Here is a 56950-nt window from a genome sequence, read left to right as displayed (position 1 = left end):
CGAACGGGTGTGTAGATGGAATCAACTGGAAGTACACCGATTGGCATATCTTCTTTTTTGTTTTCGTCTGCTTGAACATAGCCACGACCAGGTTTCACTGTTAAGCGAGCATGGAAAGTAGCTCCTTCAGCAACACTACAGATAACTAAATCTTTATTTAGGATCTCAACATCACTGTCCACGATAATATCGCCGGCAGTCACGGTAGCGGGTCCTGTAATATCGATCTCAAGGGTTTTCTCTTCTTCAGCATATAATTTCAATGCTAAGCCTTTAATATTCAAAATAATTTGTGTTACGTCTTCTCGTACACCTGGAATGGTTGAGAATTCGTGTAAAACACCATCGATTTGAATATTCGTAATTGCAGCTCCTGGTAAAGAAGACAATAAAATACGACGTAGAGAGTTACCTAAAGTAGTTCCGTAACCGCGTTCTAATGGTTCAACGACGAACTTACCATAATCTCTATTTTCATCAATTTTTTCGATTCTTGGTTTTTCAAATTCAATCATTCTTATCTATACCCCTTTCAAAACGAAAAGTGTCTTGTTCAATGACGTTCCTAATTCAAACTCAGAATGAGTGGCGCTCATTAAACACGACGGCGTTTTGGAGGGCGGCATCCATTATGAGGAACTGGAGTCACGTCACGAATTGCAGTCACTTCTAAACCTGTTGCTTGTAATGAACGAATTGCTGCTTCACGTCCAGAACCAGGTCCTTTAACTGTTACGTCTACAGTTTTAAGTCCATGTTCCATTGCCACTTTAGTTGCGGCTTCTGCAGCCATTTGAGCGGCAAAAGGAGTTGATTTTTTGCTTCCTTTAAAGCCTAATGATCCTGCTGATGACCATGCTAATGCATTACCATGTGTATCAGTAATCATTACGATTGTATTGTTGAATGTAGAATGGATATGTGCTACACCTGATTCTATATTCTTTTTGACACGGCGTTTACGACTAACTTTTTTTGCTGCCATGAAGTTCTAACCTCCTTCACTTAGGAATTATTTTTTCTTGCCTGCTACTGTTTTAGTAGGGCCTTTACGAGTACGTGCATTATTTTTCGTGTTTTGTCCACGAGTTGGTAATCCACGACGGTGACGGATTCCACGGTATGAACCGATTTCCATCAAGCGTTTGATGTTTAAGTTCACTTCACGACGAAGATCCCCTTCAACTTTTAACTTATCAATTTCCGCACGAATCGCATCTGTTTGTTCGTTTGTTAAATCACGTACACGAACATCTTCAGATACGCCAACGTTTGCTAAAACTTTTTTAGCTGTAGTGTTACCAATACCATAAATGTAAGTAAGAGAAACTACTACACGTTTGTCACGAGGGATGTCTACTCCTGCAATACGAGCCATTATTCGTTACACCTCCTAATTATCCTTGACGTTGTTTATGTTTTGGATTTGCTGGGCAAATAACCATAACACGTCCTTTACGGCGAATTACTTTACAATGTTCACACATTGGTTTTACTGATGGTCTTACTTTCATGATAATACCTCCTGTGGTTTTACGGAGTACAATTATTTAAAGCGATAAGTAATACGGCCACGCGTTAAATCATACGGTGATAATTCAACTGTTACTTTGTCACCAGGTAAGATACGGATGTAGTGCATACGGATTTTACCTGAAACAGTAGCAAGAACTTGGTGTCCATTTTCTAGTTCGACTTTAAACATTGCATTCGGCAAAGTTTCGACGACTGTACCTTCGACTTCAATCATATCTTCTTTTGCCACGCACAGTACCTCCTTGTACTTGTTTCGCGTTTTCACACGATAAAACGGCGGAAACTCCAGCTCCCACCTAGAAATTCTCAACTAACTTCGTTATTCATTTTGATGTCACAAAACTGTAGAAGTCGGACTGATATATTCTACCATATTTAGTTATGTTTTGGCAAGAGAAACTGAATACAACAACAGGGTTAAACTGCGGGCAATTGGAAATTAGTTTTCGTCAATGATTTTTTTCACATCAGAAAAAACAGTATCGATTTCGCGATTGCCATCGATTGTATGCATCAAGCCTTGTTCTTTATAGAAAGCTAAGATTGGTGCGCTACTTTCAATGTTGACTGCCAAACGATTTTTAACCGTTTCGGGCTTATCATCTTCTCTTTGGTAGAATTCATGTCCGCCACAGCGATCACAAGTGCCTTCAACTTTTGGCGGGTTGAATAATTTATGATACGTTGCGCCACATGTGCGACAGATGAATCGTCCAGCTAAACGCTCGATTAATACATCTTCTTCTACATGGATGTCAATGACAGCATCAATTTTTTTGTTTAATTCTTTAAGCATTGTATCTAATGCTTTTGCTTGATCCAGTGTACGTGGGAAACCATCTAATAGGAATCCTTTGTCTGTATCTGGTTCAGCAAGGCGTTCTTTAACAATTCCGTTTGTTACTTCGTCAGGAACCAGTTCACCTTTATCGATATAAGATTTCGCTTCTAGGCCCAAGGCAGTTTCATTTTTCATTGCTGCACGGAACATATCTCCAGTAGAAATATGTGGAATGCCATACGTATCAATGATTTTTTCTGCTTGGGTGCCTTTACCTGCTCCAGGTAATCCCATTAAAATGAGGTTCATATATTCTCCTCCTAATTTTAAAGACCGGCTTATGAAGCTAGCCATATGTGAGAATGGTGCTGAGGTAAAACCTCAACACTCGATTCTTACTTATTGATAAAGCCGACATATTGACGTTTCATCATTAATCCTTCTAATTGTTTCGTTGTTTCTAATGCAACCCCGATAACGATTAGTAAACTTGTTCCACCTAAACCGATTGATTGAGGTAAGTTCCAAACCATTTGCGCAATGATTGGAAGTAAAGCAACAAGTCCTAGGAAAATTGAGCCGACAACACTTAATCTCATTAACACGCCAGATACATATTCTTCTGTACCTTTACCTGGTCGCACGCTTGGAATGTAGCTTCCTTGTTTTTGTAAGTTTTCCGCTAATTTCTCAGGGTTTACTTGAACAAATGCATAGAAGAACGTAAACGCAACGATTAGGACAGTATAGATGATTGCCCCTGGAACTGTGTTATAACTAAAGATTTTTGTCATAATGTCATACCAATTTTCACCAGCGAATTTTGATGAGAAAGCTTGTAAAATGGCATTTGGTGTTGCAATTAACGAGCTGGCAAAGATAACTGGAATAACCCCAGCAGCATTTACTTTTAACGGTAAATAACTACTTGTTGGTGCACCAGAAACACGTTTTGTATATTGGATTGGAATCTTACGTTCTGCTTGTTGGAAGAACGTTACGACTGTAACAATCACCAAAATAGCAATAACTAAGATTGCAATGAAAATAACAGATTGCCAAATACGAGAAGACTCGATATTGACGAAGTAATCTTCATAGATTTCTTTGACTGCTCCTGGCAAACGAGAAATAATCCCGGCAAAGATAATCATTGAAACACCATTTCCGATTCCTTTTTCTGTAATTTGTTCACCCATCCAAGTCACAAACATCGTCCCAGCAGTTAAAATAACTGCAATCATCACAAAGGTACCTAAGGTTGGATTGTTGACAATCCCAGTTTGACTTAAGCTATTAAAACCAGCAGTGATCCCCATTGACTGAGCCACACCCAAGACAATCGTTAGATATCTTGTTGCTTGATTTAATTTCTTACGCCCAACTTCCCCTTGTTTTGACCATTCTACAAATCTAGGTACAATATCCATTTGCAATAGTTGAATAATAATAGAGGCTGTAATGTATGGCGAAACCCCCATCGAGAAGATAGAGAAGTTTTGCATGGCACTACCACTCACCATATTCAACATATTCAAAAAGGGTAAGCTACTTAAATCAGACAATCCCTTTGCATTCACCCCGGGCACAGTAATGTGCGCACCTAGGCGAAATACAAACAAGATTAAAACTGTAAATAAGATTTTTGATCTAATGTCTTTGACTTTAAAGGCGTTCTTTAATAGCTTGAACAATTAGATCACCTCGATTGAACCACCAGCAGCTTCGATAGCTTCTTGTGCTGATTTCGAGAATTTAGCTGCTTTCACAGTTAATTTTTTCGTTAACTCACCATCTGCAAGAACTTTGATTCCCGCTTTTTCGTTTTTAACGATTCCTGCTTCTTTTAGGACAACAGGAGTTACTTCTGTTCCATCTTCAAAACGGTTTAAAGTATCTAAGTTCACAACAGCGTAATCTTTACGATTAATGTTTGTAAACCCACGTTTTGGTAAACGACGGAATAATGGAGTTTGACCCCCTTCAAATCCTAAACGAACACCACCGCCTGAACGGGCTTTTTGCCCTTTTTGTCCACGGCCAGCTGTTTTACCATTACCAGATGAAGTACCACGTCCAACACGGTTACGTACTTGGCGTGAGCCCTCAGCAGGTTTTAATTCATGAAGTTTCATAGGTTTGGCACCTCCTTAAGCAATCTTCTATTACAAATCTATAAATCTTAAACTTCTTCTACGTCCACTAAATGTGAAATAGTGTTAACCATACCTTTGATTGCTTCATTGGCAGGTTTTGTAACAGTACTATTCACTTTACCTAAACCTAACGCTTTAACTGTAGCACGTTGGTTTTGAGGACGTCCGATAACACTGCGTTTTAAAGTAATTTTTAATTCAGCCATTATTTTTGTCCTCCTTAACCGATAATTTCTTCTACAGATTTACCGCGAAGTGCTGCCACTTCTTCGGCACGTTTTAATTGTTTTAGACCTTCAACAGTTGCGCGAACAACGTTAATAGGTGTGTTTGAACCTAGTGATTTAGATGTAATATCTGCTACACCAGCTAATTCCAATACGGCACGAACTGGTCCACCAGCAGCTACCCCAGAACCTTCTACTGCAGGTTTCATAAGGATACGGCCGCCACCGAATACGCCAATTACTTCGTGCGGGATAGTAGAACCAACCATAGGCACTTCAACTAAGTTTTTCTTCGCGTCTTCGATTGCTTTACGGATAGCTTCAGGTACTTCTTGTGCTTTACCAGTACCGAAACCAACGTGTCCGTTTTTGTCACCGACAACAACTAAAGCTGCGAAACGTAAACGACGTCCACCTTTAACAACTTTTGTTACACGGTTGATCGCTACAACGCGGTCTTCTAATTCCAAATGTTTTGGATCAATATAAACCATGAATGGTGTTCCTCCTTCTCCTAAAATTCTAGTCCATTTTCACGAGCAGCTTCAGCTAAAGCTTGCACGCGGCCATGGTAAAGGTATCCACCACGGTCGAAGACTACTTTTTTGATGCCTTTTTCAGCGGCACGTTCAGCAACTAGTTTACCAACAGCTGCAGCTGTTTCTGTTTTTGTTCCACCTGAAATTTCTTTATCCAAGGCAGAGGCACTTGCTAGCGTCACACCCGCTACGTCATCAATGACTTGCGCGTAGATGTTTTTGTTAGAACGGAAAATGTTCAAGCGTGGGCACTCAGCAGTACCAGAGATTTTGTTACGTACACGACGATGTCTCTTTTGACGTGTTTTGTTTTTATCTGGTTTTGTAATCACAATTTTCACCTCTTTGATTTAATGTTTACTACTAATATTTCAAGCAGTCAGCAGATTACGGAAAAGAGAAGCTGGCAGACAAGACAAAAGCATTTTATTGGAAAAATCCCATAAAATGACAGTTGCTTGTTGTTGACTTCTGTTTTCTACACAGCTGTTATTATTTACCAGTTTTACCTTCTTTACGGCGTACAAATTCACCAACATAGCGAATCCCTTTGCCTTTATAAGGTTCTGGAGGACGAACGCCACGGATGTTAGCAGCTAATTCACCAACAACTTCTTTGTTGATGCCTTTAACGATAACTTGTGTGTTCGCAGGTACTTCAAATGTTACGCCTTCTGGTGCTGTCATTTCGACAGGATGAGAATAACCAACGTTTAAAGTTAATTTGTTGCCTTGTACTTGGGCACGGTATCCGACCCCGATAAGTTCAAGTGCTTTTTGGAAACCTTCAGAAACACCAACAACCATGTTGTTGAAGTTTGCACGAGTTGTTCCGTGGATTGTTTTCATTTCTTTTGAATCGTTTGGACGAGTGAATGTCACTTCGTTTCCTTCGATGTTCATTTTGATATCAGAAGAAAATTCGCGTGTTAATTCACCTTTAGGTCCTTTAACTGTAATGTTGTTTCCGTCTTGCTTGATTTCAACACCAGCAGGAAGAACAACAACTTTATTACCAATACGGCTCACTTAGAGACACCTCCTTGTGTATTTTTTAGAATTACCATACGTAGGCGATTACTTCGCCGCCGATATTTTTCGCTCTAGCTTCTTTGTCAGTAATTACACCCTCTGATGTAGAGATGATTGCAATTCCTAGACCGTTTAATACTTTTGGTACTTCGTCAGCTTTTACGTATGCACGTAAACCTGGTTTAGAAATACGTTTTAAGTTTGTGATAACACGTTCTTCGTTTTTACCATATTTTAGGAAAACACGGATTACGCCTTGTTTGTCATCTTCGATGTATTCTACGTCGCGGATAAATCCTTCACGTTTCAGGATTTCTGCGATATCACGTTTGATTTTTGAAGCAGGTACTTCTAAAGTTTCATGTTTAACCATGTTCGCATTACGAATGCGAGTTAGAAAATCTGCAATTGGATCTGTCATGACCATTGAACTATTTACCTCCTTTATGCGAGTTTACTTGTTTACCAGCTAGCTTTCTTCACGCCGGGAATTTGACCTTTATAGGCAAGTTCGCGGAAGCAAATACGGCAAAGATGAAATTTACGATAAACTGAATGTGGACGTCCACAACGTTCACAACGAGTATAAGCTTGTGTTGAATGTTTAGCAGGACGTTTGTTTTTAGCAATCATTGATTTTTTAGCCACGTAGTTCGCCTCCTTATATTATTTTTGGAATGGCATACCTAATTGTGCCAACAATTCGCGAGACTCTTCGTCAGTGTTCGCTGTTGTAACAATTACGATGTCCATACCGCGTACTTTATCTACTAAATCATAATCAACTTCTGGGAAGATTAATTGTTCTTTAATACCTAAAGTATAGTTACCACGACCATCGAAAGCTTTTTTGCTGACACCGTGGAAGTCACGTACACGAGGTAAAGAAACTGTTACTAATTTATCTAAAAATTCGTACATTCTTTCGCCGCGTAGCGTTACTTTCGCACCGATTGGCATTCCTTCACGTAAACGGAATCCAGCGATAGATTTTTTAGCTTTTGTGATAAGTGGTTTTTGACCAGTGATTAATGCTAATTCTTCAACAGCTTTGTCTAAGTTTTTAGCATTTGATACTGCATCACCCACACCCATGTTGATAACGATTTTATCAACTTTAGGTGTTTGCATAACTGAGCTGTAATTAAATTTTTCCACCAATGATGGTGTTACTTCTTTAATATATTTTTCTTTCAGGCGGTTCATTCAGTAAGCCCTCCTTCCGCAATTTTTATTTATCTAAAACTTCACCTGTTTTTTTAGAAACGCGGACTTTTTTGCCGTCGACTTCTTTAAACGCAACTTTAGTAGCTTCTCCGTTTGAAGGATCAATCACCATTACATTAGAAACATGAATTGGCGCTTCCACTTCAAGGATTCCACCTTGTGGGGCTGCTTGGTTTGGTTTTTGGTGTTTTTTAACGACGTTGACACCTTCAACGATAACTTTATCTTGTTTAGGAAACGCTGCTAAGACAACGCCTTCTTTGTTTTTATCTTTACCAGTGATAACTTTTACTTTATCGCCTTTTTTAACAAACATTACTGTTTCGCACCTCCTTTAACGTGGGCTCGAGATTATAATACTTCTGGTGCTAGAGAAACGATCTTCATGAAGTTGTTTTCACGTAATTCACGTGCAACTGGTCCGAAGATACGTGTTCCGCGTGGGCTTTTATCGTCACGGATAATTACCGCAGCATTTTCATCAAATTTGATGTAAGAACCGTCAGCACGACGAGCGCCAGATTTTGTACGAACGATAACGGCTTTAACTACTTCACCTTTTTTAACAACCCCACCTGGCGTTGCTTGTTTGACAGTAGCAACAATAACGTCACCGATGTTAGCAGTTTTACGACCAGATCCGCCTAGGACTTTGATCGTTAAAATTTCACGTGCGCCAGAATTGTCAGCGACTCTTAAACGACTTTCTTGTTGGATCACGATGTGTATCCCCCTTTCAGATTTTGTGCTTCAATCTATTAGGAAATTCTCGTTTTATTAGATAATAACTGCTTCTTCGACTACCTCTAGTAAACGGAAACGTTTTGTAGCTGATAATGGACGAGTTTCCATGATTTTTACGATGTCTCCAACTTTCGCTGTGTTGTTTTCATCATGCGCTTTATATTTTTTAGAATATTTCATACGTTTGCCATAGATAGGGTGGTTTTTCTTTGTTTCAACGACAACTGTGATTGTTTTATCCATTTTGTCTGATACCACGCGACCTTGGTAAACTTTACGTTGATTTCTTTCTTCAGTCATACGCGTTTGGCCTCCTTCCACTATTAGTTAGCTTGTTCACGCAATACTGTTTTGATGCGTGCAATCGATTGACGTACTTCTTTAATACGTGCAGTGTTTTCTAATTGACCTGTTGCTAATTGGAATCTTAAGTTAAACAATTCTTCTTTTAATTGTTTTTCTTTATCTAGCATTTCGGCAGTGGTTAATTCTCTGATTTCTTTAACCTTCATTCGATTCACCACCCATTTCCTCACGTTTTACGATCTTAGTTTTTACCGGCAATTTGTGAGATGCAAGACGAAGAGCTTCACGAGCTACTTCTTCAGGAACGCCTGCGATTTCAAACATGATTTTACCACGTTTAACTGGTGATACCCAGCCTTCTGGTGCCCCTTTACCTTTACCCATACGTACGCCGATAGCTTTACTTGTGTAAGACTTGTGAGGGAAAATTTTAATCCATACTTTCCCGCCACGTTTCATGTAACGAGTCATTGCAATACGGGCTGCTTCGATTTGACGGTTAGTAATCCAGTGAGATTCAGTTGCTTGTAAACCCCATTCACCAAATGCTACTTCTTTTCCGCCTTTAGCTTCACCGCGCATTTTTCCGCGGAATTCACGACGGTGTTTTACACGTTTAGGTACTAACATGATTATTTCCCTCCTTTCTCAGTGTTTTTTTTCGTTGGAAGAATTTCTCCACGATAGATCCACACTTTAACTCCTAGTTTTCCGTAAGTAGTGTCCGCTTCTTCCCATGCGTAATCAATGTCCGCACGTAATGTATGAAGTGGTACAGTTCCTTCAGAGTATCCTTCTGAACGAGCGATATCCGCACCGTTTAGACGACCTGATACTTGAGTTTTGATTCCTTTAGCGCCAGCACGCATTGCGCGTTGGATGGCTTGTTTTTGAGCACGACGGAAAGCAACACGGTTTTCTAATTGACGTGCAATTCCTTCGCCTACTAATTTTGCATCTAAATCTGGTTTTTTGATTTCAACGATGTTGATGTGAACTCGTTTGCCAGTTAATTTGTTTAATTCTTTTCTTAGGTTTTCGACTTCAGATCCGCCTTTACCGATAACCATACCTGGTTTAGCTGTGTGAATTGAAATGTTAACACGGTTTGCAGCGCGTTCGATTTCAATTGTAGATACAGCAGCATCAGCAAGTTTTGTTGCGATAAATTTACGGATTCTTAAATCTTCGTGTAAGAATTCAGCATACTCTTTTTCAGCATACCATTTCGCATCCCAGTCGCGGATGATGCCTACACGCATTCCAATTGGATGTACTTTTTGACCCACTGATTGTCCCTCCTCTTAAATGTTTAAGCTCTGTTTTCATAAAGAAAACAGTCTATTTCATGAGACTTATTTCTCTGTTACAACTACTGTGATGTGACTAGTACGTTTGTTGATTGGTGAAGCTGAACCTTTTGCACGAGGACGGAAACGTTTCATTGTTGGTCCTTCGTTAACAAATGCTTCAGATACGACTAAGCTTTCAACGTCTAAGTCAAAGTTGTTTTCTGCGTTAGCAACTGCTGACATTAAAACTTTTTCAATGATTCCAGCAGACTTGTTCGGTGTGAATTTCAAGATTGAAATTGCATCCGCAACGCTTTTCCCTCTGATAAGATCGATTACTAAACGTGCTTTACGAGGTGAAGTGCGAACTGTTTTTGCAGTTGCTTTAGCTGATGTAATTTGTTCTGACATTTGCATATCCTCCCCTCAAAATTAGCGTTTAGTTTTTTTATCGTCAGCAACGTGGCCACGATAAGTTCTAGTTGGTGCAAATTCACCTAATTTATGTCCTACCATGTCTTCTTGAATGTAAACAGGGACATGTTTCCGTCCATCATATACAGCGATTGTGAAACCTACGAATGATGGAAAAATTGTAGAGCGGCGAGACCAAGTTTTAATTACTTTTTTCTTTTCGGCACCTTGTTGTGCTTCGACCTTTTTCATCAAATGATCATCGACGAAAGGTCCTTTTTTTAAACTACGACCCATGGTGAACCTCCTCTCAAAATGTACGACACATGGTCAAAAAAATTATTTAGTACGACGACGAACGATAAGTTTGTCTGATTTAGCTTTTTTATTACGTGTTTTGTATCCAATTGCTGGTTGACCCCATGGAGATACTGGCGCTTTACGTCCAATTGGTGTTTTACCTTCACCACCACCGTGTGGGTGATCGTTAGGGTTCATTACGCTACCACGAACAGTTGGGCGTTTACGCATCCAACGAGAGCGGCCAGCTTTACCAATGTTGATTAATTCGTGTTGTTCGTTACCAACTGAACCGATTGTTGCACGGCAAGTTGCTAAGATCATACGAACTTCGCCAGAGTTTAAGCGGATTAATACGTATTTGCCTTCTTTACCAAGTACTTGCGCGCTTGTTCCAGCTGAACGGATTAATTGTCCACCTTTACCAGGTTTCATTTCAATGTTGTGGATAACTGTACCAACTGGAATGTTTTCCAATGGTAATGCGTTACCTACTTTAATATCTGCTTCTGGACCAGATACTAGGCGCATGCCTACTTCTAATCCTTTTGGTGCTAAGATGTATGCCTTAACCCCGTCTTCGTAATGAACTAACGCGATGTTAGCAGAACGGTTTGGATCGTACTCGATCGTTTTAACAACCGCTGCGACGTTATCTTTATTACGTTTGAAGTCAATCACACGGTATTGACGTTTGTGACCGCCACCTTGGTGACGAACCGTAATGCGACCGTTGTTGTTACGACCGGCATTGTTTTTTAATGGCTGTAACAATGATTTTTCTGGTGTTGAAGTTGTGATTTCAGCGAAATCAGAACTTGTCATGTTACGACGGCCATTTGTGGTAGGTTTGTACTTTTTAATCGCCACGTCTTATTTCCCTCCTACGTTGATATTGTTCAGGACTGCTTATTCAGCAGCTTCGAATAATTGAATTTCTTTTGAATCTTCAGTTAATGTAACGATCGCTTTGCGACGTTTTTTTGTATAACCTGCATATTTACCCATGCGTTTGAATTTTGGACGCACGTTTAAGATGTTTACGTTTGCTACTTTAACATCGAATGCTGATTCAACAGCTTGTTTTACTAAAGTTTTGTTTGCGCGAGTGTCCACTTCGAAAGTATATTTCTTTTCGTCCATAGCTAACATGGATTTTTCAGTGATCACTGGGCGTTTGATTACGTCTAGTAATTCCATTATGCAAGCACCTCCTCAATTTGAGTAAGAGCTGTTTGTGTTGCCAAGACTTTGTTAGCTGACACAACATCTAACACACTAACGTTATCAGAAGTTACTACAGAAACGTTTGGTAAGTTACGAGCTGATAAAGCTGCAAAGTCGTTACCATTTTCTAAAACAACTAATACTTTAGTATCGATAGACAAGTTAGCAAGAACTTGTTTGAATTCTTTTGTTTTTGGTGCATCGAAGCTTAAACCTTCTACTGCTACCAAGTTATTTTCAGCAACTTTGTCTGATAATACAGATTTCATTGCTAAGCGACGAACTTTTTTAGGAAGTTTGTAGCTGTATGAACGCGGTGTTGGTCCAAAGACTACGCCACCTCCACGCCATTGTGGTGAACGGATTGAACCTTGACGAGCACGACCAGTTCCTTTTTGACGCCATGGTTTGCGGCCACCGCCACGAACAGCGCTACGGTTTTTAACTGCGTGTGTTCCTTGTCTTAATGAAGCACGTTGCATGATGATTGCATCATAGACAACACTTTCATTAGGTTCGATTCCGAAGATTTCTTCATTTAAAGTGATTTCACCGTTTTGAGTTCCATCTTGTTTGAATAATGCTACATTCGGCATTCCTTAGTTCCTCCTTTCCCTACACTTATTTAGCTTTCACAGCTGATTTGATTGTGATTAAAGATTTTTTCGCTCCAGGAATGTTTCCTTTGATTAAGATAACATTTCTTTCTACGTCCACTTTAACAACTTCAAGGTTTTGAATTGTTACGCGGTCGCCACCCATACGGCCGGCTAGTCGTTTATTTTTAAATACACGGTTAGGCGCTACTGGACCCATTGACCCAGGACGACGGTGATAACGAGAACCATGAGACATAGGTCCGCGGCTTTGGCCGTGACGTTTGATTGCCCCTTGGAATCCTTTACCTTTCGTAGTACCTGTAACATCAACAACGTCTCCTGCTTGGAAAACATCTACTTTGATTTCTTTACCTACTTCATATTCTCCTAGCTCAACATTCTTGAATTCTTTAATGAAGCGCTTAGGAGCCGTGTTTGCTTTTGCAACATGACCTTTCGCAGGTTTGTTTGATAAAACTTCACGTTTGTCTTGGTAACCAACTTGGATAGCTTCGTATCCGTCAGTTTCAACAGTTTTTACTTGTAAAACTACGTTTGGCGTAGCTTCAACTACTGTTACTGGAATTAATTCACCAGACTCAGTAAAGATTTGTGTCATTCCCACTTTTTTCCCTAAGATTCCTTTGGTCATGAGTACACCTCCATCTTAATTTTATAGTTTGATTTCAATATTAACACCAGACGGTAAGTCAAGCTTCATTAGAGCGTCAACTGTTTTTGGTGTTGGGTTCACAATGTCAATTAGACGTTTGTGAGTACGCATTTCGAATTGTTCGCGAGAATCTTTGTATTTATGAGTCGCACGAATAACTGTGTAAAGTGAGCGTTCTGTTGGTAATGGAATCGGACCTGATACGTCAGCTCCAGTTCTTTTTGCTGTTTCCACAATTTTATCCGCTGATTGATCTAAAATACGGTGTTCATACGCTTTTAAACGGATACGAATTTTTTGTTTTGCCATCTTGTTCCCTCCTTCGCCTATTTTAAAAGTAGACATAGCTCCACGAAAATTTATCCGGCATGCTCGTTCATGGCAAAGCGTCCGAGCGTGTCGCAACCTCTCGCTTCACAGCCGGCAAATCAAATCGTTGATCTACCAATGCTTTTTACACTCCTGTAAACAGCACCTTTTTGATTATACTATGAAAGGATAGTGTTAGCAAGGATTTTCTGCGTTTTTTCGAAAGAATTTTTTCTTGTTTTGAAAAGCATTTGTTTTGTTTTTCAATTCTTTTCATTCTATTTTTATAAAAAAAGAATTTGGGATTCCTTTTTTACCAGAATCTCAAATTCTTTCTTTTTTATTCTATTAACCAATCCGGCGCATTGGAATATCATTGTTATCTGGATGAACCAATAAATATTGAATAACATCAATATTGCTTGCTTGGAATGAGGCTGCACATGCTTGCAAATATAAGTCCCACATTCGATAGAAGCGCTCGCCTTTTTCGTCAACAATTTCTGTTTCTATATTATGGAAGTTTTTTGTCCAATGTTCCAACGTCAATTGATAATCTCTGCGCAAACTTTCCAAGTCAATCACTTGCAAGTCGTTTTCTGTCATATGGCCGACTAGCTCAGTGACACCAGGAATATAGCCACCTGGGAAAATATAACGATTAATCCAAGCATTTTTAGCCCCGCCTTGTTGGCGACTGATCCCATGAATCAACGCCGTACCTTTAGGCGCTAAATTTCGCTGAACGACATCAAAATATTCATGTAGATTTTCTGCACCGACATGTTCAAACATCCCGACACTCGTAATATGGTCAAAAGACTCTCCTTTTAAATCACGATAATCCATCAACTTGACAGTCATTCGATCTTGTAGGCCTTCTTTTTCTATAATATGGCGAATATGATGAAATTGCTCTTCACTTAATGTAATCCCAGTTGCTTTGGCTCCGTATTCTTTCACCGCAGTTAAAATTAACGTGCCCCAGCCGCAGCCAATATCCAGTAAAGTGTCGCCCTCTTTGATAAACAATTTATCTAAAATATGATGAACTTTATTCACTTGCGCTTGTTCTAATGTATCTTCAGGCGTTTTAAAATAAGCACATGAATACGTCATTGTTTGGTCAAGCCATTTTTTGTAAAAATCATTTCCTAGATCGTAATGGCTGTGAATATCCTCTTGCGAGCGTTTTTTTGAATGACTTTCTTTAGGAAGCCATTTAATAAATTTAGCATTGTGTAAAAAGCTATCCTTTTGGTTATACACATCATAAATCAGTGCTTGGATATCGCCTTTGATTTCAATTTTGCGATCCATGTAGGCTTCCCCTAAAGTTAACGAAGCGTTATTCAGTAAATCCTTCACAGGAATTTTTTCATTGAATACAATTTTAAAAACCGGATCCCCCGACCCTTGCCCATACTCTTTGACGGTACCATCCCAGTATGTGACTTGTGTCTTTTTTGAAAAAGACCATTTAAACAGTTGACTGTACGTTTCTTTTTCTAACATTGCATTCCCTCCATTAAATACCATTTGAAGCCAAAACAAAAAGAAGTCGCTTTCCGGTAGTTCGTCAAAAACAAACACCACAGTCCGTTCTAAACTGAAGCACAGAAAAGTTAACACCCCTTCTATGTTCCGCTTCTTTTTTTGCAATTACAGTTCTATTCTACTCCTCTTTTAAAAATTTGAACATTCTTTTAACGTAATACCTACTATTGTTATTCTTTATCACAAAAAAACTAGAGCCAGTCCTTGACAGACTCCTCTAGTTCTAAATATTATTCTTTCTTACGCATCCGTTGCTCCGCATGAGTGTATGCGCCATGCCACACGTGCCCCACATAAGGATTAACTTGAATACCGTGTTTAATCGCCGCCGCTACAAATTCTTTCGCTAAAGTTACTGCTTCTAACACCGAATAACCTTTCGCCAAGCCAGCTGTGATCGCCGCTGAAAAAGTACAACCTGCACCATGATTATAATCAGTAGGATATAATTCATTTTCCAAAAGATGCGCGGTGTGACCATCGTAAAATAAGTCCAGTGCTTTTTCCCCAGCTAAGCGATGTCCCCCTTTAACCACGACATGTTTGGCTCCCATTTGTACAATTCGTTTTGCCGCTTCTTCCATCTCCGCCACGGAAGAAATTTCGCCTAAACCAGATAAGATGCCCGCTTCAATTAAATTAGGCGTGGCAACTAATGCTAATGGCAGTAAATCGTTTTTTAGGCCTTCCACACTTTTGGGTTGCAGAATTTGTGCCGTTCCCTTACAAGCAATGACTGGGTCAATCACGACTTTTTGAATTTTCTCTTGTTTAATGTACTTGCTAGCCATTTTAATATTTTGTTCATTACCCATCATCCCTGTTTTCAAAGCCGCTACTGGACCGCCTGCAAAAACCGAAATCAATTGTTTTTCTAAGAGCGTTTCTGGCAATTCAGTTACTTCATGTGACCAACCTGTCGTAGGATCCATCGTCACAATCGAGGTTAAACTTGAAAACCCAAAAACTCCATACTCTTCAAATGTTTTTAAATCTGCTTGAATTCCTGCCCCTCCTGTTGAATCGGAGCCTGCAATCGTCAATACTTTTTCCATTAAATCACCTAACCTTTTTCTCCAAGTATACTGAAGAAACAAGTCTGCTAAAACAGCCAATTGGCTTATTTTTTAGCCAGCCAATTTTTAAACAAAAAAAGACCAGAGAATAAATTCTCTGGTCTTACGTCCGAATACCCCAGTTTTTCACGCTGGTTAAAACTATAGTTAAAAAGTTAATTATTTAACGATTTCAGTAACAACGCCTGAACCTACAGTACGTCCGCCTTCACGAATAGAGAAACGAGTTCCGTCTTCGATAGCGATTGGGTGAATTAATTCAACGTCCATAGCAACGTTATCACCAGGCATTACCATTTCAGTACCTTCTGGCAATTCTACAACACCAGTAACGTCTGTTGTACGGAAGTAGAATTGAGGACGGTAGTTAGTGAAGAATGGAGTGTGACGTCCGCCTTCTTCTTTTGATAATACGTATACTTCAGCTTTGAATTTTGTGTGTGGAGTGATTGTAGCTGGTTTAGCTAATACTTGTCCACGTTCGATATCTTCACGTGCTACACCACGTAATAAAGCACCGATGTTGTCGCCTGCTTCAGCGTAGTCTAATAATTTACGGAACATTTCAACACCTGTAACAGTTGTTTTAGATGTTTCGTCTTTAATACCAACGATTTCAACTTCGTCACCAACGCGAACTTCACCACGTTCAACACGGCCTGTAGCAACAGTACCACGTCCAGTGATTGAGAATACGTCTTCGACTGGCATCATGAATGGTTTGTCAGTATCACGTTCTGGAGTTGGGATATATTCGTCAACTGCAGCCATTAATTCTAAGATTTTTTCTTCATAAGACTCGTCGCCTTCTAAAGCTTTCAAAGCAGAACCTGCGATAACTGGAACATCATCGCCTGGGAAATCGTATTCTGATAATAAGTCACGAACTTCCATTTCTACTAATTCTAATAATTCTTCGTCATCAACCATATCCATTTTGTTTAAGAATACAACGATGTATGGTACACCAACGTTACGTGATAATAAGATATGTTCACGTGTTTGAGGCATAGGACCATCAGCAGCAGAAACTACTAAGATAGCTCCGTCCATTTGAGCAGCACCAGTGATCATGTTTTTAACGTAGTCCGCGTGTCCTGGGCAGTCAACGTGTGCATAGTGACGAGTTTCAGTTTCATATTCGATATGAGAAGTGTTGATTGTGATTCCACGTTCTTTTTCTTCTGGAGCGTTATCGATAGAATCGTAGCTTTGTGCTTCCCCGCCACCGTGTTTTGATAATACAGTAGCAATTGCAGCTGTTAATGTAGTTTTACCATGGTCAACGTGTCCGATAGTACCAATGTTAACATGGGATTTAGAACGGTCAAATTTTTCTTTTGCCATTTTGAATGTTCCTCCTAAAAATATAAATTTTATTGTTTGTTTTATATGTGATAGACGCTACTAAAAATCGTCTGATCATCATAAGCTATTTTACACGAAATCTTGAAAAAAGGATAGTTCTAAAAACAAACCTTTTATTCTCAAGGAAAATTATGCGTTGCCGCCGTTTTTCTTGATGATTTCTTCTTGAACAGACTTAGGTACGTCTTCATAGTGGTCAAATACCATCATAAATGTACCGCGTCCTTGTGTTGCTGAACGTAATGTTGTAGCATAACCAAACATTTCAGCTAAAGGTACCATCGCATTAACGATTTGAGAGTTACCGTGTGCTTCCATACCTTCAACACGTCCACGACGACTTGTTACGTGTCCCATGATATCACCTAAGTAATCTTCAGGAACAGTAATTGTAACTTTCATCATTGGTTCTAAAATAACTGGGTTTGCATTTTTAGCCGCAGCTTTCAATGCCATAGAAGCAGCTACACGGAAGGCCGTTTCATTTGAATCGACATCGTGGTATGAACCATCGTAAAGTTTTGCTTTGATATCAACTAATGGATAACCAGCAAGAACACCGTTGTTCATAGAGTCTTCTAACCCTTTTTCAACTGCTGGGATGTATTCACGAGGAACCACACCACCGACAATTGCGTTTTCAAACTCGAAGCCTTTACCTTCTTCATTTGGTGTAAATTCAACCCATACGTGACCGTATTGTCCTTTACCACCAGACTGACGAACGAATTTACCTTCTGCTTTAGTCGCAGCACGGAATGTTTCGCGGTAAGATACTTGAGGAGCACCTACGTTAGCTTCAACTTTGAATTCACGTTTCATACGGTCTACTAAAACGTCTAAGTGCAATTCACCCATACCAGAGATAACTGTTTCACCAGTTTCAACGTTTGTTTCAACGCGGAATGATGGATCTTCTTCAGCAAGTTTTTGTAGAGCCACGCCCATTTTATCTTGGTCAGCTTTTGATTTAGGTTCAACAGCGACTTGGATAACTGGGTCAGGGAATTCAATAGATTCAAGAATAACTGGTGCATCTAATGCACATAATGTATCACCAGTTGTTGTGTCTTTTAGACCAACAGCAGCAGCGATATCACCAGAGTACACTTTGTCAATTTCTTGACGAGTGTTGGCGTGCATTTGTAGGATACGACCGATACGTTCTTTTTTGCCTTTTGAAGCGTTCAATACGTATGAACCACTTTCAAGGACACCAGAATAAACACGGAAGAAAGTTAAACGACCTACGAATGGGTCAGTCATAACTTTAAATGCTAATGAAGCGAAAGGTGCTTCGTCATCAGCTGGACGAGTTGTTTCTTCGTCTGTTTTAGTATCGATCCCTTTGATAGCATCGATATCCAATGGAGATGGTAAGTAATCAAGAACAGCGTCCAACATTAATTGAACCCCTTTATTCTTGAATGCTGAACCAGCTAATACAGGGAAGAACTCAACGTTGATTGTTGCTTGACGGATACCAGCGACTAATTCTTCTTCAGTGATTTCTTCACCTTCAAGATATTTCATCATTAAGTCTTCGTCAGTTTCAGCAACAGCTTCAACTAATTTTTCGCGCCATTCTTGCGCTTTTTCTAAATAATCTTCAGGAATATCAGTTTCTTGAATATCTGTTCCCAAATCATTTGTGTAGATTTCAGCTTTCATTTTAATCAAGTCAATGATTCCAGTGAAGTCTTCTTCAGCTCCGATTGGAATTTGAATTGGATGAGCGTTTGCTTGTAAACGATCATGTAATGATTCTACTGAATAGAAGAAGTCCGCACCGATTTTATCCATTTTGTTACAGAATACAATACGAGGAACTTTATATTCAGTCGCTTGACGCCAAACAGTTTCTGTTTGAGGTTCTACACCTGATTGAGAGTCAAGAACTGTTACCGCACCATCTAATACGCGTAGAGAACGTTGTACTTCAATTGTGAAGTCCACGTGTCCTGGAGTATCGATGATATTTACACGGTAGCCTTTCCACTGTGCAGTTGTCGCAGCGGATGTAATCGTGATACCACGTTCTTGTTCTTGTTCCATCCAGTCCATTTGTGAAGCACCTTCATGGGTTTCACCGATTTTATGGATTTTACCAGTGTAGTACAAGATACGCTCAGTTGTTGTTGTTTTACCAGCATCAACGTGGGCCATGATACCAATGTTACGAGTTTTTTCAAGTGAAAATTCTCTTGCCATTTTGTATGTTTACTCCTCTCTTTATTTAAATCGATTGTAAATTGACTTTCTGCTGCCACTTTACGCGACAGACAGAGAGGATCTTACCAACGATAATGAGCAAATGCGCGGTTTGCGTCTGCCATTTTGTGTGTGTCTTCGCGTTTTTTAACAGAAGCGCCAGTGTTGTTAGCAGCATCCATGATTTCTTTCGCTAGACGTTCTTCCATTGTGTGTTCACCACGTAGACGTGCGTAGTTAACTACCCAACGTAAACCTAAAGTTGTACGACGTTCTGGACGAACTTCAACTGGTACTTGGTAGTTAGAACCCCCAACACGACGTGCTTTAACTTCAAGAACAGGCATAACGTTTTTCATTGCTTGTTCAAAAACTTCCAATGGATCGTTACCTGTAGATTCTTTGATGATATCAAATGAATTATAGATAATGTTAGCAGCAATCCCGCGTTTACCGTCAACCATTACACGGTTGATTAAGCGAGTTACTAATTTTGAGTTATAAATTGGATCTGGTAAAACATCACGTTTTGCAACAGGACCTTTACGAGGCATCCGTAACTCCTCCTTCCGAAATATGATTTTTCAAGTTGTTATTGTCTTATTATAATTAAGCTTTAGGACGTTTTGTACCGTATTTAGAGCGGCTTTGTTTACGGTCGTTAACACCGGCAGTATCAAGCGCACCACGAACGATATGGTAACGTACCCCTGGTAAGTCTTTTACACGTCCACCACGTAATAATACCACGCTGTGTTCTTGTAAGTTGTGACCGATACCTGGGATATAAGCTGTAACTTCGATTAAGTTTGACAAACGAACACGGGCATATTTACGTAAAGCTGAGTTCGGTTTTTTAGGTGTCATCGTACCCACACGTGTACAAACTCCACGTTTTTGCGGAGAGTTAACGTTTGTTTGAGTTTTCTTAAAACTGTTATATCCTTTGTTTAAGGCTGGTGAATCAGATTTTTCTACTTTAGATTTACGAGGTTTACGTACTAATTGGTTAATTGTAGGCATTCCTTGTTCTCCTCCTTCCTTACTTCGCTTCTAGTTCCACACATCCAGGTGGTTCTTTTTTCGCGATAAAAAATAATGCAATCTCTGCACTCTTTATCAAATATGCTTTGATAGACAGTCAGCACGTCCCTATAAGGAACCTGTAGATAAAGCACCTTTGTTAGGATACCACGATAAGTATCAGCTGTCAACCCTCTTCTTTCGCCTTTCGAAAAAAAGCTTTTCCTTCTATTTAAACGTACTTTTCCTTTAAAAATTTTTATGACTTTTTCAAAAACTTTCTATCTTTTTTAGTTAAATAACGGTACAATATCTTTGACTATTGAAGGGGGCGGAAAACAGCGATGAATCTGAAACAAATGGTAGGAATCGAAGCTGCAAAATATGTAGAAGACGGCATGATTGTCGGTTTGGGTACTGGCTCAACAGCAAAATTTATGGTAGACGAAATTGGTCGTCGCGTAAAAGAAGAAGGATTGTCAATCGTAGGGGTTACTACTTCAAAAGAAACAGAGAAACAAGCCTTGGCCTTGGGCATTCCTTTAAAAAGTATTGATGAGGTTCCGTATGTGGATCTTACGATTGATGGCGCCGATGAAATCAGCGCTGATTTTCAAGGAATCAAAGGCGGTGGCGCTGCCTTACTTTTTGAAAAAATTGTGGCCACTTATTCAAAGAAATGTATTTGGATTGTGGATAAATCAAAAATGGTGGACGATTTAGGGGCTTTCCCACTTCCTGTTGAGGTTGTCCCTTATGGCAGCTGCCAACTAGTGCATTTATTTAAAGAAAAAGGCTATCACCCAGCACTTCGTCTAAACGCTGCTGGCGAAACATTAATAACAGATGGAGGCCACCATATCATCGATTTGCATTTAGAAAAAATTACAGATCCAGAAGCTTTAGGTTCTTATTTAGACAACTTGGTTGGCGTCGTTGAACACGGCTTATTTTTAAATATGGTTTCTATGGTAATCGTCGGTTATGAAGATGGACCGAAAACCTTACATGTTCCCGCACGTTAAGAATGTGTGAAAAAAGATTATTTATATAGGAAGGATAATATATGAAACGAATTGGTTATGCACGCACAACTATTATTGAAGACGATTTAAAAAATCAACTAACCACTCTCCAATCGTTTGGTTGTGATGATATTTTCCAAGAGACATTTGATCCTCAAGCGGAGATCAGTGTCTTAGACGAAGTCGAAAAACTTCTTTCTGCTGGGGATACACTTATTGTTTGTAAATTGCACCATTTAGGTAAAACAACCCGCCAATTAACAGACTTTATGAAAATGTTAAAGGAAAAACAAGTTGATTTTGTCAGCATTTCAGAAGGAATTGATACTCACCTTCCAACAGGTGAAGCCTATTTCCAATTAATGGAGAGCTTATCTGCGATGGAATGTGCACTAATTAAAGAACGAACACTCGTTGGGCTCCACAAAGCTCGTGAAAACGGAAAAGTAGGTGGACGTCCAAAAATCGATGGACGCACCGTCCGCAAAATCCGTGCATTATATTACGAAAACAAAGAAACCATCCAGTTTATTTCTAATAAATGCGGCGTTTCGGTGGGCACTTGTTATAAGTACATCAATTTACCTGAAACAGATGTCGAACGGCTGTATTCCTAAGAATAAAAAAGAAGTCCTTCAGATGGGGCTTCTTTTTTGATTCGATTTCACTCTAATTTTTCAGCAACTTTCACGTTTTTTTACTATTTTCCATTGGAAATCTTGCGCAAAACGGTGTACAATAAACGTGGAAATCTTATTTTCAGAAAACTAAACTCAAAGGAGAGCTTATACATGCCAAAATTAGTTTTTTCTCGTCATGGACTTAGCGAATGGAATGCCTTAAACCAATTTACTGGATGGGCTGACGTAGATTTAGCACCTGAAGGTGTTGAAGAAGCAAAAGAAGGCGGCCGTAAAATTAAAGAAGCAGGCATCGAATTCGACGTTGCTTATACTTCTGTTTTAACTCGTGCCATCAAAACTTGTAACTATTTACTAGAATACTCAGATCAATTATGGGTGCCTCAAATCAAATCTTGGCGCTTAAACGAACGTCACTATGGTAAATTACAAGGACTAAACAAAAAAGAAACTGCTGAAAAATACGGAGACGAACAAGTCCACATCTGGCGTCGTTCTTACGATACTCTTCCTCCATTAATGGAAGCAACAGATGAAGGTTCTGCAGCAAACGACCGTCGTTATGCAATGTTAGACCAACGCGATATTCCTGGTGGCGAAAACTTGAAAGTTACTTTGGAACGTGCATTACCATTCTGGCAAGATGAAATTGCGCCAGCTTTAAAAGACAACAAAACTGTCTTAGTAGCGGCTCATGGTAATTCATTACGTGCTTTAGCTAAACACATCGAAGGCATTTCTGATGAAGATATTATGGATCTTGAAATCCCAACAGGTAAACCATTAGTTTATGAATTAAACGATGATTTAACTGTGAAAGAAAAATACTACTTATAAGAACTTGTTTCTTATTAACAAAAGCGGTTTGCCAAGGCAAACCGCTTTTTTATGGATTAAATAAATTGACTTTCGGTTAAACAATCTTTATAAATCGCTACTATATCCGCTGCATCCAATGGTACATAAGCCTTTTCGGCAATTGCACTATGGTCCACAGCTTGTTGTGCCATTTCTTCAAATTTATCTGCTTCGATGCCAACTTCTGGTAATGTCATTGGAATGCCACAAGCCACAAAGTAATCATACAATGCTTGAATACCTTTTTTCGCTGCTACTTCCTCTTCTTGTTCGACTATTCCCCACACATTTCGAGCAAACTGTGCAAACTTGCCTACGGTTTGTTCAGACAAAACGTAATTCATCCAACGAGGCGTTAAAATTGCTAAGCCAATCCCATGCGTAATGTCATAAAACGCACTTAATTCATGTTCCATTGGGTGACAAGACCAAACACCTTGTTTGCCGCGCCCTGTTAAGCCATTTAAGGCTAAACTACTTGCCCACATTAAATTAGCACGTGCATCATAATCTTCTGGATTTTCTAAAGCAATAGGACAATTTTTGATAACCGTTCGCATTAAGCCTTCTGACACAAAATCTTGGACGTCTGTGCCTGTCGAAATACTAAAATAGTTTTCAATCAAATGACTGAAAATATCCGCTGAGCCAGCTGCTGTTTGATTTTGAGGAACCGTAAAAGTATTCGTTGGATCCAAGAACGAAACTTTTGGAATCATATTCGGACCACCAAAGCCTAATTTTTGATTGGTTTCTAAGTTAGAAATGACAGCACCTGCGTTCATTTCACTACCTGTTGCTGCTAAAGTCAAGATAGTCACGATTGGTAAAGCAGGACCAGTATACCCTTTTCTGGCTGCAATAACTGTCCAGATATCTTCTTCCGAATAAAAGCCCGCAGCTATTGCTTTGGAACAGTCAATGGTTGAACCACCGCCAACTGCTAAAATAACATCGACTTGGTTTTCTTTACACAACTCAATTCCTTTTCTAACGGTTTCAATGCGCGGGTTTGGTTCGACACCGCTCAACTCAATCAGTGTATGCCCGTTTTTTTGGGCCAAATCAGTAATTTGTTGGTACAAGCCATTACGTTTGATACTACCGCCACCATAAACAAGTAAGACATTTTTGCCAAATTGATCTAACACAGCAGGTAATTCGTCTAAACGATCTTTCCCAAAACGGATGTCTGTTGGTACATAAAAATTAAAGTTTTCCATTCTTTCATCCTCCATTCAATGCTCTTACGCATTTATCATACTATTTTTTCAAAAATCCGCCAATAAAAAAGCCGAGCAAATGACAGTTGCTTTCACAACGACCGATTGACCCAGCTTTTGATTCTTTTTTATAACGAATCGCTTGTTTTGATTAACAAATAAAGAAAATAAGGCGCACCGATGATCGCAACAATAATCCCTGCAGGCATTTCTCCATTGCCAGGCAATAGCCGACCAATCGTATCACTAACCAATAAAAGTAAACTCCCAAACAACGCCGCCAATGGCAATACCTGTTTTTGTTGCGTAAAACCACATTTGCGAGCAATATGTGGCGCAAGTAAACCTAAAAAATTAATTCCCCCTGTAACGGAAATCGCTGAAGCCGCCAACATCACCGCTAACAGCAACGAAACGATTCGTTCTTTTTTCACAGCAATACCTACAGAAATAGCTGTTTCGTCCCCCAATTGTAAAATATCCAACAGACGATGACGCTTCATCGCAAAAAAGAACCCAATGACTAGCCAAGGCAACAAAGCGCCCACAAAGAACCAATTACTGCCCCAGATACTGCCTGCTTGCCACATTGTAACAAAACGGTACTTTTCAGTGTCAATTTTTGATGTAATTAATAAGGTGAGTGCTGAAATACCCGTACTCAAAATGACACCCGCTAAGACCATTCGAACTGGCGTCAATCCTAAACGATGATGATACGCGATTACTAAAATCCCAACAGCCGCTAGCAAGCCGCCAACTAAGGCCACGAGCGGAAGTGCAAACATCGTGATACTTGTCGTTTCAATAAAACTAATAAACAAAATCACTGCCAAACCCGCACCCGCATTAATGCCTAAAATCCCAGTATCTGCCAACGGATTCCGAGTAATCCCTTGAAGAATAGCGCCGCTTAAGCCTAAAGCTGCGCCCGCTAGGACCGCAAGCACAATCCGTGGTAACCGAAAATCCCAAACTAACAGTTGTTTGGCCTGACTTCCCTGTCCCAAAAGAAGAGCTTTTAAATCCATGAAGGAAACAGATAATTCCCCTTGCGTTAAACTGATACAAGCAGTTAGGATAATCCCAACTATTAAGATAGCCACCCAACGGGACACTTTTTTCTGTGTCATCCTAGTTGCCCTCCTTTACGAAATAAATAAAGAAAGAATGGGATGCCAATTAAGGCCGTGATAATCCCAAATGGTGTTTCAAAAGGCGGATTCACCATTCGAGCGATTAAATCTGCCACCAAAACGAGGAGCGCACCACCTAACGCCGAGAACGGAATCAAGCGCCGGTAATTTTCTCCAGAAACTGTTCGCATCACATGAGGCACCACCAAACCAACAAAACTGACCGAGCCAACTAGCGCCACAGACAATCCTGATAAAAGCAAAATCGTTATACTGGCAAACAACCGAATACGCTGCGGATTTCGCCCCAAACCAATTGTTGCATCATCGCCAAACCGTAAAATAGTCACCGACGGACTAATCAGAATTGCTAATGCAAATGCGCCCAGAAAGATAGGGACGACTATTTTTAATTGTGCCCAAGAAATAACGCTGACACCGCCAAGAAACCAAAACGTTAACTCTTGACTCAAATTGAACTGAATGGCTAAGAATTGACTAAATGATAAAAAAAGGGCACTAATACCAGCTCCCACTAAGGTCAGACGCATGGGGCTTGCTCCTCGAATTGAATGATTAGAAAGATAATAAATCAGTGCCACACTCACGCCGGCACCAAGAAAAGAAACAACTAAAAGCCACCAATAACTTGCCTGAGGGAGGAAAGCAAAAACAAGCGCCAAGCCCAAGCCAGCCCCAGCATTGATACCCAGCAAGCCAGAATCTGCCAATGGATTTTGTGTAATCCCTTGCGCTAACGCCCCACTCACCGCTAAACTTGCCCCCACAAAAGCGGCCCCTAAAATCCGCGGCAACCGAACCGTTTGGATGACTTGATGCGCTTGATTGGTCGCATCGAAGTGCGTAAATGAATCAATAATCGTTTGAATCGAAACCGACGTCGCACCAAACATCAATGACAGAAGCATTGTCCCAATTAGCAAAAAAAGACAGACAAGTAACACTTGCCATTGGTGTCTATAAAATCCGCTTATGCCTTTCATCCATCCAGCTCCATTTCCATCAACTCATAAGAAAGTACTAGTGGCCGCTGTGTCTGACTATGATAACTAATTTCTGCTTGAATAGCGAAAACATCTGCCAAGCCAGTAACAGTAATCACTTCTTGCGGCGTTCCCTCATTGATAATCTTTCCCTCTTTCATCGCAATCACGCGATCAGAAAAACGAGAAGCTAAATTAATATCATGAATCGTCATCACGATAGTTTTCTGATGTTCTTGATTAATTCGTTTTAACACATTTAAAATTTCTAGCTGATGCGCTGGATCCAAATAGGTGGTCGGTTCATCTAAAATTAAAATATCTGTATCCTGCACTAGCGCCATAGCAATCCAAACCCGTTGACGTTGTCCACCTGATAAAATTGCCACAGACTCTCTAGCTAACTCAGTTAAGCCTGTTAATTCTAATGCCCATTGTATGTACTCTTGATCTTCTGTGGTGACACTTTTCCAGCCCGATTGATAAGGATATCGCCCGAAAGAGACGAGGTCAAAAACAGATAAATCGATTGTATTTTCTGGCGTTTGTGATAAGATCGCTAGTTCTTGTGCTACTTCTTTTGAAGAAAAATGTTGAAGTTCTTGGTTCTTAATGAACACCTTGCCTTTCTCAGCTGGCAAAATACGCGCAAGTGTTTTTAACAAGGTCGATTTGCCACAACCATTTGGTCCAATAATACTTGTAATAGTTCCCGCTTCAAATGAACAGTTCAGCGCTTCACTAATCACTTGACGACCATATCCTGTAGTTAAGTCCTCTGCCTCTAAATAATTCATAACCATTCCTCTTTAATTTTTCTGTCGTTATTTTACATTTATTGAGAATCGTTCTCACTCATTGTTCCTTGATTATAAAAGACCCTTCCTTAAAAAGCAATGTTTCTTCCAATCAAAAAAAAAACGAATTATCTAAAAAATGCAACTTATTTGCTCAAAAAAACAAGCGATGATTGACAAACGGTCGTTTTTAACTGATAATGAGAATCGTTATCAACTAAAAATAAAGGAGTTACACAATGAAACTTTTAAAAAAGACGGTCCTAATTGGTACCACCCTTCTTCTTGGTTCATTCTTACTCGCAGCTTGTGGTAATACGAATAAAGAAGCCAACAACGCTGACAAAACACATGAAGTAACAGATACCTTAGGCAATAAAGTAACCGTCCCCGCGAAACCCAAACGGATTATTGCGAGTTATTTAGAAGATTATCTAGTTGCATTAGGAGAAAAACCAGTGGCACAATGGACAGTTGGACAAGGCAGCATTCAAAATTATTTAGCGAAAGAATTGAAAGATGTCCCCACTATTTCCTATGACTTACCATATGAAGCGGTTCTAAAATTTGAACCTGACTTATTATTAATCAGTTCATCTGCTCTAGTTGAAGGCGGTAAATACAAAGAATACAGTAAAATTGCGCCAACTTATGTAGTCAAAAACGGCGAAAATGTCACTTGGCGTGATCAATTGGAAGATATTGCCACTGTTTTAGATAAAAAAGAACAAGCGAAAAAAGTGTTAGAAGATTATGATACCTTAACCAAAGGCGTCCAAGAAGACCTTGGCAAAAAAGATGCTGGCAAATCTGCGGCAGTCTTATGGGTAACCAACAACCAAGTCTTTATGGTTAGCGATAATCGCTCAAGCGGAACCGTGCTCTATCAGGACTTAGGCCTCCAAGTTCCAAAATTAGTGGAAGAAATTTCTAAAAACGCTACTGCGGATTGGAATCAAGTTTCTTTAGAAAAATTAGCTGAGCTTGACGCAGACCACATTTTCCTTGTAAACAGCGATGAATCAGCACCTCTTTTCCAAGAAGCAATTTGGAAGAACTTACCTGCTGTGAAAAATAACCAAGTTCATACCTATGATAAAAAAAGTAGTTGGTTATACAACGGACCTATTGCGAATACTCAAATTGTTGAAGATGTAAAAAAAGCGCTCTTAAATTAAAAAAAATGCTTGGATGAAAATAATCATCCAAGCATTTTTTTTAATTAGCAATTGCCGTTTCTAAACCAACTTCAATCATTTCATTAAACGTCGTTTGGCGTTCTTCTGCCGTTGTTTCTTCGCCTGTCACCAAGCTATCACTCACCGTCATAATCGCCAATGCTTCTACATCAAATTTTGCTGCTAAATAATATAACATTGCCGCTTCCATTTCAATCGCTAATACCCCGTATCGACCTAAACGAAAGACATCATCTAAGCTATCTTTGTAAAAAACATCATCTGACAATACGTTACCAACATGGGTAGTAAAGCCTTTTGATTTAGCAATTTCGTAAGATTTGAGTAAAAGATCAAAGCTCGCAATTTGTGGAAAATCATATTTAGGAAAATCATTGCGAATCGCGGAAGAAGGCGTCGCTGCTGCTTGTGCGATAACTAATTCACGAACGTTGACTTTTTCTGAAATAGAACCACACGTACCAACACGAATTAACTTCTTCACATCGTAAGAGTTAATTAACTCATGGGCATAAATACCTGCTGAAGGCATCCCCATCCCTGTTCCTTGGACCGAAACACGCTGTCCCTTATACGTTCCTGTGTAACCTAACATCCCACGAACTTGATTATAGCAGACAGGATTCTCCAAAAAAGTTTCCGCAATATATTTTGCTCGGAGGGGATCCCCTGGTAGTAAAATTTTATCGGCAATTTCACCTGGTTTTGCTTCGATATGCACACTCATTCTGGTTTACTCCTTTTTTATAAAGCTGCTAGTGTTGCTTTCACTAACTCTTTGAATTGTCCTTTAACGCGTTCAGTTGTTTCAACTACTTCTGCATGATTTAAGCTACTTTGCATACCAGCTGCTAAATTCGTAATACAAGAGATGCCTAGTACTTTCATGCCACTATGCACAGCTACAATGACCTCCGAAACAGTTGACATGCCAACTGCATCCGCACCCATCGTCCGTGACATCCGAATTTCTGCAGGCGTTTCATATGTCGGGCCAGAAAAGCCCATATACACGCCTTCTTTTAAATCAATATTTTGTTCCGCAGCCACTTTTTTTGCCACTTCCCGATATTCTTGCGTGTAAGCATGACTCATATCTGGAAAACGCGGCCCGATTTCTTCATCATTTTCACCAATTAACGGATTATCGCCTGTAAAATTAATGTGGTCATTGATTAACATCAAATTCCCTGGTGTATATGTTTCATTTACGCCACCAGCTGCGTTGGTTACAATCATTGAATGAATACCTAAAGCAGCCATCACACGAACGGGATAAGTGACCGTTTGCATCGAATGTCCTTCATAATAATGAAAACGTCCTTGCATCGCCAAAACTTTTTTTCCAGAAAGCGTTCCGTAAACTAATTGTCCAGCATGTCCAACGACTGTTGAAACAGAAAAATGGGGAATTTCAGAGAAAGGAATAGCAATCGCATCGGTTATTTCATTAGCTAATTCACCTAACCCTGAACCTAAGATTAGACCGAAGTCTGCTTGTTGCACCCCTTTTTCTTTCAAAAACTCAGTTGTTTCGTTTAAATGATTCGTTAACGTTGTCATGTGTTGCCTCCTCGAATTATTGTAATTGATTTAAAAAGCTTTGACCGTTTTCCGTTGCAGGAACTTCAAAGTTTTCAGCAATCGTTGCTGAAATATCTGAATAAAATCCTTGTGGCAAGCTGCCTTGTTTTGTCATTTTTTTACTATAAGCCAATAAAGGTACATATTCACGTGTGTGGTCTGTTCCTGGGAAAGTTGGATCATTCCCATGATCTGCTGTAATTAAAAGCAAATCATCTTCGGCCATAGCTGCCATAATCTCTGGCAAACGACCATCAAAATCTTCGATGGCTTTTGCATAGCCCTTTACATCACGACGGTGGCCATACAGCGCATCGAAATCCACTAAGTTAGTAAAACTTAAACCTGTGAACTCTTTGTTCATGACCGTTAATAATTGATCCACCCCATCCATATTGCTCTTCGTGCGGATAGCTTCAGTAATTCCTTGTCCATTAAAGATGTCGTTAATTTTCCCAACAGCGATCACATCATTGCCGTTTTCTTTCAACGAATCTAAAACAGTATGGCCAAAAGGATCTAAAGCATAGTCATGACGGTTACTGGTTCGAGTGAAATTACCTGGTTCACCAACATACGGGCGAGCGATAATCCGACCAATCATATAAGGTTCGTCTTTCGTAATGTCACGAACATATTGACAAATTTTATACAATTCTTCTAATGGAATAATGTCTTCATGCGCCGCAATTTGTAAAACAGGGTCTGCTGAAGTATAAACGATTAGATCCCCAGTTTTCATTTGATGTTCGCCATAATCATCAATGACCGCTGTCCCGCTATATGGTTTGTTACAAACAACTTTTCGCCCAGAAAAATCTTCAATTTGTTTCAGTAATTCTTCAGGAAAGCCGTTTGGGAATACCCGAAAAGGTTTTTTGATGTTCAAGCCCATAATTTCCCAGTGACCGGTCATAGTATCTTTTCCAACAGAAATTTCTTCTAATTTGGTGACATAGCCATCGTGGTCTGCCACTGCTTTGACACCTGTTAAAGGAGCAATAGTTCCCAATCCAAGTTTTTCTAAATGAGGAATGGTTAGTCCCGCTTCTTTGGCAATATGACCCAGTGTATCACTGCCGACATCCCCAAATTTTTCAGCATCTGGTGCTTCACCAATACCGACTGAATCTAGTACGATTAAATGAACACGTTTAAACACACTTGCTTCCTCCTCTAAGGTCGTAAATACGTCAAGAATGACAATTATTTTACGCTAGCCTTTTAAATAGTCTCGAGAATCAAACAGAATAATCTATTTATTCTCAGCTCTTCAATTATACCATGAATCCGCTATTATTGCCTGAAAGAGCATTAAAATTTTCAATGATTCCTTCGATTTTAGCAGGGCTTAAAAACGGAAAGAAAAAAAGTCTCCCACCGTAATTAGGAAACTTTTTTATTGTTTTTTTCGAATAGCCTGCTCTTTAAAAAGAACACGATTCTTTATACAATCGAAACTTTTAACACTCCAAGCGGTCTCCCTCTTTTGGCACATTTAAATACCAGATAACCGCTTCTGATAAAATCACACCAATGCCAATGGGCGGATAAAAATAAATGCCGATATATCCGATTGCGAAAAGACAAAGATGAATGATTTTTGTTGCCTTACTATAAGATTTCGATTTTCTTAACTTAGCTGCACCTTGTGGATCTTTCACTGCATTGTCTTCATAAATGATCCTTGTTAACAAGAAGTAAGCAAAATCCCAAACCGTATACACAACAAGATAAAAATAAACGGGTGCCCGCATCCACCAAAATTCACTCACCCAAGCAGTTGCTACCGGAATGAAGGCCATGGAGAATAACCAAAAATTATTTGCCCAAAACGCTTTTTTAGAAAACCAATGAGTTACGGACATTATGTAATGATGATTGTACCATGCGATACAGATAAAAATAAAACTGACAATAAACGATAAAAAATATGGGATATTTTCTATCAAACCTGCCAAAACACCCACTTGAGGGGTTTTAATTTCTAAAATCATGATGGTCATGATGATGGCAATGACTGCATCACTAAATGCTTCTACACGTGTTTTATTCATTGAACGTCCTCCACTTTTCCTATGCTTACTACAAACAAAAGTATAGCAGAAAAACCAACGATTTTTGAAAAAAAGCTGCTAGACCTGTTTGGTTTTTTTCAAAATTTCGACACTTCCTTCGAATTGTAAAAAACAGCCAAAAGAAAAAAGTAAAGTTATCTTTATCAACTCGCTTTTTTGCAGTGAAGCAGTGCCTAATGCCGCTTGTGTTCAACTGATTATCCTAAGAAAAGAAATGGCCCCCCGTCGCTTTGACGGAGGGCCCATTTCTTTTCTTATTTCGTTTTGACGTAATTTTTCCCGTTCGCTTTTGGTCCCGATGATTTTCCGAAGAACACAACTAGGACTAAAATGGTTAATACGTATGGTGCTGCTTGTAGATAAACTTTTGGAATTTCTGAAATAATTGGTAAGTTTTCCCCAGCAATACTCAAGTTTTGTGCAAAACCAAAGAATAAGGCTGCGCCCATTGCCCCAAGTGGATTCCATTTACCAAAGATCATTGCGGCCATTGAAATAAACCCTTGTCCTGCAATTGTGGTAATCCCAAAACGACCCGCAATACTTTGAGCAAAGACAGCTCCGCCCATACCGCCTAAGAAGCCGGATAACAAGACGCCAGAATAACGCATTAAGTAGACATTAATTCCCAATGTATCTGCCGCTTGTGGATGTTCTCCCACAGAACGTAACCGTAAGCCAAAACGTGTTTTATAAATGACAAACCAAGCTAAAATCGCAATCAAAATTGCTACGAAAGCTGGCAAAGAGGTTTTTGCAAAGAATAGTTCACCAATCACTGGAATTTTTGACAATCCTGGGAAAGAAAAATAGCCAAATGATTGTGTAATCATATCTGTTTGTCCTTTTTGATAAATAACTTTTACTAGGAAAACCCCTAGCGCCGGTGCCATCAAGTTAATGACAGTACCACTGATAATATGATCTGCTCGTAAGTTAATAGTTGCAACGGCATGTAAGAGAGAAAAGACAATCCCGACAACGCCTCCTACTAAACAAGCAATCCATGGTGTCGCCGCGCCAAATGTATCAGCAAACGTCAAGTTAAAAACGACCGAACTGAAAGCGCCCATTACCATAATACCTTCCAAACCAACGTTAACCACACCACTTCGTTCTGAGAACGTTCCGCCTAATGCTGTCAAGATGAGCGGAGTTGCATACACTAATGTTTGCGTGATGATTGAGGAAATTGTTGCTAAATCCATTAGATGTCTCCCCCCTCTTGATTGTTTTTGTCTGGCGCCGCTTCAATTGTTTCTACAATCGCTACTTCTTTTTTACTACCAGACGCTTTTGCTAACAAGAAACGAATTAAATAACTAATTCCCACAAAGAAAATAATTGCTGCAATAACAACATCAACTAATTCGGTTGGTACACCAGCTATCAACGGCATTCCTTGTCCACCAAGTTTTAACATTCCAAACAGTAATGCGGAAAGTAAAATCCCGATTGAGCTACCTGCTCCTAATAGAGACACGGCCATACCATCGAACCCAATGCTCAACGATGTGTTTTGAATAAAGAAGTTTTGGAAAGTCCCCAATCCTTGGACCGCACCACCTAAACCAGCCAGCGTTCCTGAAATCATCATGGATAAAATAATCGTTCGCTTGCTGCTCATTCCAGCATATTCAGAAGCAAATGGGTTTAACCCCACCGACCGAATTTCAAAACCAAGCGTTGTTTTTTTCATCAAGAACCACACAAGAATAAGGAAAATGAAGGCCAAGAAAATGCCGATGTTCAAACGAGAGCCATCACTGATATTTGTTAAAAACGGTGAGCGTAATGATGCATTCGCACCAATCATTTTGGTGATCCCTTTGTTCGCCATAATACTTGGTTTCATGACATTATTAGCAATATGATTTCCTGTGTATAATAAAATATAATTCAACATAATCGTAACAATAACTTCACTCGTCCCAAAATAGGCACGCAAGAAACCTGGAATGGCTGCTGCTAAAGCCCCTGCAACTGCCCCAACAATAATCGCCACCGGCAATGCAATCATCCGGGGTGCATCAGGCATGGATAAAGCGACCCAAATACTAGCCACCCAACCACATAAGGCTTGTCCAGAAAGCCCGATATTAAAGAATCCAGCCGAATTTGCCACCGAGAATCCTAAAGCGGTAAAAATCAACGGAGCTGCGGTGACAAAAATCTCACCAATACTTTTCTTTCCTTGGAAAGCTGTTTCAAACATCGCTTGATACCCAGCCACTGGGTCATAGCCAAAGATAACCATAATAATTGCCCCTAAGAGGAAACCCATAATAACAGATAACACAGGGACTAAAATATTTCTTATTTTTTCAGAACGATTATTCAACAGTTTCACCTGCCTCTACTTTTGATAACTCAGCACGGGCTTCTTCCAATGAGTAGCCAGCCATTAACAAGCCCAATTCATTTTCTGTCGTTTCTTTCGGATCAACAATTCCGACAATTTCCCCCGCATGAATAACAGCGATACGATCAGAAACATTTAAAATTTCATCTAATTCAAAACTTACTAATAAAACAGCTTTATTTTTATCTCTTTGTTCAATTAGTCGACGATGAATGTATTCAATAGCTCCGACATCTAAACCGCGTGTTGGTTGAGAAACAATCAACAAATCTGGATCGCGGTCAACTTCTCGGGCAATAATCGCTTTTTGCTGATTCCCACCTGAAAGCGCCCGAGCTGGTACTAGTTCATTAGGAGTCCGTACATCATATTCTTCAATTAATTCACGGGCGTGTTTGTTAATCATTCGATAGTTTAAAATACCTGTTGAACTGTATGGTTTTTGGTAATACGTTTGTAGGCCAATATTTTCAGCCAATGTCATCTCTAATACCAAGCCATATTTATGTCGGTCTTCAGGAACGTGGGCGACACCCATTTCCGTAATTTCCCGAGGTTTGCGATTAGTAATCTCTTTTTCATTCAAATGAATGGAGCCGTTTTCGACTTTGGTTAATCCTGCTAAGGCTTGGATTAATTCTGTTTGTCCATTGCCATCAATCCCCGCAATCCCAACAACTTCCCCTGCTCGGACATCTAAACTAAGATTTTTCACTGCATCTAAGCCGCGGCTTTCTTTCACTACTAAATCTTTAATTGATAAAATTGTTTCTTTCGGTTGCGCTGGTTTTTTCTCTGTTTTGAAGGAAACAGAACGGCCCACCATCATATCGGCTAACTGTTGCGAAGAAACATCTTTCACATTGACGGTGCCAATACTTTGCCCCCGGCGAATGACCGTACAACGGTCTGCCACTTTTTTAATTTCATCTAACTTATGTGTAATTAAAATGATCGATTTGCCTTCATCGGTTAGTTCTTTCAAAATAATCATTAATTCATCAATTTCTTGTGGCGTTAATACTGCGGTTGGTTCGTCAAAAATTAAAACGTTCGCACCACGATATAAGGTCTTTAAAATTTCAACCCGTTGTTGCATACCCACAGAAATATCGCGAATATAGGCATTGGGATTTACATCCAACCCGTATTGCTTAGACACTTCTTCAATCTCTTTTTTCGCTTTTTTCCGGTCTAAAATACCGCCATGGGTAGGTTCACTACCTAAGATAATATTTTCAGTCACAGTAAAGGCTTCAACTAACATAAAATGCTGATGGACCATTCCGATTCCTAAACGATTGGCTGCAGTAGGACTTGTAATGTTGACTTTTTCGCCATTCATATAAATCTCACCTGAGGTCGGTTCCAATAGCCCTGATAAGATATTCATCAAGGTCGACTTGCCTGCACCATTTTCACCTAGCAGTGCGTGGATTTCACCAGGTTTTACTTGTAAATCAATTTGGTCGTTGGCTTTGAACGTCCCAAATTCTTTGGTGATTTTACGCATCTCAATTACGTTTTCTTCTTGAGACAAGGTCTATTCACTTCCTAACAAAATTATATTGGCAATACTTTAGAGGGTAATTTTGACCCTTAACTAAGTAGTTGAAGAACCTCAACTATTTAGTTAAAAATCCAAACATCATAAAGGGTTTCCTTGGCAACCGTCGCTGCCAAGGACCACTTTATTTTTAGAAGGAACAATAATGAGCCCTTCTTTTTTCATTTAGGAGCTTAAATTATTCTGGTTTTTCTGGGACTTTTACGTCACCTGAGATTACTTTATCTTTTGCTGTTTTAACAGCTTCTTTTGTTTTGTCGTTTAAATAGCCGTCTGTTAAGTCAACGCCACCATCTTTTAATCCATAAACTAAATGTTCGCCACCAGGGAATTTGTCTTCTAACGCACGGTTGGCAATATCTTGAACCGCTGTGCCGACACCTTTAAGTGTTGAAGTTAACGTGAAGTTGTCTTCTTTGCCGTCTTTTGTTTTGTACTTGCCATCAGCATCTTGATCGCGGTCAACACCGATTACCCAAACTTTGTCGCCAGAACCTGATTCATTCAAGTCTTTTGCTTCTTGGAAGACCCCTTGTCCAGTCGCACCAGAAGCATGGAAGATGATATCAACGCCGTTTTGGTACATTGCAGCAGCTAAAGCTTTCCCTTTGGCAGGATCAGCAAATGAAGCCGCATATTTTGTATCAACAGTAATTTCTTTACCTAATTCTTTCGCAGCATCAGCCACACCTTTTTCAAAACCAGCTTGGAAACGGTCAATTACGACCCCTTCTTCACCACCAACAAAACCGACTTTGTTCGTTTTTGTTTCGTTTGCAGCAGCAACACCGGCTAAGTAAGCTGCTTCATTATCTCTAAATGTTGCAGAAACGACATTCTTTTTGCCATCGATTTGATCATCGATTAAAACAAAGTTTGTATCAGGGTTGGCATCTGCTGCAGAAGAAATTGCATCTTTTAGCAAGTAGCCAATACCAAAGATTGTGTTGAATTTACTTGATACCGCTTGGTCAATATTTGTTGTATAGTCAGCTGCATCATTCGATTGAATATATGCATACCCTTTTGAACCTTCTGGTAAATCATGTTCTTTACCCCAAGCTTGCAATCCTTCCCAAGAAGATTGGTTGAACGACTTGTCATCCACGCCGCCTGTATCTGTAATGATTACAGCACTATGCGCTGCATCCCCTTTGCCACCGCCGCTTTCAGCGGTTTTTCCTTTGCCACCACCACATGCTGCAAGTGAAACTGATAAACCTAATGCAATCAAACTAAAACCGAATAATTTTGCTTTTTTCATTTCTGTAAAGCCTCCTAAAAATAGTTTAATGTATTTAAACAACTAAGTTGTTTCTAAGGTTGGTCTGGGACTTTTACGTCACCAGAGATGATTTGTTCTTTGGCTTCTTTAACTGCCGTTTTGGCTTGATCGCTTAAGGCTTCTGTTGTTAAATCAACACCGCCATCTTTCAATCCATAAGTTAAATGTTCGCCGCCAGGGAATTTATCTTCTAATGCAAGATCAGAGATTTTTTTCACAGCAATATTTACACCTTTAATGGTTGAAGCTAACGTTAAGTTATCATCCTTGCCATCTTTGGTTGTATATTTACCGTCTTCGTTTTGGTCACGGTCAACACCAATCACCCAAACTTTATCTTTTGAACCTGTTTCATTTAGCGCTTTGGCTTCTTGGAAGATTCCTTGTCCTGTAGTCGCCGCTGCGTGATAAATAATGTCGGCACCTGCTTGATACATAGAAGAAGCTAAGGCCCGTCCTTTTGAAGCGTCTGCAAATGTCCCTGCATAAGTAGACGTAATTTGAATATCTTTGCCTAATTTTTTGCCAGCGTCTGCTACACCTTTTTCAAAACCAGCTTGGAAACGGCCAATAACAGGTCCTTCAACCCCGCCGATAAATCCTACTTTGTTGGTTTTCGTAGTGTTAGCTGCTGCCACACCTGCTAAATACGCAGATTCATTATCTCTAAATGTTGCAGAAGCGACGTTGTTTTTCCCATTAACTGTATCGTCGATTAGAACGAAATTCGTTTCTGGGTTGGCGTCCGCTGCATCTACTACTGCATTTTTTAGTAAATAGCCAATGCCAAAAATCGTTTTAAATTGACTTGAAATGGCTTGGTCAATGTTTGATGTATAATCAGATGCTTCATTTGATTGAATATACGCATACCCTTGAGGTCCTTCTGGAAGTTTGTGCTCTTTGCCCCACTCTTGCATTCCTTCCCACGCAGATTGGTTAAAAGATTTGTCATCAATGCCGGCTGTATCTGTGACCATTACGACACTATGTTGTGGATCACCTTTTGTGTTGGCGTTCTTTTTGCTATTGCCGCCACATGCAGCTAACCCAATGGTTAAGGCAACTGCTGCCAATCCTAGACCTAAAAATTTTGCTTGTTTCACTTTCCGAAAAGCCCCCTACTATTTTATCTATTATTTCATTCGCATTTATGCTATTGAAATCTACTTTGAGCCCAACGAAACCTTATGTCCTTTTTTTAAAAATCTTTATCTGTAAATGAATAGGGCAATAATGCCTCAACTGTCATTGTTTTAGTCGCGCCATCTTTACCAACTAGCGTGACCGGCATTTGTGGATCAAAGAATTCAGCCATTACTTGACGACAAGCGCCACATGGAGAAATGGGTGCCTCTGTATTACCTGCTACAACTAAATGTTGGAAGGTCCGTTCATCTTCTGAAATGGCTTTAAAAATCGCCGTTCTTTCTGCACAATTTGTTAAACCAAAGGAGGCATTTTCAATGTTGACTCCTTGATACATTTTCCCGTCTGTAGTCACTAAGCAAGCGCCCACAGGAAAGTTAGAATACGGTACATAGGCGTGTGCCAATGCTTCTACGGCACAATCAAGCCATTCTTGTTTTACTGTCATCTTTTTCGCCACACCTTCGTTTAATTTGAAATACGAATTAATACCCTTCGCCAGTTGCGCCAGAAACAATTGCTACACCCGTACTTGCACCGATGCGTGTTGCCCCAGCTTCAATCATTGCTAACGCTTCTTCTGCATTATGCACGCCACCAGAAGCCTTAACGCCCATGTCAGGACCAACTGTCTCACGCATTAAACGAATGTCTGCTACTTTAGCGCCGCCTGTTGAGAAGCCAGTAGATGTTTTAACGAAATCGGCACCTGCTTCTTTGGCTAATTCACAAGCTTTAACTTTTTCTTCGTCTGTTAATAATGCTGTTTCAATAATCACTTTGACTAACGCTTTTCCTTTGGCTGCATCTACTACGCCTTGAATGTCTTGACGTACGTAATCGTATTGTTGTGATTTTAATGCACCAATATTAATCACCATATCCACTTCATTCGCACCATTTTTAATCGCATCAGCTGCTTCGTATGCTTTAACTTCTGGTGTATTTGCCCCCAAAGGAAAGCCAATAACGGTACACACAGCGACGTCGGTATCTGCTAATTGCTCGCTAGCAAAAGCGACCCAACAAGGATTGATACATACAGAGAAGAAGTTGTACTCCTTAGCTTCGTCAATAATTTTTTGGACAGCGGCTTCTGTCGCTTCTGGTTTCAAAATAGTGTGGTCAATCATGCGGTTTAATTCCATGATGAGAATTCCTCTTTTCTTTTTGTTTTATTCCGTAATAATATCGTGAATCAAAATAGGCTCTTCGCCGGTTGGTCCAATTTCAATGTTTTTATAAAGCAATTGTTCGACTTCTGTCACGTCTTCACGATTGGCATAAATAGTTAGTAATGATTCGCCTTTTTCAACTGGGCTCCCTACTTTTTTGTGAAGTTTCAAGCCAACTGCAAAATCAATCGTATCTTCTTTCGTAGCACGGCCAGCGCCCAGCAACATTGCGGCAACGCCAATTTCATTGGCAACGATTTTTTGTACCACGCCTGTTTCTTTGGCAGGTAAATCAAATTGATAAGTTGCGGTTAATAATTTTTCTGGCTGGTCAACAACGGAACTGTCGCCGCCTTGATTTTCAATCATTTCTTTAAATTTTGCGAGCGCTCGACCGCTTGTTAATGCTTCTTCTAATAAAGCCCGTGCTTCGTCTAACGTCTCGGCTTTTTTAGCTAAAACAACCATCTGACTTCCTAAGACATAGCACATCTCCACTAAATCTTCTGGCCCATTTCCTTGCAAGGTCTCGATTGCTTCAACGATTTCTAAACTATTTCCGATGGCCTCCCCTAAAGGTTGTGACATGTCTGAAATTACTGCCATCGTTTGGCGATTTGCCAGTTTCCCAATGCGAACCATTGTTTCCGCTAATCGACGAGCACTTGCTAGGTCTTTCATAAAGGCCCCTTCACCAGTAGTCACGTCTAAGACAATCGCATCTGCCCCTGCGGCAATTTTTTTACTCATAATGGAACTTGCAATTAATGGAATTGAGTCAACAGTGGCGGTCACATCGCGTAACGCATAAAGTTTTTTGTCTGCTGGTGCTAGATCACCTGACTGACCAATCACTGCCACTTTTGTATCGTTCACCAATTGAATAAAACGTTCTTCTGTCAATTCAACTTTAAAACCAGGAATCGCTTCTAATTTATCCAACGTACCGCCCGTGTAGCCTAAGCCACGACCAGACATTTTTGCTACATTGACCCCGACACTAGCAACTAATGGCGCTAAAATAAGCGTCGTAGTGTCGCCTACGCCACCTGTAGAATGCTTGTCGACTTTGATTCCTTCTATAGAAGAAAGATCCACAATTTCGCCTGAATGGACCATTGCTAACGTCATTTGTGTAATTTCTTCGTCTGTCATATCTTGGTAAAAAACAGCCATTAAAAAGGCACTTACCTGATAATCTGGAATTGAACCATCTGTGTATCCGTTGATAATAAATTGAATTTCTTCGCTTGTTAGTTGATGCCCGTCACGTTTCTTTTCAATAATGTCTACCATTCTCATGAATTCGTTCCCTCCGATTTCCCGATAATGTATTATACAACAAAATCGTTCAGCTTTAAACCATTTAGTAAACCAGTTTACTATTATTTTTTTCTTGTGAAAACGCAAACAACACGAACATTCCATTTCTAAGCTGTTTTTTAAATCGGTTTTGTGCTTTTTCTAGCAATAAACGTCGCATCAAAAACTTTATTTGGAACTTTCCCTGTTGGATCTGCAATAGCTTCCACCAAAAATTTTGCTGCATAATAGCCAATATCAAAACTCGGCTGATAGACGGTTGTTAAACTCGGCACCAAATATTCGGAAATTTCCAAGCCATCAAAGCCAACCACCGAAATATCGTCAGGAATTTTCTTGCCCGCTTCTTCAATGGCTTGATAAGCTCCCATCGCCATTTCATCATTGCCACAAAAAATTGCTGTGATTTCTTCATTTTTCAAAACTTCTTTCGCCGCAGCATAGCCGCCATGCAAGTTCAATTCCCCAGCACAAACATAATGCGGACGAAAAGGTAAATTGTTGTCCTGTAACGCATGCTGATACGCCGTCACTCGTTCCGTTAAACGATAATAGCCGGCACTTTCACGCAACATGCCAATATGCTGATGCCCTTGTTGAATCAAATGATGGACCGCTTGATAAGCACCTTCGTACTCTTTAACGATTAATCGTCCACTATCTCGTGGATTAATCCCACGATCGACAAGAATGACAGGAATCGGATGTTCTCGTCGGTCTTTTAAAATATGATTTTCTGGCAAAACATTCGGCGTGGCAAAAATAATGCCATCTACCGACCGATGAATCAGCTCGCTAACATATTGCATCGCTTGTTCGGAATCATGCTTTGAATTGCATAACAAAATCATGTAGCCTAACGAATTTAAATATGTTTCCACACCTTCAATCACTTTTGAGAAAAAGAAATCCGTCACATCTGGCACAATCATACCAATGGTTTTGGAATGACGGTTGATTACATTCGAAGCAAAGTAATCTGGTTTGTAATGATTTTCAGCGACTACCGCCAACACCTTGTTGCGGGTTTTTTCACTGAAACGACTCCCTTTATTATTCAGAATTTGTGAGACGGTTGTGACAGAAACACCAGCCATATCAGCAATTTCTTTAATCGTTAGTTTCATCGCGCCCCTCCCAACGTCTCCTTTTGCATTGACAGACATTTGTAGACGTGTTACAGTCTTCAAAATACTTATCGAATCTTTTACATTTTAACAAAAAAAAGACAAAAGAAATAGACTAAAAAGATTAAAAAACAAAAGAAAATGGAGGCTATTTTTTTCATGGAAGAATCCCGTGTCCGTCAATTACCAAAAATCGAGCTGCACTGTCACTTAGATGGGTCGATTCGACCAACCACTTTACGCACCATTGCTGAAAAACAAAACATTCCATTACCCCAAGACGAACAAGCCTTGAAAGAGTTAGTGGTTGCCCCTGAAAAATGCACCGATTTGAATGATTATTTAACTCGGTTTGACTTCGTGCTCACCTGTCTACAAACAGCTGAAGCTTTGCAAGCAGCGGCGTATGACGTGATTAGCCAAGCTGCCGAAGATGGCGTGGCTTACATAGAGGTGCGTTTTGCGCCTTCGCAACATACAGAAAAAGGCTTACGGTTACCTGAAATCGTGACTGCTGTTTTAACTGGCTTAAAACAAGGCGAAGAAGATTTTGGTGTAAAAAGCAATGCACTGTTATGCGGCATGCGGCATGATCAACAACAAGCCATAGAAAAAATCGTTCACTTAGCGCATGATTTCAGAGAGACAGGCGTTGTCGGCTTTGATTTAGCTGGCAATGAAGTCGATTTTCCTCCATACACATTTGAAGACGTATTAGCTTTAGCCAACCAATTGTCAATTCCATTAACACTCCACGCTGGGGAATGCGGCTGTGGCAAAAATGTCGCTGATGCTGTCACTTTAGGTGCTACTCGGATTGGCCACGGTATTGCTTTGAAAGATACACCCGAATATTTGGCGCTCTTAAAAGAAAAAAAGGTTCTTTTAGAAATGTGTCCAACTAGCAACTTCCAAACAGGCACCGTCAAAACATTGGCTGAATACCCTTTTCAACAATTTATAGAGGCTGGCTTAGCCGTCTGCATCAATACCGATAATCGCACTGTTTCAGATACTACGTTAACGAAAGAATTCATGAAATTGGCCACTTGGTATCAATTAAGTTATGACGAAATGAAGCAACTCACTAAAAATGCGCTTGCAGGTGCTTTTTTATCGCCAGACGAAAAAAAACTGTTGAACCAAAAAATTGATCAAGCGTATCTATTCTAAAAAAGAACCTCCACTAAAGTGGCGGTTCTTTTTTACTCTGCTTCTTTAACACTTCTTAAAATATAATAGCCTTTGTCTTTTGTCACAATTTCAACATTGCCAAATACTTCAGCCATTTTCTTTTCTGCACTAGGTGCACCTTGTTTCTTTTGAATAACCACCGTTAGTGTGCCTCCAACTTTCAACAACGGAAAAGCCCCTGTTAAAATGCCATGGACAACTTTTTTGCCTGCACGAATGGGCGGATTGCTAACAATCGCCGCGTAGGTCGTTTCGTTTAAGGTTTCATACACATTGGAAGAATGGATATCCACAGTAGTAATTTGGTTACGTTGGGCGTTCATTTGAGCTAGCCCAACCGCCCGTTGGTTGACATCCACCATTTCCACCAGTCGACCAGTCGCCGCTGCTAAGGACAACCCAATTGGTCCATAGCCACAACCAACATCTAACAAACGGCCTGCTGGTAAATTTTCCCATTCAAAGGCATCAATCAACACACGAGAACCATAATCCACTGTTCCTCTTGAGAAGACCCCACTATCGGTCGTAAACTGAAAGGTTCGACCACGTAATGGAAAAGACCAGCTTTCTAAATCATGTGCTAATTCTGGATTTTCTGTATAATAATGATTCGCCATTTTGTTCTTCCTATCTATGCTTGTTTTGGTTTTAGTCTACCTTTTATTTCTCGAACAATCAAGGCACCTAATAATTCATAGCCCACTTGTGAAAAATGCAAACCATCCGCTTGTAAAAATTCATCCGTTCCAGGATAAACAGTCATCGCTTTATACAAATCAATAACTGGCAAGTTATGTGCCGCTCCGACTTCTTGTGCAACCTTGACCAATTCCTTGATACACGTTTGTGGACGTTCTGGACGTCTGCCACTATCCGCATATGGTGGCGTAATTAAAATCACCTTTTCTGAACCAATTTCGTGAATCATTGTTTCAAGGTTTTCTCTAAACGTGGCTACTGTTATATTTCGATCCAGTGACGCATCATTGGCGCCAAAGAAAATCACCACCTCATCAGGTTTCTCAATTAGCACTTCTTTATTTAATCGTTTTAAACCATCTTCTGTTGTATCGCCAGGCATTCCAGCATTAATGACAGCCACTTCTTCTAGACCCATCGCAGCAATATCCCGTTTTACTAAGTCAACAAGAACAGGTGAGACAGCTTCGTCTAAATAACCAGCAGTAATGCTATCACCAAATAATACAATTTTTCTCATGGCTTTTCCCCTCTTTTCTAACAGTTTTCTCTTTTCATGATACCATTTTCATCATAAATTGGCGAAGAAGGGAATTCTTTTGTAAAATCCTGTGTTTCCCTTGTGAAATTATGGTAAAATGTACAAAGATTGAACAGGGTTTGGTGGAGGAACAATGGACGATAAAATGAATTACTACCCAATTTCCAGAGAAGAATGGCATGGGTTTTATCATGACGGCAAAGCACCGTTAACCGAAGCAGAATTGGATAACATTAAAAGTGTGAACGACCAAATTTCACTAAAAGATGTACAAGAAATTTATGTACCCTTAACGCATCTTATTCATTTGTACATGAAAGAATTTGAATCACTAACACTTAGCAAAGGATTATTCCTACATGAATATGTCTCTGTACCACCATTCATCATTGGAATTGCCGGCAGTGTCGCCGTTGGTAAAAGCACCACCGCTCGTCTTTTGCAAAGAATTCTGGCCCGAACGTTTAAACGAAGAAACGTTCAACTCATTACAACGGATGGATTTTTGTATCCCAATAAAGTGTTAGAAGAACAAGGAATTATGGACCGAAAAGGGTTTCCTGAAAGTTATGACATGGAGAAGCTAATTAATTTCTTAAACGAAGTCAAAAGCGGCAAAGACGAAATTAAAGCACCCGTCTATTCTCACAGTGTCTACGATGTTATCGAAGGCGAATATGAGTTGATTCAACAACCAGATATTCTGATTGTTGAAGGCATTAACACCTTACAGTTACCCGCCAATCAACAAATTTATGTGAGTGATTTTTTTGATTTTTCTATTTTTGTAGATGCCGATCCAGCCTTAATTGAAAAATGGTACCTAGAACGTTTTGGGGCCTTATTAGATACGGCTTTCTTAGATCCTAATAATTATTATTACCAATATGCAATTGGCAAACGAGAAGATGCTTTCGCCATGGCACGGAATGTTTGGAAAACCGTGAACTTACCGAACTTGGAGGAATATATCTTGCCAACGCGCGGACGTGCGGACATTATTTTGCATAAAACGGAAAATCATTTGATTGACCAAATCTATCTACGTAAATATTAAGGGTTGACGAGCTAAGAAATATCCTGTATCTTTTGTAGAAATATCCTTGAAAATTTTCAGCAGAATGCATGACTTTCAAGGAGTAAAATGTTTTAATAAGTATAGCTAGACAAAGAAGAGTACGGAACAAAAGTGAACCACTTTTTAACCGCCTGATTCTCGGCTGTTTAAAAGTAGCCCCTGCGGAATTAAGCCAAAATTTTCTAAAAATCGTAAAACAATTTTTGAAAATCCTTTCTTAATTCTTGGTGCTGACCACTTTTTAACCGCCTTTTCTTTAGATAAATTTAAATGGATAAGGGGTAATAGACGTGACTAACGTTGCCGATTTGACATCTGTCGAAAAAATTATTGTTTTAGACTTTGGTAGTCAGTTTAACCAATTGATTACTCGTCGTATTCGTGAATTTGGCGTATTCTCTGAGTTATTAAGCCACCGAACTACGGCAGAAGAAATTCGCAAAATCGCGCCTAAAGGAATCATCTTCTCAGGTGGACCAAACAGCGTGTATGACAAAGATGCTTTTAGCATTGATCCAGAAATTTATGAGTTAGGAATTCCCATTCTTGGCATCTGCTACGGTATGCAATTAATGACTCATAACTTAGGCGGAAAAGTAGAACCTGCCGCAAACCGTGAATACGGAAAAGCAGAATTAGAAATCCTTGGTGATGCGACATTATTCCAAGGAACACCTGCGAAACAAACCGTTTGGATGAGCCACGGTGATTTAGTAACAGAAATCGCTCCTGGATTCGAAAAAGTTGGGACAAGCAACGATTGTCCAATCGCTTCTATCGAAGATGCCAACCGCAAATTCTACGGCGTACAATTTCACCCAGAAGTTCGTCATTCAGAATATGGTAACGACTTATTACGTCACTTTGCTTTTGATGTGTGTGGCTGTACTGGTGACTGGAGCATGGAAAACTTCATCGATATGGAAGTCGCTAAAATCCGTGAACAAGTAGGCGATAAAAAAGTCTTACTTGGTTTATCAGGTGGCGTTGACTCAAGTGTTGTCGGCGTGCTTTTACAAAAAGCCATTGGCGACCAATTAACTTGTATCTTCGTTGACCATGGATTATTACGTAAAGGTGAAGCGGAACAAGTAATGGAAAGTTTAGGCGGTAAATTTGGCTTAAACATTATTAAAGTAGATGCGAAAGAACGCTTCTTAAGCAAATTAGCAGGCGTTTCTGACCCTGAACAAAAACGTAAAATCATCGGTAACGAATTTGTGTATGTTTTTGATGACGAAGCAACTAAACTTGCTGGGGAAGAAGGCGTTTCATTCCTAGCACAAGGAACTCTTTACACAGACGTCATCGAATCTGGTACAGAAACTGCGCAAACAATTAAATCACATCACAACGTTGGTGGTCTTCCTGAAGACATGCAATTTGAATTAATTGAACCTTTAAATACATTATTCAAAGACGAAGTTCGTGCCTTAGGAACTGAACTTGGCATGCCTGATGCAATCGTTTGGCGCCAACCATTCCCAGGACCAGGATTAGGTATTCGTGTGCTTGGTGAAATTACAGAAGATAAATTACAAATCGTTCGTGATTCAGATGCTATCCTACGTGAAGAAATCGCAGCAGCTGGCTTAGATCGTGACATTTGGCAGTACTTTACTGTCTTACCTGGCATCCGCTCAGTAGGCGTTATGGGCGATGGCCGTACCTACGATTACACAGTCGGTATCCGTGCTGTGACTTCTATCGACGGCATGACCGCTGACTTTGCCCGTATCCCTTGGGATGTTTTACAAAAAATCTCTGTGCGCATCGTGAACGAAGTTGCACATGTAAACCGTATCGTGTACGATATTACTTCAAAACCACCTGCAACTGTGGAGTGGGAATAACAATAAACCCGCTAGAGAACCTATTTTATAGGTTTTCTAGCGGGTTTTCTTTTGTGTTATCACACTTTCCTCCCACCATTCTCCGTTTTTCCTTTGCTCCACCGCCCTCAAAGTCCTATAATTTAATCATAAGAATAGTGGCTATTAATAAAATTCATCAATTAAAAGGAAGCGATTTCAACATGTCAAAAGAAACTTTTCTTAAGTATGGTTTTGTTGTCCTCTTCATAGGAATTTTTTTACTTCGTGCCCAAAAATTTATTTCTGAGCCCCTTTCGTACCTTTTTTCGGGTATTCTTTTGCTTATTGTTGCGTATTTAATACTCGTGAAAAAAATGAACTTTTTCTCAAGTTTGCTCACAGTTACCGACCAGCCTTCTTCTACCCAACAACGATTAGGTCAAATCTCTGGTCTTGTCAGTTTATTGATTGGTTTACTTTTGGTAATTCTTAGCTTCACTTTCTTTCTCCAACCTTGATTCCCCCTTGATTCCCCCTTGACTCTCCCTTCACTCTTGGCTATTATTACCTTAGCAAGTACAATGGTGTACTGTGAACAGTCGAGCAACGGCGCTCAAAAAGATTGGCTTTCGTGCATTCTTTTTGAGGGCTTTTTATTTTTAGAAAGTAGGGAAATTGAATGGAAAAAATGTACCGCAGTCCGTATGAAGCGTACCCGTATCTATCTTCTAAACCAGAAGATTTACGATGTGATTTTGAATTAATGACTGATGAATTGGCCTCGATGACAGGTCTTCTACGAGGATATGTGCAACAATTAGACGTCCCTGAACAGCCTGCACTAACAGAAGAACTAGCTAAAATTTGCGAGTTAATCTACCATGTCAATCCAACGACCCGAACAAAATTAACAGTCACAGAGGACGAAATAGCCTGGCTTTTGGAACGTGTCAATGCTATGAATGAACTGACATACGAAGAAAATCGTCCTTTTGTTTTACCGATGGGCACAATCTGTTCCTCTTATGCACACATCTTAAGAGCCAAAGCCAAAGATATTGTTCGTTTACTTTATCGCATGGACTATGGGGGTAAAAAAATTGATCCGCAGCTGTATGATGTAGTCAACTTACTCTCAGGTTACTTTTTCATGTTAGCTTTGTATCTAAATAAGCTCGAAAATGGTGAAGAAGTTCCCTTTGTTTCTCGCAACTATTCTATTTAAAAAGTACACCGACCGCTAACGACGAATTGCTAGCGGACGGTGTACTTTTTATACAGGCAAGTACGCTTCCCCTTTTGCAAATAGTTTAGCAGTACCACCAATAATGACTCGATTTTCTTTCACTTCACAAGTTAAAAAGCCGCCTCTTGGGGACACTTGATAGGCCGAAAGGGTCATTTGATTGAGCCGTTTTCCCCAATAAGGAATTAAATTGGCGTGCGCAGAACCACAAACTGGATCTTCGTTAATTCTTAGTTTCGGGAAAAAAGTCCGTGAAACAAAATCCACCAAGTCTCCTGGTGCCGTTACAATGACTCCTACTCCTAAATCCAATGCTTTTAATGCAGAAAAATCTGGTGTGATTTTTGCCACTGTCTCTTCGTCTTTTAAGACAAAAAATAAATCGCGACCCAAATAAGCTTCATAAATTTTCGTGCCTAAAGCGGCTTCATACTCTGGCAAAATTGGAATCCTTTCCGGTAGGATATAAGGAAAATCTAGATAATAGTATTCCTCTTTTTTGGTCACTGCGAGCGGTCCACTTTGACTAGTAAAATGAAGCGTTTCTTCCGCAACGGAATAATAGTTAAATAACACAAAAGCCGTCGCTAATGTAGCATGCCCGCAGAGATCGATTTCTCGTTCCGGCGTAAACCAGCGCAGGGCGTAACTTTTTCCCTCTTTGACTGTAAAAGCAGTCTCTGACAAATTATTTTCAATCGCAATGTTTTGCATCACCGCTTCTGGCAACCATTTTTCCAAAACATAAACAGCGGCGGGATTGCCTTTAAAAACTTCCTCCGCGAAAGCATCGACAATATAATAGGGATAACTCATTTTAATTCTCTCCTTGTATTTTTTGATAAATGTATTCCGCGCAACACAAATCCTCAACTGCTAAGCCAACCGCATCAAAAATCGTGCGGCCTTTCTGCTCCGCCTTTAGTTTAACTTTGCCAGTCACTAATTCGCCGAGAGAACCTACAATTTTTTCAGCTGAAAAGGCACCTTCTGAAATCGGAATTAAAAGATCCCCGCTTTCTTTTAATGCAGCCGCATACTCATCTACAAACACTTGACTGTTTTTAACAAGGTCGCTTGTTAATTCTCTGGAAGTCGGCGTGAATGTACCAATTGCATTGATATGGGCATTCGGCAAAACGTCTTTTTCTTCTAAAAATGCGTCCTGACTGGAAGTTAGTGTACAGATAATTTCCGCTTCCTCGACGGCTTCTTGGACAGAAGAACAACCAATAAAGGTACATTCGGGGTAATTGTGCTGTTGCTTAGCGATTAATTTTCGTGCGCGTTCTGCTGTGCGGTCATATATAAAAACCTTTTCAATCGCCCGAACGCTTTGTAGCGCTGCGAGATGAGATGAAGCTTGTTGACCTGCACCAATCAAAGCGATACTTTTTGCCTCTGGAGCTGCTAAATAATCGGTTGCCAAAGCAGAAACAGCTGCTGTGCGAAGCCACGTAATCGCATTGGCGTCCATCATCGCAACTGGTCTTCCAGTAGAACTATCAAACAATAAAATTTGACCAAGATGCGAGGCCAAATTTTTTTGTGGATTTTCTGGAAAAGCTGTAATGATTTTTGCCCCAAAAAAGCGATTTTTTCCTAAGTAAGCAGGCATTAATGCAAAAAGATTTTGATTTTCCCCATCTGGTAAAACCTCTACATGGCGCTCACTTTGCGAAATTTTTCCTTTTTGCAACTCTGCAAAGCAACGTTTCATCACTTGAATTGCTTCGGAAAACGACAATTGTTGAATGACCCTCTCATAAGAAATAATGTCCATCTGAATTCCTCCCTTTGCGCTATCATAAACCAGACAAACAATACACTCAATGCTATAATTGTATGGAATACAATTTTATAGAAAGGAAGTTCCCCTCATGCCGATTAATTCCTATGAGAACTATGCGTTGTCATGGCGCCCTGTTAAAGAACGTTTAACAAGACCTTATTACCAATCATTGGTTCAACAATTAGAAGCGGATATCTTATCTGGTGCGCTTCAAAAAAATGTGAAATTGCCTTCGCAAAGAGAATTAGCTGATTACTTGGATCTGAATTTCACGACGATTGGTCAAGCCTATAAACACGCTATGGAAAAAGGCTTACTTTATACCAACATCGGTAGCGGCACTTTCGTTTCTCCCAACGCGTTTCACTCAATTACAATCTCTACCAACCAAGTAGCAGACCATCTAATTGATTTAGGGCTGGTTAGTTCCTTTGATATGTGTAATCAGCGGATTTTACCTTTTATTGAATCAGTTAGTAAAAATGCGGCCCTTAACAGTTTGCTAAATTATCGCGATCCTTTAGGTACGCACTTTCAACGAGCAACCGCTGCCGAATGGCTTCAGACACAAGGCGTTCGGACCAATGCCGAAGAAGTTGCCATTGTATCTGGTGTCCAGAATGGGCTGGCCGTGACGTTAGCCGCCGCTTTTTCTCCAGGTCAGCGGATTGCCGTAGATCGATACACGTATTCAAATTTTATTGAACTCGCCCAGCTTTATCATTTAGAAATCGTCCCGATTGGCTATGATTCCGAGGGGATGGACCCAGAGCATTTACTGCAAGAATGCAAAAAGAAAAAAATACACGGTATTTTCTTAATGCCCGCATGTAATAACCCGATTGGTTTCCAAATGTCTAGCGCCCGCCGAATGACTTTAGCTGAAATCATTCAGCAAGAACACTTATGGGTAATTGAAGATGACATTCATTCTTTTTTAACAACTTATGCGCAGCAAACAGTTTTACCAACGTTTCAAGAACTCTTACCTCAACAAACGATTTACTTAGCGGGGATGACAAAATTTGTCTGTACAGGCTTACGCATTGCGTACCTTGTTTTCCCTCCGTTTCTTCGCCAAGAAATAGAGCGTGCGATTTTTAACATTAACGTTAAAACTTCTGGCTTTGATGCTGAAATTGTCACCCAAGTCTTACGCTCACCAGTTGCAGAAGAATTAGTGATAGAAAAATTGGCTTTAACAAAACAAGCCAATGACTTATTTGATACCATTTTTGGGTTAGCTAGACCTAGCAATCCTTTGCCGTACTACCGAACTATTCCCCTTTCTACCGAAAAAACGGCGCCGCAAATTGAACAAGAATTTCTCCAAAATGGGGTACGTCTTTTTCACTCGAGTCGCTTTACTGTGCAAAATCAGCCAGATGCTTTTTTACGAATTTCCTTGGCCTCCAATCAGCTTGAGGTATTGGCGAAAGGATTAACCATTATCCAAGAACTCTTACCGACATTAAACGAAAAGAAAGGACATTCCCTATGAATTCATTGCCAATACTTGAAAAAGCAGTGGGCACGATTACCCTGCTTTCCGAAGAACAACAAAATGCCGAATATGAAGGCTTTTTATGCCAAGTTAATGAATCGCAACAACTTATCCGCAGTCGCTTAGCCAAAAAAACGCCGAAAAAAGAAGGCTATTTTGTAGCCTTCTGGGAAAAAAATCAACAAAATCAGAACGAAGCCTTTGATGCAACGGAAGCCCCTGAAATGTTAGCAATTGTCATTGCTGATCAAGAAAAGCAAGGTCTCTTTCTTCTGCCGAAAGAATGTTTAATCCAACAAAAAATTCTCAAAACGCACCAACAAAAAGGCAAAATGGCAGCCCGTTTTTATCCTTCTTGGTGCCAAAACCTTAATCAAACCGCCAAAAAAACACAAAAATGGCAACTAGCTTACTTTACTGATTTATCTAAATACTAAAAACGTCAGCTGGCTTCAGAAGCCAGCTGACGTTTATTTCTTCTACTGTTTAACCAATTGGTGGCGTACCTTCTGCGTTCCCAGCAATCGCTTCGATTTGAATCTGAGCACCTTTTGGTAAATCCGTCACACCAATCACTCTTCTTGCAGGCGTGCCTTCAGGGAAGTACGTTTGGTAGACGTCATCTACTGCCGCCAGCTCTTCAATCTCTTTCACAAAAATATTCACTTTCACCAGATCAGCTAAGCTGTGATCCACACTTTCAATAATCGCTTTGATGTTTTCTAAACATTGCGTCGTTTGTTCCTTGATTCCGCCAGCGACTAACGTATTTGTTTTAGGGTCTAATGGTAGCTGAGCTGATAGATGGTTGTAATGAGAAAAAGCAACAGTTTGTGTCGAAAATGGACACTTCGGTGCGTGATCTGTATTATTTGCTTCAATAATTAATCCATGTCGATCTTCAATCGCTTGTGGTGGCGTACCATCCCCATGAGAAACCACCGCTTCTACTTGCACCGCCGCGCCCATTGGTAAATCAGCAACAGCAATCACTGTTCGTGCTGGCATATAATTGACCGTGCGCGCAATTCCTGAATCTGGGAAAAAAGCGGCATATACTTGATTGACAGCTTCTAGCTTAGATAAATCTTTTAAATAAATATTGACCTTCACAATATCATCAAAAGGCACATCAATACTGGTTAAAATGGCTTTTATGTTTTTCAAACATTGTTTTGTTTGCGTTTTAACACAGCCAGCCACAACTCTGCCCGTTTGAGGATCTATAGGCAATTGTGCAGACAGATTGTTATAGTGAGAAAACGCAACCGTTTGACTGGCTAGAGCATCAATTGGTGCCTGAACAGTCTGATTTGTTAATTTAATTAAATCCCCAGCTTGAGGTGCATTAGGGATAGTTCCTTCCCCATTTGAAACAAGTGCCTCCATTTGAACAGAAGCGCCTAACGGCAAATCTGCGACGGCGACCACTGTTTTAGCTGGATAATAATGGGTAAAAAAGGCCGCATAAACCTCCTCAACTGCGGCAGCATCCCGCATATCTTTGACAAAAATGGTCATTCTAACAATGTCACTCATCACATGGTTGATACTTTCAACAACCGCTTGGATATTTTTCAAACATTGTGTCGCTTGGGCCCGAATGCCACCTTCTACCAATTGTCCAGAGGTTGGCTCAATAGGTAACTGTGCTGACAAATGATTATAGTGGGAAAATGCGACTGTTTGGGCTGCGAGAGGATGCTTTGGTGCACGCTCTGTATTTTTTGCTAAGACGATATTTTCATTACTCATAACTCTACTCCCTTTTTTAGCATTCCAACAAAAATGATTCCGCTTACATTTTCAAATATTAAACTTCCAACAAGATCCTTTTTATTTTCCTGCTTTTCTATTAATGGTGATAGCTTTCCACCACCACTTCTTTCAGTCTACAATAAGAACAGGAACATTTCAATAAGGCATTCCTAAATTGATTGTTGGCCCTCAAACAAATCTTCTTCCGTTAAAGAAGACTGGCACGAATCAAGCTTGATTCGTGCCAGTCTTTATAGATAACTCGTTAGCTTTAACTAGTTTTATTTAACCACCATATACTCACGATAATTTTCCGAGAACGTATCCATTAGCGTATAAATTCGTTCAAAATCATAGTCACGACGAGGGTCATCATACCAAACACATTGAATACTTCCAATAATTGGAAGATTTGGGCTACCTGCTGGCACATCTGTAAATGCTTTTTTCGACATATTTGCTAAAGCATCGTCATATTGATAAATGCCAGAATCAACATTGCCAGCGACCCAATACCACGCATCATTGGTATTAAAAATTTTGTGTCCTTTTTGAACAAAGTACTCAGGTTTGGCTACGTCATACCCACTCCAACCGGCTGTCCAATAAGAAATAATAATCTCTGGGTCAAATGTACCGAAAGAATCGTCGCTGTTGTAATAAATGCCATCATTAAAGCTCATTGGCTGCATGCCCGCATCTTTAATTATTTTAGCTAAATCATTCGCATAAGCGACAAAATCCTTGTAGCGCCCAGAAGATTGCAGTTTCGCCCAACCGCCTGTGTCGACATCATTTGCATACTCATCGCCACCAAAATTGAAAATTTCACTATGCGCGGAAAAATAAGCCACGTACTTACTGATAATCGCCTTTGTGAAATTCACTGCCTTTTGGTTCCCTAAATCTACTGTTCGTTTTGAGCCATCAAAAGCGGGATTTTTAATCGCTAGTTTTTCCATGGCCACTAACAACGCATCCATATGTCCTGGACTGTTAATCACGGGAATGATGTTGATGTTGCGCGCTTTCGCAAAAGCCAACAACCGATCCATTTCTTTTTGTGTTAACGCGTTGCCATTAGGATCATTGTAATATGCGTTGTTGCCTCGTTGGATTGCTTTTGAAACCCGGTTGTGGTTGTATTTTTTACCATTCACATTGACCGACATATCATCCAAAATAAACCGTAAGCCATCATTTCCTAAAATTAATTGGACATCTGTGTACCCATTTTGACTGGCTTTGGCCACTAATTCTTCCAGTTGTTCCACGGAAAAATATTTTCTTCCCGCATCAATGGAGAAGACACTTTTTAAAGGTTGTGTTTGTTTCTCTTTTAAATTATCCAAAGCTGTTTGGACCTCCGTTTGCCAAGTAGTCACTTGCGCGGCTGTATACGTTTTTCCCGCAAGTTCTGTTGCGACTGACTCTTTTGTTGTTTGTAGTGCTTGAATCGTTTCTGGTGTATAGCTTTCTGCCTTTTCAATGGCTGCAACTGCTTGATCCAACGCACGATATAAAGTGGTTAAGTCAATGGCTAACAGGCCTTTTTCTAATTCAGCATCATAGGTATTTGAAAGCCCTTGGCCATAATCGCCACCTAAAATAGCTTTATTCACATCATAAAGCGTTGTTGCTTGTGTCACTGCTTCTGCGGCTTTATTTTGTGCTTCAAGGTCTGTGTTGGCGTAGCTAATTCGTTTTAAATAGTGTTGCGCAGCCGCTTTCATCTCTGCAAGAGAAACGCCTTTACTCTCTGCAATGGCCGTTTTTGTCCAAAGTAAATTAGAAGGTTTTATCTGATTTAAATCGTCTTCATTATAGGTGCGACCATCGCGATCTAAGGCATAGAGGAACATGCCCCCTAAATTATTTTCATAAGAATAACGAGCTACTTTATACATGTTACTTTCCATATACGGCTCTTTTGTGTCATACCAGCGGTTGCGATCTTGCTCTTCTGGGAAAGTTAATCCTGGAACAAATCGTTCCCCATTGAGAACCGGACTTAAATTATTTAATGCTCGTTGCGTGCGTTGGTCATCGCTGCCATACTGTTGATACGCGAGAAAATCGAAACAGTCACTGACATCTTGTAAAGGTGGTAAATATTCTGCATTGGTATCATACAAAAATGGACGATCCGTTCCCGACTTCGGTCCAATGTATTTTGATAATGCACGAATGACACCATTAGATAGCACAATATCTTTTTCACTTGGACGAGTTTCCATGTCAATATCTAACCCATCAATTCCTAAATCATCGACAAATTTGGTTAACAACTCTTTCGCATAAGCATCAAATTCTGCTTCTGTAGGCGTTGTTCCTGCATAAGGAACTTTTAATAGCTCGCTGTAATCAATCCCACGAACTAAACGAACACCTCGTGCATGCAGTGCTGGCGCATACTCATTTTTTAACGTATCATAAAATGGCTGTGCAAGTGCTTCTTGTCCTTTTGGCACATAACTAAAGACATTCACAATGTCAATACCATAAGGAATATCGTGCATCGTTAGCCAATTTTCATCTGGCAATGTTGTATTAACTCCTTGCATCGTTTTGTCACGCCAAGCCCGATAGTAAACCATAAAATGTTTCTCTTGGTCCGGTTCATTGGCTTGGCTGACCATTGGTTGATGAAACAGACTAAATAAGATAAACGCCAAGCCAACCAATAACGAAAGACCTAGCCAACTGACAATTGTTTCTCTGTTTTCTCCTCTTCTTGTCGATAAATTGTTCCCCACTTTGAACACCATTCCTTTCTGCACTCCGTTCATTTTGGTGTATCCGCCTAAAAAGAAAGCGCATACACAACCATCAATAGAATAACAAAAAATAACGAATTTGCAAAATAGAAACTGGAAAAATGAGGATTTTCTATAAAAATCTTTTCCCGCCTAAAATCACTTTCGTTAGGCGGCGTTTAAATGGTAAACTTTGAGACTTGCAAGAAAAATGGGCCTATTTTTCTTGCAAGTTTCCTTTACTTAGTCGTGATCAACATCGGCGATTTTCACAACAATTTTCCCTTGCGCTCGTCCTGTCAGTGAATAATCTACCGCTTCTTGAATTTGGCTAAAAGGAACGACTCGGTCAATTATCGGCTGTAATTTTCCCTGTTCAATGAACTTAGTGAGTAAGGCTAATTGCTCGCCATCTGGACGCATAAACAAAAAATG

The 56950-nt window shown here is 40.0% G+C and carries 69 protein-coding genes (2 of these 69 only partly in view); 11 read left to right on the top strand and 58 right to left on the bottom strand.

Translation table 11 applies throughout. From position 1 onward, the window contains the following. The 34 genes from IGL36_RS00835 to rpsL all read right to left on the bottom strand — a co-directional run. Positions 1 to 515, bottom strand: the 5' portion of a protein-coding gene (locus IGL36_RS00835; protein WP_002356227.1) for a DNA-directed RNA polymerase subunit alpha. The gene continues 424 nt to the left of window position 1, outside the view; the window shows 515 of its 939 coding nt (coding positions 1-515); its start codon is at positions 513 to 515; its stop codon lies beyond the left edge, outside the window. A gap of 80 nt (positions 516 to 595) precedes the next feature. Beyond that, entirely contained in the window at positions 596 to 985 is a 390-nt protein-coding gene (gene rpsK, locus IGL36_RS00830) for a 30S ribosomal protein S11 (RefSeq protein WP_002356226.1), read from the bottom strand. Between the two features lie 27 nt (positions 986 to 1012). Next, the gene (rpsM, locus tag IGL36_RS00825; protein WP_002356225.1) at positions 1013 to 1378 is read right to left on the bottom strand and encodes a 30S ribosomal protein S13; all 366 of its coding nucleotides are present in this window, start codon (positions 1376 to 1378) and stop codon (positions 1013 to 1015) included. Positions 1379 to 1397: 19 nt separating this feature from the next. Then, entirely contained in the window at positions 1398 to 1514 is a 117-nt protein-coding gene (gene rpmJ / locus IGL36_RS00820; RefSeq protein WP_002288710.1) for a 50S ribosomal protein L36, read from the bottom strand. A gap of 32 nt (positions 1515 to 1546) precedes the next feature. Continuing rightward, positions 1547 to 1765, bottom strand: coding sequence for a translation initiation factor IF-1 (gene infA / locus IGL36_RS00815; RefSeq protein ID WP_002356224.1), 219 nt, complete (start codon positions 1763 to 1765; stop codon positions 1547 to 1549). A gap of 210 nt (positions 1766 to 1975) precedes the next feature. Then, positions 1976 to 2626 carry an adenylate kinase gene (locus IGL36_RS00810; protein WP_002356223.1) on the bottom strand — a complete coding sequence of 217 codons (651 nt, stop codon included), beginning with the start codon at positions 2624 to 2626 and terminating at the stop codon, positions 1976 to 1978. A gap of 86 nt (positions 2627 to 2712) precedes the next feature. Next, the gene (gene secY / locus IGL36_RS00805; RefSeq protein ID WP_002359350.1) at positions 2713 to 4011 is read right to left on the bottom strand and encodes a preprotein translocase subunit SecY; all 1299 of its coding nucleotides are present in this window, start codon (positions 4009 to 4011) and stop codon (positions 2713 to 2715) included. Beyond that, on the bottom strand, positions 4012 to 4452 hold the full coding sequence (gene rplO, locus IGL36_RS00800; RefSeq protein ID WP_002356221.1) for a 50S ribosomal protein L15: 441 nt from the start codon (positions 4450 to 4452) through the stop codon (positions 4012 to 4014). A gap of 47 nt (positions 4453 to 4499) precedes the next feature. Further along, on the bottom strand, positions 4500 to 4679 hold the full coding sequence (gene rpmD, locus IGL36_RS00795; RefSeq protein WP_002356220.1) for a 50S ribosomal protein L30: 180 nt from the start codon (positions 4677 to 4679) through the stop codon (positions 4500 to 4502). A 14-nt stretch (positions 4680 to 4693) separates the two neighbouring features. Continuing rightward, entirely contained in the window at positions 4694 to 5194 is a 501-nt protein-coding gene (gene rpsE, locus IGL36_RS00790; protein ID WP_002356219.1) for a 30S ribosomal protein S5, read from the bottom strand. 20 nt (positions 5195 to 5214) lie between these two features. Beyond that, positions 5215 to 5571 (bottom strand): 50S ribosomal protein L18, encoded by a 357-nt coding sequence (rplR, locus tag IGL36_RS00785; protein ID WP_002356218.1) that lies wholly within the window; start codon positions 5569 to 5571, stop codon positions 5215 to 5217. 160 nt (positions 5572 to 5731) lie between these two features. Continuing rightward, positions 5732 to 6268, bottom strand: coding sequence for a 50S ribosomal protein L6 (rplF, locus tag IGL36_RS00780; RefSeq protein WP_002356217.1), 537 nt, complete (start codon positions 6266 to 6268; stop codon positions 5732 to 5734). A 31-nt stretch (positions 6269 to 6299) separates the two neighbouring features. Then, positions 6300 to 6698, bottom strand: a complete 399-nt coding sequence (rpsH, locus tag IGL36_RS00775; protein WP_002356215.1) for a 30S ribosomal protein S8 — start codon at positions 6696 to 6698, stop codon at positions 6300 to 6302. A 35-nt stretch (positions 6699 to 6733) separates the two neighbouring features. After that, positions 6734 to 6919 (bottom strand): type Z 30S ribosomal protein S14, encoded by a 186-nt coding sequence (locus IGL36_RS00770; RefSeq protein WP_002356214.1) that lies wholly within the window; start codon positions 6917 to 6919, stop codon positions 6734 to 6736. 18 nt (positions 6920 to 6937) lie between these two features. After that, on the bottom strand, positions 6938 to 7477 hold the full coding sequence (rplE, locus tag IGL36_RS00765; RefSeq protein ID WP_002356213.1) for a 50S ribosomal protein L5: 540 nt from the start codon (positions 7475 to 7477) through the stop codon (positions 6938 to 6940). Between the two features lie 25 nt (positions 7478 to 7502). Next, positions 7503 to 7814 (bottom strand): 50S ribosomal protein L24, encoded by a 312-nt coding sequence (gene rplX / locus IGL36_RS00760; RefSeq protein ID WP_002356212.1) that lies wholly within the window; start codon positions 7812 to 7814, stop codon positions 7503 to 7505. Positions 7815 to 7849: 35 nt separating this feature from the next. Further along, on the bottom strand, positions 7850 to 8218 hold the full coding sequence (rplN, locus tag IGL36_RS00755; RefSeq protein ID WP_002356211.1) for a 50S ribosomal protein L14: 369 nt from the start codon (positions 8216 to 8218) through the stop codon (positions 7850 to 7852). Between the two features lie 57 nt (positions 8219 to 8275). Then, positions 8276 to 8542, bottom strand: a complete 267-nt coding sequence (gene rpsQ / locus IGL36_RS00750) for a 30S ribosomal protein S17 (protein WP_002359348.1) — start codon at positions 8540 to 8542, stop codon at positions 8276 to 8278. Positions 8543 to 8565: 23 nt separating this feature from the next. Further along, positions 8566 to 8754 carry a 50S ribosomal protein L29 gene (gene rpmC / locus IGL36_RS00745; RefSeq protein WP_002383858.1) on the bottom strand — a complete coding sequence of 63 codons (189 nt, stop codon included), beginning with the start codon at positions 8752 to 8754 and terminating at the stop codon, positions 8566 to 8568. Then, positions 8744 to 9178 (bottom strand): 50S ribosomal protein L16, encoded by a 435-nt coding sequence (rplP, locus tag IGL36_RS00740; protein WP_002356208.1) that lies wholly within the window; start codon positions 9176 to 9178, stop codon positions 8744 to 8746. Before rplP ends, rpmC begins: the two co-directional genes overlap by 11 nt. A gap of 2 nt (positions 9179 to 9180) precedes the next feature. Next, entirely contained in the window at positions 9181 to 9837 is a 657-nt protein-coding gene (gene rpsC / locus IGL36_RS00735; protein WP_002356207.1) for a 30S ribosomal protein S3, read from the bottom strand. 66 nt (positions 9838 to 9903) lie between these two features. Beyond that, positions 9904 to 10251, bottom strand: coding sequence for a 50S ribosomal protein L22 (rplV, locus tag IGL36_RS00730; protein WP_002356206.1), 348 nt, complete (start codon positions 10249 to 10251; stop codon positions 9904 to 9906). Between the two features lie 21 nt (positions 10252 to 10272). Next, on the bottom strand, positions 10273 to 10551 hold the full coding sequence (gene rpsS / locus IGL36_RS00725) for a 30S ribosomal protein S19 (protein WP_002356205.1): 279 nt from the start codon (positions 10549 to 10551) through the stop codon (positions 10273 to 10275). Between the two features lie 42 nt (positions 10552 to 10593). Further along, positions 10594 to 11424, bottom strand: a complete 831-nt coding sequence (gene rplB / locus IGL36_RS00720; protein WP_002356204.1) for a 50S ribosomal protein L2 — start codon at positions 11422 to 11424, stop codon at positions 10594 to 10596. 39 nt (positions 11425 to 11463) lie between these two features. Next, positions 11464 to 11754 carry a 50S ribosomal protein L23 gene (locus IGL36_RS00715; RefSeq protein ID WP_002356203.1) on the bottom strand — a complete coding sequence of 97 codons (291 nt, stop codon included), beginning with the start codon at positions 11752 to 11754 and terminating at the stop codon, positions 11464 to 11466. Further along, positions 11754 to 12377, bottom strand: coding sequence for a 50S ribosomal protein L4 (gene rplD / locus IGL36_RS00710; RefSeq protein ID WP_002356200.1), 624 nt, complete (start codon positions 12375 to 12377; stop codon positions 11754 to 11756). Before rplD ends, IGL36_RS00715 begins: the two co-directional genes overlap by 1 nt. A 25-nt stretch (positions 12378 to 12402) precedes the next feature. Next, positions 12403 to 13032 carry a 50S ribosomal protein L3 gene (gene rplC / locus IGL36_RS00705; RefSeq protein WP_002356199.1) on the bottom strand — a complete coding sequence of 210 codons (630 nt, stop codon included), beginning with the start codon at positions 13030 to 13032 and terminating at the stop codon, positions 12403 to 12405. Positions 13033 to 13053: 21 nt separating this feature from the next. After that, positions 13054 to 13362: a 30S ribosomal protein S10 gene (gene rpsJ / locus IGL36_RS00700; protein WP_002389727.1), complete on the bottom strand. Its 309-nt coding sequence runs from the start codon at positions 13360 to 13362 to the stop codon at positions 13054 to 13056. A gap of 348 nt (positions 13363 to 13710) precedes the next feature. Beyond that, entirely contained in the window at positions 13711 to 14877 is a 1167-nt protein-coding gene (locus tag IGL36_RS00695) for an SAM-dependent methyltransferase (RefSeq protein WP_129238661.1), read from the bottom strand. Positions 14878 to 15149: 272 nt separating this feature from the next. Next, on the bottom strand, positions 15150 to 15974 hold the full coding sequence (thiD, locus tag IGL36_RS00690) for a bifunctional hydroxymethylpyrimidine kinase/phosphomethylpyrimidine kinase (protein WP_010716740.1): 825 nt from the start codon (positions 15972 to 15974) through the stop codon (positions 15150 to 15152). A 180-nt stretch (positions 15975 to 16154) separates the two neighbouring features. After that, entirely contained in the window at positions 16155 to 17342 is a 1188-nt protein-coding gene (tuf, locus tag IGL36_RS00685) for an elongation factor Tu (RefSeq protein WP_002356194.1), read from the bottom strand. A 150-nt stretch (positions 17343 to 17492) separates the two neighbouring features. Next, positions 17493 to 19574, bottom strand: a complete 2082-nt coding sequence (gene fusA / locus IGL36_RS00680; RefSeq protein ID WP_002356192.1) for an elongation factor G — start codon at positions 19572 to 19574, stop codon at positions 17493 to 17495. Between the two features lie 83 nt (positions 19575 to 19657). Continuing rightward, complete coding sequence (gene rpsG, locus IGL36_RS00675; RefSeq protein WP_002356191.1) at positions 19658 to 20128, bottom strand: 30S ribosomal protein S7; 471 nt, start codon at positions 20126 to 20128, stop codon at positions 19658 to 19660. 55 nt (positions 20129 to 20183) lie between these two features. Continuing rightward, positions 20184 to 20597 (bottom strand): 30S ribosomal protein S12, encoded by a 414-nt coding sequence (gene rpsL / locus IGL36_RS00670; RefSeq protein WP_002356190.1) that lies wholly within the window; start codon positions 20595 to 20597, stop codon positions 20184 to 20186. Between the two features lie 344 nt (positions 20598 to 20941). On the opposite strand from rpsL, the gene rpiA reads away from it, so the two are divergent. The 3 genes from rpiA to gpmA all read left to right on the top strand — a co-directional run bounded on the left by rpiA (position 20942) and on the right by gpmA (position 23100). Further along, positions 20942 to 21622 (top strand): ribose-5-phosphate isomerase RpiA, encoded by a 681-nt coding sequence (rpiA, locus tag IGL36_RS00665; protein ID WP_002364531.1) that lies wholly within the window; start codon positions 20942 to 20944, stop codon positions 21620 to 21622. Between the two features lie 41 nt (positions 21623 to 21663). Further along, positions 21664 to 22239 carry a recombinase family protein gene (locus IGL36_RS00660; RefSeq protein WP_002356188.1) on the top strand — a complete coding sequence of 192 codons (576 nt, stop codon included), beginning with the start codon at positions 21664 to 21666 and terminating at the stop codon, positions 22237 to 22239. Between the two features lie 174 nt (positions 22240 to 22413). Continuing rightward, positions 22414 to 23100, top strand: a complete 687-nt coding sequence (gpmA, locus tag IGL36_RS00655) for a 2,3-diphosphoglycerate-dependent phosphoglycerate mutase (RefSeq protein WP_002359343.1) — start codon at positions 22414 to 22416, stop codon at positions 23098 to 23100. Positions 23101 to 23156: 56 nt separating this feature from the next. Here gpmA and IGL36_RS00650 read toward each other — a convergent pair whose 3' ends face one another. The 4 genes from IGL36_RS00650 to IGL36_RS00635 form a co-directional block, all read right to left on the bottom strand. After that, positions 23157 to 24344: an iron-containing alcohol dehydrogenase gene (locus tag IGL36_RS00650; protein ID WP_002356186.1), complete on the bottom strand. Its 1188-nt coding sequence runs from the start codon at positions 24342 to 24344 to the stop codon at positions 23157 to 23159. Positions 24345 to 24472: 128 nt separating this feature from the next. Continuing rightward, positions 24473 to 25477 carry a FecCD family ABC transporter permease gene (locus IGL36_RS00645; RefSeq protein WP_002364533.1) on the bottom strand — a complete coding sequence of 335 codons (1005 nt, stop codon included), beginning with the start codon at positions 25475 to 25477 and terminating at the stop codon, positions 24473 to 24475. After that, positions 25474 to 26484, bottom strand: coding sequence for a FecCD family ABC transporter permease (locus IGL36_RS00640; RefSeq protein ID WP_002397668.1), 1011 nt, complete (start codon positions 26482 to 26484; stop codon positions 25474 to 25476). Before IGL36_RS00640 ends, IGL36_RS00645 begins: the two co-directional genes overlap by 4 nt. After that, on the bottom strand, positions 26481 to 27287 hold the full coding sequence (locus IGL36_RS00635) for an ABC transporter ATP-binding protein (protein ID WP_002356183.1): 807 nt from the start codon (positions 27285 to 27287) through the stop codon (positions 26481 to 26483). Before IGL36_RS00635 ends, IGL36_RS00640 begins: the two co-directional genes overlap by 4 nt. 233 nt (positions 27288 to 27520) lie before the next feature. Here IGL36_RS00635 and IGL36_RS00630 point away from each other — a divergent pair, with 233 nt between their 5' ends. Beyond that, on the top strand, positions 27521 to 28459 hold the full coding sequence (locus IGL36_RS00630; protein WP_002397669.1) for an iron-hydroxamate ABC transporter substrate-binding protein: 939 nt from the start codon (positions 27521 to 27523) through the stop codon (positions 28457 to 28459). A gap of 40 nt (positions 28460 to 28499) precedes the next feature. On the opposite strand, the gene deoD is transcribed toward IGL36_RS00630, so the two are convergent. The 13 genes from deoD to IGL36_RS00565 form a co-directional block, all read right to left on the bottom strand. Continuing rightward, positions 28500 to 29207, bottom strand: a complete 708-nt coding sequence (deoD, locus tag IGL36_RS00625; protein WP_002397670.1) for a purine-nucleoside phosphorylase — start codon at positions 29205 to 29207, stop codon at positions 28500 to 28502. Positions 29208 to 29224: 17 nt separating this feature from the next. Continuing rightward, entirely contained in the window at positions 29225 to 30043 is an 819-nt protein-coding gene (locus IGL36_RS00620; protein ID WP_002356180.1) for a purine-nucleoside phosphorylase, read from the bottom strand. 16 nt (positions 30044 to 30059) lie between these two features. Further along, positions 30060 to 31226, bottom strand: a complete 1167-nt coding sequence (gene deoB, locus IGL36_RS00615; RefSeq protein WP_002397671.1) for a phosphopentomutase — start codon at positions 31224 to 31226, stop codon at positions 30060 to 30062. A 301-nt stretch (positions 31227 to 31527) separates the two neighbouring features. Beyond that, positions 31528 to 32121 carry a TMEM175 family protein gene (locus IGL36_RS00610; protein WP_002359336.1) on the bottom strand — a complete coding sequence of 198 codons (594 nt, stop codon included), beginning with the start codon at positions 32119 to 32121 and terminating at the stop codon, positions 31528 to 31530. A gap of 275 nt (positions 32122 to 32396) precedes the next feature. Next, on the bottom strand, positions 32397 to 33350 hold the full coding sequence (locus IGL36_RS00605; RefSeq protein ID WP_002356172.1) for an ABC transporter permease: 954 nt from the start codon (positions 33348 to 33350) through the stop codon (positions 32397 to 32399). Next, on the bottom strand, positions 33350 to 34483 hold the full coding sequence (locus IGL36_RS00600) for an ABC transporter permease (RefSeq protein ID WP_010710976.1): 1134 nt from the start codon (positions 34481 to 34483) through the stop codon (positions 33350 to 33352). The genes IGL36_RS00605 and IGL36_RS00600 overlap by 1 nt, the downstream gene beginning before the upstream one ends. Then, entirely contained in the window at positions 34476 to 36044 is a 1569-nt protein-coding gene (locus IGL36_RS00595; RefSeq protein WP_002381361.1) for an ABC transporter ATP-binding protein, read from the bottom strand. Before IGL36_RS00595 ends, IGL36_RS00600 begins: the two co-directional genes overlap by 8 nt. A 205-nt stretch (positions 36045 to 36249) precedes the next feature. Next, positions 36250 to 37335 (bottom strand): BMP family lipoprotein, encoded by a 1086-nt coding sequence (locus tag IGL36_RS00590; protein WP_002356169.1) that lies wholly within the window; start codon positions 37333 to 37335, stop codon positions 36250 to 36252. A gap of 53 nt (positions 37336 to 37388) precedes the next feature. Further along, positions 37389 to 38462: a BMP family lipoprotein gene (locus IGL36_RS00585; protein WP_002356168.1), complete on the bottom strand. Its 1074-nt coding sequence runs from the start codon at positions 38460 to 38462 to the stop codon at positions 37389 to 37391. A gap of 95 nt (positions 38463 to 38557) precedes the next feature. Next, complete coding sequence (locus IGL36_RS00580; protein ID WP_002383839.1) at positions 38558 to 39022, bottom strand: cytidine deaminase; 465 nt, start codon at positions 39020 to 39022, stop codon at positions 38558 to 38560. Continuing rightward, entirely contained in the window at positions 38991 to 39653 is a 663-nt protein-coding gene (gene deoC / locus IGL36_RS00575; protein ID WP_002356166.1) for a deoxyribose-phosphate aldolase, read from the bottom strand. The genes IGL36_RS00580 and deoC overlap by 32 nt, the downstream gene beginning before the upstream one ends. A gap of 27 nt (positions 39654 to 39680) precedes the next feature. Next, positions 39681 to 40982, bottom strand: a complete 1302-nt coding sequence (locus IGL36_RS00570) for a pyrimidine-nucleoside phosphorylase (protein WP_002356165.1) — start codon at positions 40980 to 40982, stop codon at positions 39681 to 39683. 140 nt (positions 40983 to 41122) lie between these two features. After that, the gene (locus IGL36_RS00565) at positions 41123 to 42130 is read right to left on the bottom strand and encodes a substrate-binding domain-containing protein (protein WP_002356164.1); all 1008 of its coding nucleotides are present in this window, start codon (positions 42128 to 42130) and stop codon (positions 41123 to 41125) included. Positions 42131 to 42271: 141 nt separating this feature from the next. On the opposite strand from IGL36_RS00565, the gene add reads away from it, so the two are divergent. After that, positions 42272 to 43303 carry an adenosine deaminase gene (gene add / locus IGL36_RS00560; RefSeq protein WP_002356163.1) on the top strand — a complete coding sequence of 344 codons (1032 nt, stop codon included), beginning with the start codon at positions 42272 to 42274 and terminating at the stop codon, positions 43301 to 43303. A gap of 32 nt (positions 43304 to 43335) precedes the next feature. Here the strand turns inward: add and IGL36_RS00555 are convergent, their stop codons facing one another. Beyond that, the gene (locus IGL36_RS00555; RefSeq protein ID WP_002356162.1) at positions 43336 to 43944 is read right to left on the bottom strand and encodes a class I SAM-dependent methyltransferase; all 609 of its coding nucleotides are present in this window, start codon (positions 43942 to 43944) and stop codon (positions 43336 to 43338) included. A gap of 14 nt (positions 43945 to 43958) precedes the next feature. Continuing rightward, positions 43959 to 44546 (bottom strand): SGNH/GDSL hydrolase family protein, encoded by a 588-nt coding sequence (locus tag IGL36_RS00550; RefSeq protein ID WP_002397673.1) that lies wholly within the window; start codon positions 44544 to 44546, stop codon positions 43959 to 43961. A 154-nt stretch (positions 44547 to 44700) separates the two neighbouring features. On the opposite strand from IGL36_RS00550, the gene coaA reads away from it, so the two are divergent. From coaA to IGL36_RS00530, 4 genes are all read left to right on the top strand, one after another. Continuing rightward, a complete protein-coding gene (coaA, locus tag IGL36_RS00545) occupies positions 44701 to 45624 on the top strand; it encodes a type I pantothenate kinase (protein ID WP_002356160.1) in 924 nt (307 codons plus the stop codon). Positions 45625 to 45935: 311 nt separating this feature from the next. Beyond that, complete coding sequence (guaA, locus tag IGL36_RS00540; protein ID WP_002356158.1) at positions 45936 to 47498, top strand: glutamine-hydrolyzing GMP synthase; 1563 nt, start codon at positions 45936 to 45938, stop codon at positions 47496 to 47498. Positions 47499 to 47635: 137 nt separating this feature from the next. Beyond that, on the top strand, positions 47636 to 47977 hold the full coding sequence (locus IGL36_RS00535; RefSeq protein WP_002397681.1) for a hypothetical protein: 342 nt from the start codon (positions 47636 to 47638) through the stop codon (positions 47975 to 47977). Positions 47978 to 48138: 161 nt separating this feature from the next. Next, the gene (locus IGL36_RS00530) at positions 48139 to 48684 is read left to right on the top strand and encodes an ATP:cob(I)alamin adenosyltransferase (RefSeq protein ID WP_002397682.1); all 546 of its coding nucleotides are present in this window, start codon (positions 48139 to 48141) and stop codon (positions 48682 to 48684) included. 48 nt (positions 48685 to 48732) lie between these two features. On the opposite strand, the gene IGL36_RS00525 is transcribed toward IGL36_RS00530, so the two are convergent. After that, a complete protein-coding gene (locus IGL36_RS00525; RefSeq protein WP_002397683.1) occupies positions 48733 to 49521 on the bottom strand; it encodes a PhzF family phenazine biosynthesis protein in 789 nt (262 codons plus the stop codon). 1 nt (position 49522) lies between these two features. Further along, a complete protein-coding gene (locus IGL36_RS00520) occupies positions 49523 to 50488 on the bottom strand; it encodes an ornithine cyclodeaminase family protein (RefSeq protein ID WP_002386371.1) in 966 nt (321 codons plus the stop codon). Between the two features lie 97 nt (positions 50489 to 50585). Between IGL36_RS00520 and IGL36_RS00515 the strand changes: the two genes are divergently transcribed. Both IGL36_RS00515 and IGL36_RS00510 read left to right on the top strand, forming a co-directional pair. Then, positions 50586 to 51998, top strand: a complete 1413-nt coding sequence (locus IGL36_RS00515; RefSeq protein ID WP_002386372.1) for a PLP-dependent aminotransferase family protein — start codon at positions 50586 to 50588, stop codon at positions 51996 to 51998. Next, complete coding sequence (locus IGL36_RS00510) at positions 51995 to 52438, top strand: MepB family protein (protein WP_002386374.1); 444 nt, start codon at positions 51995 to 51997, stop codon at positions 52436 to 52438. The genes IGL36_RS00515 and IGL36_RS00510 overlap by 4 nt, the downstream gene beginning before the upstream one ends. A gap of 49 nt (positions 52439 to 52487) precedes the next feature. Here the strand turns inward: IGL36_RS00510 and IGL36_RS00505 are convergent, their stop codons facing one another. The 3 genes from IGL36_RS00505 to IGL36_RS00495 form a co-directional block, all read right to left on the bottom strand. Then, on the bottom strand, positions 52488 to 53756 hold the full coding sequence (locus IGL36_RS00505) for a RidA family protein (protein WP_002386376.1): 1269 nt from the start codon (positions 53754 to 53756) through the stop codon (positions 52488 to 52490). A 284-nt stretch (positions 53757 to 54040) separates the two neighbouring features. Beyond that, positions 54041 to 56548 (bottom strand): EndoS/ChiA family endoglycosidase, encoded by a 2508-nt coding sequence (locus tag IGL36_RS00500; RefSeq protein ID WP_002397687.1) that lies wholly within the window; start codon positions 56546 to 56548, stop codon positions 54041 to 54043. 210 nt (positions 56549 to 56758) lie between these two features. Beyond that, on the bottom strand, positions 56759 to 56950 hold the final stretch of the coding sequence (locus tag IGL36_RS00495) for an NADP-dependent oxidoreductase (RefSeq protein ID WP_002397688.1). It continues 825 nt past the right edge of the window; 192 of the gene's 1017 nt are visible here — the last part of the coding sequence; its start codon lies off the right edge, out of view; the stop codon is at positions 56759 to 56761.

The sequence above is a fragment of the Enterococcus sp. AZ011 genome, from assembly GCF_050548355.1.
Classification (GTDB): Bacteria; Bacillota; Bacilli; order Lactobacillales; family Enterococcaceae; genus Enterococcus; species Enterococcus faecalis.
The sequence above is the reverse complement of the archived record's forward strand: the minus strand, read 5'-3'. Positions and strand labels throughout refer to the sequence as shown.

Coding starts and splice junctions, on each gene's coding strand:
- IGL36_RS00630 (WP_002397669.1), top strand. CDS start 27,521: ATGAAACTTTTAAAAAAGACGGTCCTAATTGGTACCACCCTTCTTCTT.
- IGL36_RS00570 (WP_002356165.1), bottom strand. CDS start 40,982: ATGAGAATGGTAGACATTATTGAAAAGAAACGTGACGGGCATCAACTA.
- rplX (WP_002356212.1), bottom strand. CDS start 7,814: ATGTTTGTTAAAAAAGGCGATAAAGTAAAAGTTATCACTGGTAAAGAT.
- IGL36_RS00695 (WP_129238661.1), bottom strand. CDS start 14,877: ATGTTAGAAAAAGAAACGTACAGTCAACTGTTTAAATGGTCTTTTTCA.
- IGL36_RS00525 (WP_002397683.1), bottom strand. CDS start 49,521: ATGAGTTATCCCTATTATATTGTCGATGCTTTCGCGGAGGAAGTTTTT.
- IGL36_RS00565 (WP_002356164.1), bottom strand. CDS start 42,130: ATGAAACTAACGATTAAAGAAATTGCTGATATGGCTGGTGTTTCTGTC.
- rplV (WP_002356206.1), bottom strand. CDS start 10,251: ATGTCAGAACAAATTACATCAGCTAAAGCAACTGCAAAAACAGTTCGC.
- IGL36_RS00810 (WP_002356223.1), bottom strand. CDS start 2,626: ATGAACCTCATTTTAATGGGATTACCTGGAGCAGGTAAAGGCACCCAA.
- rplC (WP_002356199.1), bottom strand. CDS start 13,032: ATGACCAAAGGAATCTTAGGGAAAAAAGTGGGAATGACACAAATCTTT.
- rpsH (WP_002356215.1), bottom strand. CDS start 6,698: ATGGTCATGACAGATCCAATTGCAGATTTTCTAACTCGCATTCGTAAT.
- rpsQ (WP_002359348.1), bottom strand. CDS start 8,542: ATGACTGAAGAAAGAAATCAACGTAAAGTTTACCAAGGTCGCGTGGTA.
- IGL36_RS00510 (WP_002386374.1), top strand. CDS start 51,995: ATGAATTCATTGCCAATACTTGAAAAAGCAGTGGGCACGATTACCCTG.
- IGL36_RS00635 (WP_002356183.1), bottom strand. CDS start 27,287: ATGGTTATGAATTATTTAGAGGCAGAGGACTTAACTACAGGATATGGT.
- rplO (WP_002356221.1), bottom strand. CDS start 4,452: ATGAAACTTCATGAATTAAAACCTGCTGAGGGCTCACGCCAAGTACGT.
- add (WP_002356163.1), top strand. CDS start 42,272: ATGGAGGCTATTTTTTTCATGGAAGAATCCCGTGTCCGTCAATTACCA.
- IGL36_RS00645 (WP_002364533.1), bottom strand. CDS start 25,477: ATGACACAGAAAAAAGTGTCCCGTTGGGTGGCTATCTTAATAGTTGGG.
- deoC (WP_002356166.1), bottom strand. CDS start 39,653: ATGGAATTAAACCGCATGATTGACCACACTATTTTGAAACCAGAAGCG.
- rpiA (WP_002364531.1), top strand. CDS start 20,942: ATGAATCTGAAACAAATGGTAGGAATCGAAGCTGCAAAATATGTAGAA.
- thiD (WP_010716740.1), bottom strand. CDS start 15,974: ATGGAAAAAGTATTGACGATTGCAGGCTCCGATTCAACAGGAGGGGCA.
- rplE (WP_002356213.1), bottom strand. CDS start 7,477: ATGAACCGCCTGAAAGAAAAATATATTAAAGAAGTAACACCATCATTG.
- fusA (WP_002356192.1), bottom strand. CDS start 19,574: ATGGCAAGAGAATTTTCACTTGAAAAAACTCGTAACATTGGTATCATG.
- tuf (WP_002356194.1), bottom strand. CDS start 17,342: ATGGCAAAAGAAAAATTTGACCGTTCTAAATCCCATGTTAACATTGGT.
- IGL36_RS00605 (WP_002356172.1), bottom strand. CDS start 33,350: ATGGATTTAGCAACAATTTCCTCAATCATCACGCAAACATTAGTGTAT.
- IGL36_RS00610 (WP_002359336.1), bottom strand. CDS start 32,121: ATGAATAAAACACGTGTAGAAGCATTTAGTGATGCAGTCATTGCCATC.
- rpmJ (WP_002288710.1), bottom strand. CDS start 1,514: ATGAAAGTAAGACCATCAGTAAAACCAATGTGTGAACATTGTAAAGTA.
- IGL36_RS00530 (WP_002397682.1), top strand. CDS start 48,139: ATGGAAAAAATGTACCGCAGTCCGTATGAAGCGTACCCGTATCTATCT.
- rpsM (WP_002356225.1), bottom strand. CDS start 1,378: ATGGCTCGTATTGCAGGAGTAGACATCCCTCGTGACAAACGTGTAGTA.
- rpmD (WP_002356220.1), bottom strand. CDS start 4,679: ATGGCTGAATTAAAAATTACTTTAAAACGCAGTGTTATCGGACGTCCT.
- rpsJ (WP_002389727.1), bottom strand. CDS start 13,362: ATGGCAAAACAAAAAATTCGTATCCGTTTAAAAGCGTATGAACACCGT.
- IGL36_RS00590 (WP_002356169.1), bottom strand. CDS start 37,335: ATGAAAAAAGCAAAATTATTCGGTTTTAGTTTGATTGCATTAGGTTTA.
- rpsE (WP_002356219.1), bottom strand. CDS start 5,194: ATGGTTTATATTGATCCAAAACATTTGGAATTAGAAGACCGCGTTGTA.
- rplD (WP_002356200.1), bottom strand. CDS start 12,377: ATGCCGAATGTAGCATTATTCAAACAAGATGGAACTCAAAACGGTGAA.
- rplP (WP_002356208.1), bottom strand. CDS start 9,178: ATGTTAGTACCTAAACGTGTAAAACACCGTCGTGAATTCCGCGGAAAA.
- IGL36_RS00515 (WP_002386372.1), top strand. CDS start 50,586: ATGCCGATTAATTCCTATGAGAACTATGCGTTGTCATGGCGCCCTGTT.
- rpmC (WP_002383858.1), bottom strand. CDS start 8,754: ATGAAGGTTAAAGAAATCAGAGAATTAACCACTGCCGAAATGCTAGAT.
- IGL36_RS00520 (WP_002386371.1), bottom strand. CDS start 50,488: ATGGACATTATTTCTTATGAGAGGGTCATTCAACAATTGTCGTTTTCC.
- IGL36_RS00550 (WP_002397673.1), bottom strand. CDS start 44,546: ATGAGAAAAATTGTATTATTTGGTGATAGCATTACTGCTGGTTATTTA.
- rpsS (WP_002356205.1), bottom strand. CDS start 10,551: ATGGGTCGTAGTTTAAAAAAAGGACCTTTCGTCGATGATCATTTGATG.
- IGL36_RS00715 (WP_002356203.1), bottom strand. CDS start 11,754: ATGGAATTACTAGACGTAATCAAACGCCCAGTGATCACTGAAAAATCC.
- rpsK (WP_002356226.1), bottom strand. CDS start 985: ATGGCAGCAAAAAAAGTTAGTCGTAAACGCCGTGTCAAAAAGAATATA.
- IGL36_RS00660 (WP_002356188.1), top strand. CDS start 21,664: ATGAAACGAATTGGTTATGCACGCACAACTATTATTGAAGACGATTTA.
- rpsG (WP_002356191.1), bottom strand. CDS start 20,128: ATGCCTCGTAAAGGTCCTGTTGCAAAACGTGATGTTTTACCAGATCCA.
- IGL36_RS00650 (WP_002356186.1), bottom strand. CDS start 24,344: ATGGAAAACTTTAATTTTTATGTACCAACAGACATCCGTTTTGGGAAA.
- IGL36_RS00555 (WP_002356162.1), bottom strand. CDS start 43,944: ATGGCGAATCATTATTATACAGAAAATCCAGAATTAGCACATGATTTA.
- IGL36_RS00500 (WP_002397687.1), bottom strand. CDS start 56,548: ATGAACGGAGTGCAGAAAGGAATGGTGTTCAAAGTGGGGAACAATTTA.
- IGL36_RS00505 (WP_002386376.1), bottom strand. CDS start 53,756: ATGAGTAATGAAAATATCGTCTTAGCAAAAAATACAGAGCGTGCACCA.
- deoD (WP_002397670.1), bottom strand. CDS start 29,207: ATGAGTGTGCATATCGAAGCAAAACCAGGTGAAATTGCCGATAAAATT.
- gpmA (WP_002359343.1), top strand. CDS start 22,414: ATGCCAAAATTAGTTTTTTCTCGTCATGGACTTAGCGAATGGAATGCC.
- IGL36_RS00640 (WP_002397668.1), bottom strand. CDS start 26,484: ATGAAAGGCATAAGCGGATTTTATAGACACCAATGGCAAGTGTTACTT.
- coaA (WP_002356160.1), top strand. CDS start 44,701: ATGGACGATAAAATGAATTACTACCCAATTTCCAGAGAAGAATGGCAT.
- IGL36_RS00620 (WP_002356180.1), bottom strand. CDS start 30,043: ATGACAACGTTAACGAATCATTTAAACGAAACAACTGAGTTTTTGAAA.
- rpsL (WP_002356190.1), bottom strand. CDS start 20,597: ATGCCTACAATTAACCAATTAGTACGTAAACCTCGTAAATCTAAAGTA.